43 protein-coding genes and 2 pseudogenes (1 of these 45 running past the window's edge) are annotated in these 57,671 nt (G+C 63.8%); 32 read left to right on the top strand and 13 right to left on the bottom strand.

Going from position 1 to position 57,671, the window contains the following annotated elements; translation table 11 throughout:
* A protein-coding gene (locus E8E91_RS21645) for a VCBS domain-containing protein (RefSeq protein ID WP_280378679.1) crosses the window boundary here: on the bottom strand, positions 1-7,885 show its 5' portion. 3,578 nt of this gene lie to the left of the window's left edge; only the first 7,885 of its 11,463 coding nucleotides appear in the window; its start codon is at positions 7,883-7,885; the stop codon falls past the left edge of the window.
* Between the two features lie 628 nt (positions 7,886-8,513).
* Here E8E91_RS21645 and E8E91_RS21640 point away from each other — a divergent pair.
* Both E8E91_RS21640 and E8E91_RS21635 read left to right on the top strand, forming a co-directional pair.
* Complete coding sequence (locus tag E8E91_RS21640; protein WP_280378733.1) at positions 8,514-10,097, top strand: mechanosensitive ion channel domain-containing protein; 1,584 nt, start codon at positions 8,514-8,516, stop codon at positions 10,095-10,097.
* A 35-nt stretch (positions 10,098-10,132) separates the two neighbouring features.
* Positions 10,133-10,453, top strand: a pseudogene (locus E8E91_RS21635) (aspartate-alanine antiporter); the annotation flags it as partial.
* A 144-nt stretch (positions 10,454-10,597) separates the two neighbouring features.
* Here E8E91_RS21635 and E8E91_RS21630 read toward each other — a convergent pair.
* A complete protein-coding gene (locus E8E91_RS21630; RefSeq protein WP_280378677.1) occupies positions 10,598-11,077 on the bottom strand; it encodes a GNAT family N-acetyltransferase in 480 nt (159 codons plus the stop codon).
* 502 nt (positions 11,078-11,579) lie between these two features.
* On the opposite strand from E8E91_RS21630, the gene E8E91_RS21625 reads away from it, so the two are divergent.
* The 8 genes from E8E91_RS21625 to E8E91_RS21590 all read left to right on the top strand — a co-directional run bounded on the left by E8E91_RS21625 (position 11,580) and on the right by E8E91_RS21590 (position 17,658).
* Positions 11,580-11,813 (top strand): helix-turn-helix domain-containing protein, encoded by a 234-nt coding sequence (locus E8E91_RS21625; protein WP_190834578.1) that lies wholly within the window; start codon positions 11,580-11,582, stop codon positions 11,811-11,813.
* Positions 11,810-13,072, top strand: a complete 1,263-nt coding sequence (locus E8E91_RS21620; protein ID WP_280378675.1) for a HipA domain-containing protein — start codon at positions 11,810-11,812, stop codon at positions 13,070-13,072. The genes E8E91_RS21625 and E8E91_RS21620 overlap by 4 nt, the downstream gene beginning before the upstream one ends.
* Positions 13,073-13,269: 197 nt before the next feature.
* Positions 13,270-13,494, top strand: a complete 225-nt coding sequence (locus E8E91_RS21615; RefSeq protein WP_280378674.1) for a hypothetical protein — start codon at positions 13,270-13,272, stop codon at positions 13,492-13,494.
* A gap of 280 nt (positions 13,495-13,774) precedes the next feature.
* Positions 13,775-13,918 (top strand): hypothetical protein, encoded by a 144-nt coding sequence (locus E8E91_RS21610; RefSeq protein ID WP_280378672.1) that lies wholly within the window; start codon positions 13,775-13,777, stop codon positions 13,916-13,918.
* A 77-nt stretch (positions 13,919-13,995) separates the two neighbouring features.
* Positions 13,996-14,412 carry a hypothetical protein gene (locus E8E91_RS21605; RefSeq protein WP_280378671.1) on the top strand — a complete coding sequence of 139 codons (417 nt, stop codon included), beginning with the start codon at positions 13,996-13,998 and terminating at the stop codon, positions 14,410-14,412.
* 149 nt (positions 14,413-14,561) lie between these two features.
* Positions 14,562-15,068, top strand: a complete 507-nt coding sequence (locus tag E8E91_RS21600) for a DUF3015 domain-containing protein (RefSeq protein ID WP_280378669.1) — start codon at positions 14,562-14,564, stop codon at positions 15,066-15,068.
* A 987-nt stretch (positions 15,069-16,055) separates the two neighbouring features.
* Positions 16,056-16,562, top strand: coding sequence for a BRO family protein (locus E8E91_RS21595; RefSeq protein WP_280378668.1), 507 nt, complete (start codon positions 16,056-16,058; stop codon positions 16,560-16,562).
* Between the two features lie 61 nt (positions 16,563-16,623).
* Positions 16,624-17,658: a fimbrial protein gene (locus tag E8E91_RS21590; RefSeq protein WP_280378666.1), complete on the top strand. Its 1,035-nt coding sequence runs from the start codon at positions 16,624-16,626 to the stop codon at positions 17,656-17,658.
* A 106-nt stretch (positions 17,659-17,764) separates the two neighbouring features.
* On the opposite strand, the gene E8E91_RS21585 is transcribed toward E8E91_RS21590, so the two are convergent.
* Together E8E91_RS21585 and E8E91_RS21580 are read right to left on the bottom strand one after the other, a co-directional pair.
* Positions 17,765-18,148: a hypothetical protein gene (locus E8E91_RS21585; RefSeq protein ID WP_280378665.1), complete on the bottom strand. Its 384-nt coding sequence runs from the start codon at positions 18,146-18,148 to the stop codon at positions 17,765-17,767.
* Positions 18,149-18,608: 460 nt separating this feature from the next.
* Entirely contained in the window at positions 18,609-19,034 is a 426-nt protein-coding gene (locus E8E91_RS21580) for a MerR family transcriptional regulator (protein WP_280378663.1), read from the bottom strand.
* Between the two features lie 121 nt (positions 19,035-19,155).
* Between E8E91_RS21580 and E8E91_RS21575 the strand changes: the two genes are divergently transcribed.
* Together E8E91_RS21575 and dapF are read left to right on the top strand one after the other, a co-directional pair.
* Positions 19,156-20,391 carry an NADH:flavin oxidoreductase/NADH oxidase family protein gene (locus tag E8E91_RS21575; RefSeq protein WP_280378661.1) on the top strand — a complete coding sequence of 412 codons (1,236 nt, stop codon included), beginning with the start codon at positions 19,156-19,158 and terminating at the stop codon, positions 20,389-20,391.
* 139 nt (positions 20,392-20,530) lie between these two features.
* Positions 20,531-21,328, top strand: a complete 798-nt coding sequence (gene dapF / locus E8E91_RS21570; protein ID WP_280378659.1) for a diaminopimelate epimerase — start codon at positions 20,531-20,533, stop codon at positions 21,326-21,328.
* A 107-nt stretch (positions 21,329-21,435) separates the two neighbouring features.
* Here dapF and E8E91_RS21565 read toward each other — a convergent pair whose 3' ends face one another.
* Entirely contained in the window at positions 21,436-21,747 is a 312-nt protein-coding gene (locus E8E91_RS21565; protein ID WP_280371375.1) for a hypothetical protein, read from the bottom strand.
* A 214-nt stretch (positions 21,748-21,961) separates the two neighbouring features.
* A complete protein-coding gene (locus E8E91_RS21560; protein WP_280378657.1) occupies positions 21,962-22,453 on the bottom strand; it encodes a GNAT family N-acetyltransferase in 492 nt (163 codons plus the stop codon).
* 187 nt (positions 22,454-22,640) lie between these two features.
* Between E8E91_RS21560 and E8E91_RS21555 the strand changes: the two genes are divergently transcribed.
* From E8E91_RS21555 to E8E91_RS21530, 6 genes are all read left to right on the top strand, one after another.
* Positions 22,641-23,021 carry a hypothetical protein gene (locus tag E8E91_RS21555; protein ID WP_280378656.1) on the top strand — a complete coding sequence of 127 codons (381 nt, stop codon included), beginning with the start codon at positions 22,641-22,643 and terminating at the stop codon, positions 23,019-23,021.
* An 11-nt stretch (positions 23,022-23,032) separates the two neighbouring features.
* Complete coding sequence (locus E8E91_RS21550; RefSeq protein ID WP_280371381.1) at positions 23,033-23,257, top strand: YMGG-like glycine zipper-containing protein; 225 nt, start codon at positions 23,033-23,035, stop codon at positions 23,255-23,257.
* A gap of 174 nt (positions 23,258-23,431) precedes the next feature.
* Entirely contained in the window at positions 23,432-23,674 is a 243-nt protein-coding gene (locus E8E91_RS21545) for a hypothetical protein (protein ID WP_280378655.1), read from the top strand.
* Positions 23,675-23,844: 170 nt separating this feature from the next.
* Complete coding sequence (locus E8E91_RS21540; RefSeq protein ID WP_280378654.1) at positions 23,845-24,054, top strand: hypothetical protein; 210 nt, start codon at positions 23,845-23,847, stop codon at positions 24,052-24,054.
* Positions 24,055-24,242: 188 nt separating this feature from the next.
* Positions 24,243-25,733, top strand: coding sequence for an arginine-ornithine antiporter (gene arcD, locus E8E91_RS21535; protein WP_280378652.1), 1,491 nt, complete (start codon positions 24,243-24,245; stop codon positions 25,731-25,733).
* Positions 25,734-25,802: 69 nt separating this feature from the next.
* Entirely contained in the window at positions 25,803-26,465 is a 663-nt protein-coding gene (locus E8E91_RS21530) for a VIT1/CCC1 transporter family protein (protein WP_280378650.1), read from the top strand.
* 90 nt (positions 26,466-26,555) lie between these two features.
* Here the strand turns inward: E8E91_RS21530 and E8E91_RS21525 are convergent, their stop codons facing one another.
* Both E8E91_RS21525 and E8E91_RS21520 read right to left on the bottom strand, forming a co-directional pair.
* Positions 26,556-30,593 carry a response regulator gene (locus E8E91_RS21525; RefSeq protein WP_280378648.1) on the bottom strand — a complete coding sequence of 1,346 codons (4,038 nt, stop codon included), beginning with the start codon at positions 30,591-30,593 and terminating at the stop codon, positions 26,556-26,558.
* A gap of 42 nt (positions 30,594-30,635) precedes the next feature.
* The gene (locus E8E91_RS21520; RefSeq protein ID WP_280378647.1) at positions 30,636-31,793 is read right to left on the bottom strand and encodes a two-component system response regulator; all 1,158 of its coding nucleotides are present in this window, start codon (positions 31,791-31,793) and stop codon (positions 30,636-30,638) included.
* Between the two features lie 222 nt (positions 31,794-32,015).
* On the opposite strand from E8E91_RS21520, the gene E8E91_RS21515 reads away from it, so the two are divergent.
* Positions 32,016-32,387: an NUDIX domain-containing protein gene (locus tag E8E91_RS21515; RefSeq protein WP_280378645.1), complete on the top strand. Its 372-nt coding sequence runs from the start codon at positions 32,016-32,018 to the stop codon at positions 32,385-32,387.
* Between the two features lie 124 nt (positions 32,388-32,511).
* On the opposite strand, the gene E8E91_RS21510 is transcribed toward E8E91_RS21515, so the two are convergent.
* From E8E91_RS21510 to E8E91_RS21495, 4 genes are all read right to left on the bottom strand, one after another.
* Positions 32,512-35,673: an efflux RND transporter permease subunit gene (locus tag E8E91_RS21510; RefSeq protein ID WP_280378643.1), complete on the bottom strand. Its 3,162-nt coding sequence runs from the start codon at positions 35,671-35,673 to the stop codon at positions 32,512-32,514.
* Positions 35,670-37,151 (bottom strand): efflux RND transporter periplasmic adaptor subunit, encoded by a 1,482-nt coding sequence (locus E8E91_RS21505; protein ID WP_280378642.1) that lies wholly within the window; start codon positions 37,149-37,151, stop codon positions 35,670-35,672. Before E8E91_RS21505 ends, E8E91_RS21510 begins: the two co-directional genes overlap by 4 nt.
* Entirely contained in the window at positions 37,148-38,404 is a 1,257-nt protein-coding gene (locus tag E8E91_RS21500) for a TolC family protein (protein ID WP_280378640.1), read from the bottom strand. The genes E8E91_RS21505 and E8E91_RS21500 overlap by 4 nt, the downstream gene beginning before the upstream one ends.
* An 89-nt stretch (positions 38,405-38,493) precedes the next feature.
* On the bottom strand, positions 38,494-38,838 hold the full coding sequence (locus E8E91_RS21495) for a hypothetical protein (protein ID WP_280378639.1): 345 nt from the start codon (positions 38,836-38,838) through the stop codon (positions 38,494-38,496).
* Between the two features lie 151 nt (positions 38,839-38,989).
* On the opposite strand from E8E91_RS21495, the gene E8E91_RS21490 reads away from it, so the two are divergent.
* The 9 genes from E8E91_RS21490 (at position 38,990) to E8E91_RS21450 (ending at position 48,008) form a co-directional block, all read left to right on the top strand.
* Positions 38,990-39,346, top strand: a complete 357-nt coding sequence (locus E8E91_RS21490) for a metalloregulator ArsR/SmtB family transcription factor (protein ID WP_280378637.1) — start codon at positions 38,990-38,992, stop codon at positions 39,344-39,346.
* Between the two features lie 58 nt (positions 39,347-39,404).
* Complete coding sequence (locus E8E91_RS21485) at positions 39,405-40,409, top strand: ArsJ-associated glyceraldehyde-3-phosphate dehydrogenase (RefSeq protein ID WP_280378635.1); 1,005 nt, start codon at positions 39,405-39,407, stop codon at positions 40,407-40,409.
* A gap of 18 nt (positions 40,410-40,427) precedes the next feature.
* On the top strand, positions 40,428-41,660 hold the full coding sequence (arsJ, locus tag E8E91_RS21480; RefSeq protein ID WP_280378633.1) for an organoarsenical effux MFS transporter ArsJ: 1,233 nt from the start codon (positions 40,428-40,430) through the stop codon (positions 41,658-41,660).
* Between the two features lie 484 nt (positions 41,661-42,144).
* Entirely contained in the window at positions 42,145-43,254 is a 1,110-nt protein-coding gene (locus E8E91_RS21475; RefSeq protein ID WP_280378631.1) for an AI-2E family transporter, read from the top strand.
* Between the two features lie 15 nt (positions 43,255-43,269).
* Positions 43,270-44,805, top strand: a complete 1,536-nt coding sequence (locus tag E8E91_RS21470) for a TolC family protein (protein ID WP_280378629.1) — start codon at positions 43,270-43,272, stop codon at positions 44,803-44,805.
* The gene (locus E8E91_RS21465; RefSeq protein WP_280378628.1) at positions 44,802-45,932 is read left to right on the top strand and encodes an HlyD family secretion protein; all 1,131 of its coding nucleotides are present in this window, start codon (positions 44,802-44,804) and stop codon (positions 45,930-45,932) included. Before E8E91_RS21470 ends, E8E91_RS21465 begins: the two co-directional genes overlap by 4 nt.
* Positions 45,922-46,953, top strand: coding sequence for a DUF2955 domain-containing protein (locus tag E8E91_RS21460; RefSeq protein ID WP_280378626.1), 1,032 nt, complete (start codon positions 45,922-45,924; stop codon positions 46,951-46,953). The genes E8E91_RS21465 and E8E91_RS21460 overlap by 11 nt, the downstream gene beginning before the upstream one ends.
* Before the next feature lie 12 nt (positions 46,954-46,965).
* On the top strand, positions 46,966-47,406 hold the full coding sequence (locus E8E91_RS21455; RefSeq protein WP_280378624.1) for a potassium channel family protein: 441 nt from the start codon (positions 46,966-46,968) through the stop codon (positions 47,404-47,406).
* A 140-nt stretch (positions 47,407-47,546) separates the two neighbouring features.
* Positions 47,547-48,008, top strand: a complete 462-nt coding sequence (locus E8E91_RS21450; protein WP_280378622.1) for a PA2169 family four-helix-bundle protein — start codon at positions 47,547-47,549, stop codon at positions 48,006-48,008.
* Positions 48,009-48,353: 345 nt separating this feature from the next.
* Here the strand turns inward: E8E91_RS21450 and E8E91_RS21445 are convergent, their stop codons facing one another.
* Positions 48,354-53,474, bottom strand: coding sequence for a DUF4573 domain-containing protein (locus E8E91_RS21445; RefSeq protein ID WP_280378621.1), 5,121 nt, complete (start codon positions 53,472-53,474; stop codon positions 48,354-48,356).
* 153 nt (positions 53,475-53,627) lie between these two features.
* On the opposite strand from E8E91_RS21445, the gene E8E91_RS21440 reads away from it, so the two are divergent.
* The 4 genes and pseudogenes from E8E91_RS21440 to E8E91_RS21425 all read left to right on the top strand — a co-directional run.
* Entirely contained in the window at positions 53,628-55,262 is a 1,635-nt protein-coding gene (locus E8E91_RS21440) for a response regulator (RefSeq protein WP_280378619.1), read from the top strand.
* 353 nt (positions 55,263-55,615) lie between these two features.
* Positions 55,616-56,476 carry an MBL fold metallo-hydrolase gene (locus E8E91_RS21435; protein WP_280378617.1) on the top strand — a complete coding sequence of 287 codons (861 nt, stop codon included), beginning with the start codon at positions 55,616-55,618 and terminating at the stop codon, positions 56,474-56,476.
* A 69-nt stretch (positions 56,477-56,545) separates the two neighbouring features.
* Positions 56,546-57,295, top strand: a complete 750-nt coding sequence (locus E8E91_RS21430) for an electron transfer flavoprotein subunit beta/FixA family protein (RefSeq protein ID WP_280378616.1) — start codon at positions 56,546-56,548, stop codon at positions 57,293-57,295.
* Between the two features lies 1 nt (position 57,296).
* Positions 57,297-57,671, top strand: a pseudogene (locus E8E91_RS21425) (electron transfer flavoprotein subunit alpha/FixB family protein); the annotation flags it as partial.

Below are 57,671 nucleotides of genomic sequence, written 5' to 3'. Positions count from 1 at the left end.
GTTCGACCGCGATGTTGAAGTGGTTCTGGGCGATGGGCGGGTCGTTGATGCCACGGACGGTGATCACCAGTTGTGCCTGATCCGTCAGGCCATTGGTGTCGACGATCTGGTAGGTGAAGGTCTCGGTCAGGGTCTGGCCGGCCTGCAACGCCTGCACCGTGGGGTTGGCGCTGTCCACGTCATAGGTGAAGGAACCATCGGCGCCGATGCGCAGCAGGCCGAAGTTGCCCAGCAGCAGGGTGGCGCCGGTGGTGCTGGTAGAACCGGCAGCCACCCCGATCAGCACGCCGCCTGCGGTTTCCAGGCCCAAGCGCACACCGTTGACCTTGAGCTGGGTGTTGGGTCGGTCGGCGGCGTCGACATCGTTGTCCACGCCATTGCCGCCGGGCTGGGTGACAGGGCCGGGGCGGCTGGGGAAACGGATGACGTTGCCGCTGGGGTTGCTCTCGCCAACGGCGTTGGGGCCGGACCCGGCCTGGGCCACGGCCTGGTCATCACTGGCCACGGGGTTGTCGTGGTTGCCGCGAATGGTGATGCGCAGTTCCGCCAGGTCGTTCAGGCCCGCCGCATCGGTGACCTGATAGGTGAAGATGTCGGACAGCGTGTCGTTGGGCCCCAGACGCTGTACGGCGGTGCTGTTCTCATTGATCACGTAGGTGTAGTTGCCATCGGAACCGATGGTGAGGGTGCCGTAGGTGCCGCCGAGGCTGACGCTGCCACCATTGGGCACGATGAACATCAGGCCGGGTGCGAGTTCGCGCAGGTTGCGAATACCACTGACACGCTTGGTTTCGCCGTAGTCGATCGGGTCCGCCGGGTTTTCGCCGCCGTCCACGTCCCGGTCGTTGGTCAATACGTTGCCGGTGGCATTGGAACCTGCAACCGGGAAACCGACGGGTGGGTTATCGCCGGGGTTGCCGATATCGGTGTTGTTGACGCCGCCTTTCTCAATGGCCGTGCCCGTGTCATCGATGCCTACCGGGGTGTCGTTGGCGCCCTGGATGACCACTGAGAAGACGGCCGAGGATTGCAGCGGCGGCCCGCCGATGCCGATGTCCGAGATCACGTAGGTGAAGTTCTCGGTCAACTGCTGAGAGGCCAGGCGCAGCGCCTGCACCTCGGGATTGGCGTTGTCGACGATGTACTGGTAGGCGCCGTTGGCCTGGATCACCAGCTTGCCGTAGCGCCCGAGCACTTCCACCGAGCCAAGCGCTGGAACCGAGACCACGACGCCGAGCGGAGAGGTGACCGATCTGACGCTGATCTGGTCGCCGTTGGTGGCGATATCGACATCGGTATCGTTGTCCAGCAGATTCCCGCGCGGGTTGATGCCCGCAATGATGTTGGCGGTGCCGCCGGCTTCCAGCGCCGTGGCGTTATCGTTCACCGCGTGCGGCGCGTCGTTCACCGGGTCGAGCCGGATCACCAGGAAGTCGCTGTCGGTGCGTGCGTCGGCCAGTTCGCCAGGAATGCCGTTGCCATTGAAGTCGCCGTAGTTCCCCAGGTCGTTGGTCACCACTTCGAGGAAGTCGACGCCGTTGAAATCCCGGTTGCCGAGGTAGCGAAGGCCGGCGAGGGCGGCATTGATGTCGGCGATCCGTCCCACCAGCAACAGGTTCGCGGTGCCGGCGCCGGTGACTGTCACCCCGGTGGTTGCGCCGGTAAGCGACAGGGTTCCGCGCAGCACTTCGAGGCTGACCTGGATGGCGCGGCCGTTGACGTTGGGATCGCGCTCGGCGTCGACGTCGCTGACCCTGATCCCCGGAATGGCCAGCGGCGTGTCCTCCAGGCCCGGCTGGAAGCCCGGCAGGCTGTTGACCGGCGCATCGTTGATTTCCACGTAGCCGGAGTTGGCCTGCTGCGCGGCGCCTTCGCCGAGGGTCACCCGGACCTGGCCGAGGGTGCCGCCATCGGTGTCGATGCGTACGCGCAGCTCACCGAACTGGGCGATGCTGTTGACCGTAGTGGGCGCATCGATGCGGTACAGCCCCGAGGGCAGCACGCCGAAGCTGAAGCGGCCATTGGCATTGGTGGTCGTGGTGAAAGTCTTGTCGTCGCCATTGCCGAGCACGCCGTCCTTGCCGGCCCAGATCAGGTTGATGGTCTGGTTGGCGATGGCCAGCTCGTAGGCCGGTGTGCCGGGAACCGGGTCGGGGTCGGGCGTCCGGTCATTGGGGGCGGTGGCGGCCGTGCCCGTGTCGTTCCACAGGGTGCCGCTGATGATGCCGAGGCCGGCGCCTTCGCGAAGTACGTAGTTGTTCAGTGTCGTACCGTCCGGGCCGGGGCCGTCCGCGCCGGTACGTTCACCTGCCGCGGTGCCGTCTGTGCCGACCGCCGTGCCACCCCAACTGGTGAAGGTTTCCGGCAGGCTGCTCCAGCGCAGGGTGGCATCGGTGCTGGCGATGGTCGCGCTGTTCGGCACCTGCACGCTGTAGACCACGCTGACGCTGGTGCCGGAGTTGATTTGCGCAATGTCCACGGTCACGCCGCCCGTGGTGCTGAAGCTGACGCCGGCCGGCAGGTTGCCCGGATTGTAGGTGGTGCCGCCGATGGTGATGCTCAGCAGGCTGTAGTTGCTGCCGGTGGGGAAGCCATCGGTCAGGTGTACGTCATAGGCCGGCAGGCTGCCGTTAGAGGTGAACCCGATCGTAACGGTAGCGGTCCCGAGGGTGCCGCCGGGATTGGCGTTGAAGTCGGTGACCGTCTTGTCCAGGTTGGTAAAGCCGGGTTCGACGATGCGCTCGAACAGGGTATCGCTGGTGGTGCGGACAATGCCGTTGACGCGGTCATGCACCGTGACGCCAAGCTGCTTGGTGTTCTGGTTGCCGAGGCTGTTGTCCACCCGGGCGTTGAACTCGAAGACCACGCCTTCGAGGTCGTCGTCGTTGCCGTCGTTTCCGTTGCCGAAGGGACCGTTGGTGAGGTTGCCGAGGTTCAGGGTCACCACCTGCCTGCCGTTGGCGTCGGTGTCGAGCACCACGTAGATCGGGTTGATCACGCCGGTCGGGGCCGCGCCGGACAGGTCGGGCGTAATCAGCTGGGCTTCCGGGCTGTTTTCGTTGCCGATGATCTGCAAGGTGCCGCCGATGATCAGGTCGCCCAGGCTGGTGACCAGGCCGCCATCGGAAATGAAGCCGATGCGCATGGTACTGATGTCATCCACCGTTAGGCCGTCGTCCAGGGTGACGATCAACTGGTAATTGGGGTTGCTGCCTTCGGGCACCAGTACGGCGGCACGGTAGCGGATGATCTCGCCGATGCTCACGGTCTCCACGGCCGCATCGGTCGGGTTGGGCGCGGCGGTATCGGAGAGGCCGCCGACCCGCGAGAAGCGGATGGCCTGGGCCACCGGGATGATCAGGGCGCTGCTGCGCTGGTAATCGTTCAGTACGCCGCTATTGAGCAGGCCGTCCAGGCCGGTGCGTTCGCCGGCAGGGTCGGCTGCGCCGTTGATGTTGCTGCCGTTGAGGCTGCTCCAGCGGACGTTGGCGAGGTTGTCGAACTCGGCCACGGAGGCGCCGGTGGCGTTCACCACGCCGGTCACGCGGATGACGAGGGTACCGCCCTTGGCGATGTCGACATTGCCGGTGTTGATCAACGTGCGACCGGTCGGGTCGAGCCTGAAGCGGGCGCTGATATCGGTACTGACCCCGCCCACGGTATAGATCGCGCTGACCACAGTGAGCTGGTCCATTTCGGTGGGCAGCTGGCTGGAGAAGGCGATGTCGAAGGCGTCGTAGTCGCTGCCGGCGTTGCCGTTGGTAATGGTGACGCTGAAGTCGACTCGGTCGCCCTCGTCGAAGCCCAGGCCAGGGTTGGTGATCAGCTGCTGGGTGAGCTGCAGGGTCGGTTCCTGAATGGTGATCGAGGGCTTGGTGCCAGTCAGGTTCACATCACGATTCAGCGGCGTGGTGCCGTTCGGCGTGTTGCCATCGGGGTCGCTGTAGCTCAACCGGGCATCGTTCTGCCGCACGCCGCCGGCCTGGTTGCCGATGACGTTGCTGGCCACCAGGCGCACGCGGATGACGAAGCTGTTGTTGCCGGTGTTGTTGTCGCCCGCCGCACCGGCAGCGGTGAAGGTAAAGCGTGCATCGGTGCCATCGGTCCCCAGGGTTCCCGTTGGGGCGGTAATGCTGCCGACGGTGACGGTGCCGGCGAAGTTGGCGGTCAGTGCGCCGCCGGCCGTGGTGATCAGCTGGTAGCCCTGGTTGGCGTTGAAGCCGGTGTCCAGACGCAGGCCGGGCGGGATGAGGTCGTCGATGCGCAGGTTCTGGGTGGTGCCTTCGGGCAGCGTGACGATGATGTCGTAGAGCATGCTCTCGCCGACCACCAGGTTCGCACCGGTGGTGTGGGTGGCGCTGGAGTCGCTGTTATCCAGGCTGCCACCGGCGAAATTCTTGCTGATTACCGGCGCGCTGACCTGCTGGCTGGCGATGTCGGAGAGCGGCGCCGGGACGAAGTTCTGCCCACCTTCGGCGCTGGCGTAGTGGGTGAGCTGAGCGGTGGTCTGCAGGGTGGCACTGGCGCCGATGTTCGCCGCCACTTGCGCGTCATAGGTGATCACCACGACGTTGGCGCCGCTGTTGTCGGCGGCGGTGCCGGGGCGGCCGGCCAGCAAGGCGCCGACACCGGGAGCATCGATGAAGGTGATGGTGTTGGTGGCGTTGTTCACCGTGAAGTGGGTGCCGGCCACCAGTTGCGTGCCGTCGCCGCGATAGATCAGCAGGTTGGCGGCGGAGAGGCTGCCGCCGACGAAGGACAGACCCGGGGGCAGGGTAATGCGTGTGCTGACGTCGTAGGCGTTGCCGCCGCCGTGGTTCTCGATGGCCGTGGCCAGACGCAGGCGGTCACTGGCATCGATGCCGGTGACGTTGCCGTTGACCGCGAGAATGTCGGTGATGCTGCCGCTGAAGGGCCTTCCGGCGGTGCCGGGTGCGTTCCAGGTACCGGTGGTGCCGGTCACCGTGCCGTGGCTGGCGGACACTACACCGTGGCTCATGTTGAGCACCGGTTCGGCCACCGAGGCGATCAGCGTTACGTCGTCGGTGGTGAGCAGGACGCTTTTGTCCAGGGTGCGGGTCTGGCTCGACTCACCCAGCACGTTGAAGGCGCGCTGGTCGGCGAAGGGTTGGTCGCTGACGGTCAGGGTGAAGTCGATGGCGATGCGGCTGCCAGTGAGGCCCGGGTTCACATAATCGGCGAAGGTGAATACCAGCGAGTTGCCCGGGCCGATGGTGACCGAAGTGGGGCTGTTCGGGTTGGTGTTGCCGGTTGCCAGGCGCCAGATGGTGTTGGGGTCGATGCCGGTCAGGTCGAACAACGGCAGCGGCAGGTAGGCGGTGAGTTTGAAGTTCTCGTAGTCGCCGGTGACCAGGTCATAGCTGAGGCGGAAAGTGACCGAGTCGCCGGGCCGCAACTCGGTACCAGGCGCCGGGGCGCCACCGCCATTGAGGTCGGCCAGGTCGATATTCACCTGGCTGGTGGGAATGGTGCTGAGGGTGCTGGAGCCGTCGCTCTCGTCGAAGCCGCTGAGGTTGTTCGGGTCGAACAGCACCGTGGCGGTGACCGTGGCGTTGTTGCCGAAGGAGTCGCCCTCGTTGATCTCGCTGTGTGGGGCGCCTGCGGGGGGCGTATAGCTCTGGGCGACGCGCGCCTGGTAGGCGATCACCGCCAGGGTGGCGCCCTGCAGGAGGTTATCGAAGGCCAGGTCGCCGTTGAGCCACTGGCGGATGCCGAAAGCATTGGCCAGGGAGGCGCCGATATTGAAGACGATGGACGTGCTGCCATCGGCGTTGACGATGCTTTGAGACAGCAGGGCGACCGTCTGGGTAACGCCGTTCTGGCTGATGGTCAGGGTGGCGGTGCCGGGGATCAGGTTCTGGCCGTCGCCGAGGCGGTCGACAACCGCAAAGTTGCCGACACCCAGGAAGGTCCTGCCGAAGGCGAAATAGTCGGAGAGGGCGAGGTTCAGGTTGTAGTTCAGGATGTCGCCCGGGCTGAGGCCGGTGGTGCCGACATCGGTGCGCACGCTGACCTGCTTCTCCAGGGTGATGGACTTGGCGACGAAGCTGACGTCGTCTCCGGTTCCGTCGAAGACAATCGGGCCATTGGTGGCGTCGCGTGGGTCCAGGGGCTGCCAGCTACCGGCAGCGGTGGGAGCGCCGAAGGTGATGGTGACGTCGTCACCCGTGGCGGCATTGAGTACCGGGAGGCCATTGGCATCGGCTTCCGGAACGAAGAAATTCACGCTGGTGGTCGTGGCACCGGTCAGCGTCGGATAGCGGACGGTGAATTCGCTGATGTACAGGTCGTTGCTGAGGTCGCCGTCGCTGTTCTGCGCCAGGATGCGCTGGATGAACGTTGGATCGGTGACGGTGCTGCCGTTATGGAAGGTGATCGAGGTGATAGTGCCGCCGGCACCGGGCGTGATGCCGGTCACTATGACGTTGTCCGGAACCGGCTGGGCCAGCACCACGTCGGTCAGGGTCTGGGAGTCGGCCGGGGTGATGATGACGTCCAGTTCGCGGCCATAGTTCGGGCCGGTCGCGGTTTCGCCTTCGGGCGTGGTGATGACCTGGTCGAAGGTGAGCACCGTCGGGTGCACCACATAGCTGTCGGCGTTGGCCGAGGGCTCGAGGATGCTGGGGTCGGTGGCCGGGTTGTTCAGCGAGTCGTTGCCGTACTGGAAGCCGCTACGGGCACGGATGGTGAGGTCCGGCGTCGTCCCGGAGAAGGAAAAATCCGTATCCGCCAGGTCACTCAGCGAAGCCGTCACCTGCACGGTGATGGGCGGCTGGCCCTGGGTGACGCTGGCGAACGGAAGTTCGACCACCACCATCTGGTCGCCGGCGCGCATGCCGAAGTCGGCCGCATTGATGACCAGCGGTTTGCCGTCGGTGCCCACCGCCAGCGGGTGGCTGGCCCGGCCGTTGGCGTCGAAGGTCAGGACATGGGTCGTGAGGTTCTGCCCGAGGTAGGTGGCGGAGACGAAGGTGACGCCGTCGTCTATCTCTGCGCCTGCGCCATCCTTGCCGGTGGCGGGGAAGAACAGGTCGATGAAGGGCGCGTAGCCGGTGTCGGTGCTGATGTTGGTGAAGGTGACGTCGAAGGTGAAGGTGTCGCCCAGCAGCACATCCGCGCCGCCGGTGAGGGTGGTGCTGGGGCCGGCGGCCAGCAGGCGGTCGTAGGCAGCCGTGGCGGTGGCGGCGAGGGCAATGGGCTTGTCGATGTCGCCGCTGGTGACTTCCAGGTCCCAGTCGCCGCCTGCGCGGGTGCTGCCGGTGTTGTCGCTGGAGGCCGCGACATCGGCGCCGGTCCAGCGCGCCAGTTCGTTGACCAGGGTACGCCCGGCGCTGCCTTCACCCACCTTGCAACCGTAGAGCTGGATGTCGGCCCCTTCGCTGAGGGACTGGCTCCACTGGCTGAGGGGCTGGGCGAACTGCTCGATGTTGTCTGCAGTGAGGGTTGTCTTGCCGAGGGTGAACTCGCCGGACGCGCCGTGGGACAAGATCTGGATGGAGTCGACCTGGCCGAGTTTCGCGAGAGCGGCGGAGATGGCCGCCAGACCGTCCTGATTGGCCTCCACTACCAGCACGTCGACATTGCCGGGGAGCTGCGCGGTCAGTTGCTCGCGGCCTTCGATGCGGCTGTCCAGCACCAGCAGGTGCCGGCTGGCGGACTGCTGCTGGCCCGATTCGCTGCGGGCATCGTTGGGGGTGGCGTGGTCAGTGGTGGCCTTGCCGGCGTCACCGCTGTCCTGGTGCTGCTGGTCGACCGCTGCCGCGGCGGCACCGTCGAACAGAATGCGCGGTTCCAGGGCCATGGCGCGGCGCTGGGGTTTGAATACGGGCGGCACGCGCGCGCCGGACTTGGTATCGATATCCATATGTTCACCAAGGGACCTGCCGCGCTCGGCAGGTCATAGCAGTTGAAATTTCGGTGCTACCGACGTCCTGCCCGGAAGTGCCGGACAAGGTCTTTGTTCAATCTGCGGTGAACCCGAGCCACGTTCTTCCCGGCCCCGAAAGAGCCGCAGGGCTGCAGTCAGGGGAGGGCGCTTGTGTGTGTGTCGGGTTCGTCCAGAAGATCCGGTGTTGCTGACAGAACTCCATTCTCTGTCAGAAATTTCTGACCCTGAGCCTATCCACGAGATAGCCGAAAATCCAGCCCACTTGTCGCTCCTTTGACCGGAAAGTACGCCTGTTGCGGGGCTTCTGAGAGATTTCTGTGACGAGCTGGGAATTTCCTGGGTGCGTTTCTGGCGTCAGAAAAATCCTACTGAGCTCAGGTCTGCAAACGTCGGCATCAGGAGTTGTTGAAGACCTGCACGTCATCATCTTCCGTCGGCAGGCATCCGCCCGGTTTCCCGCATCGAACTGGTCTAGGCTGCATCTGGCCGGGAGCCTGCTGCATGCACAGCGCGGGCCCGGTAGACACCGAAGCGATTGGCTGGAGCACGATGCATGGGTAAACGGATCTACTGGTGGGGCGCCACGATTCTCTGGGTTCTTTCGATGGCGCTCGGCGTCGTTGCACAGGCAGCAGAGGAGGAGGCCGCTACGGTAGCCGCGGCCCCCGTCGAACTGAAGATCGCCAATCGCAGCATCTTCGTCTTTCGCGGCACCATCCTCGGCGAGTCGCCCGAGGCCCGCGCCAGCCGTGCCCGCGCGGTGATTGGCGAAATGCTCGACGGCACCGAGGAGCCCAAGGTCGGGCTGGATACCATCCAGGACAGCTACCTGGTGCTGCTGGGCGACCGCCGTGCCTTCATTGTCTCGCCAAAGGACGTCGACGCGACCGCGGGCGATGTGCGCGAATCCGCCGAAGACGCGGCGCAGCGATTGCGGCAAGTGGTGGCGGAGTCCGCCGAGGCTCGCAGCCTGCGCTTCCTGCTCACCGCCGGTGGCTACTCGGCGCTGGCCACCTTGCTCTATCTGGGGCTGCTGCGGCTGCTGACGCGGGTCCACCAGAAAGCCCTGGCCTGGCTGCCCAAGCGCATGCGCAAGCACACCAGCGCGCTGAAGATCGGCCAGACGCAACTGGTGGACTCCAGCAACCTGTTCCCGGTGGTGCGGCGGCTGCTGGCCTTGCTGTATTGGTCCGTGGTGTTGCTGCTCACCTATGAATGGCTGAGCTTCGTGCTGCAGCGTTTCCCCTATACCCGGCCCTGGGGCGAGAGCCTCAACGAGTACCTGATCGAGCTGGTGCGCTACCTGCTCGATGCGGTGGTCAGCGCCATCCCTGGCCTCATCATTGCGCTGCTGATCTTCTTCATCGCGCGGGGTGTCAGCGCCTTCGGCAAGCGGTTGCTGGAGCGGCTTTCCCGGCCTGGCACCATCAAGTGGCTCAACGATGAAACACTGCAGCCCACCACCCGGCTGACGTCCCTGGCCATCTGGCTGTTCGCCCTGGCCATGGCCTACCCGTACCTGCCCGGTGCCGGCACCGAGGCTTTCAAGGGCCTGTCGGTGCTGATCGGCCTGATGATTTCCCTGGGAGCGTCCAGCGTGGTGGGGCAGGCCGCCGCCGGGCTGATCCTCACCTACACCCGCACCCTGCGGCCGGGCGAGTACGTGCGCATCGGCGACAACGAAGGCACAGTCACTGAGCTCGGCATGTTCACCACCAGCATCCGCACCGGCCTGGGTGAGGTGCTGACTATTCCCAATTCCATGATTACGGGCTCTGTGACGCGCAACTATTCCCGCGTGGTGCAGGGCGCGGGCTACGTGGTGGATACCACCGTGACCATCGGCTACGACACACCCTGGCGCCAGGTGGAGGCCATGCTGCTGGAAGCTGCCCAGCGTACGCCCGGCATCCTGCAATTGCCCCGGCCCCAGGTGTTCCAGACCGCGCTGTCGGACTTCTACCCCGAGTACCGCCTGGTGGCCCAGGCCGTGCCCAGCGAACCGAGACCGCGTGCCGAACTGCTGACCATGCTGCACGCCAATATCCAGGACGTGTTCAACGAGTACGGCGTGCAGATCATGTCGCCGCACTACCTGGGCGACCCGGCCCACGAGAAGCTGGTGCCCAGGGAGAACTGGTACGCGGCGCCGGCCAAGTCGCTGGATCAGGGGGAGGGTGATCAGTGATCGACTTCCTGCTGGGTGCCCTGCGCTCGAACCCGGAAATTGCCGTGTTCCTGGCCATCGCCCTCGGGGTGCTGCTGGGCATGCTCTCGACCCATATCGGGATGATCCCCATCGAGCTGGGAATTGGCGGTGGGGTGCTGGTGGTGGCGCTGTACTTCGGCCGTTATGTGCTGCGGCTGCACCCGATGATCCTGTTCGGCGCGCTGGCCGGCGCACAGACCGAAGCAGCCTCGATGAACAAGATCATCGAGCTGTCCGGCAGCAACACCCCGGTGGTTGGCTTCACCGTCTGCTACGCCATTTCCAACGTGCTGCTGGCGGTGTGCGGGCCGATCATCGTGTTCGCGTCCAGCTAGGTGGCCCGTCTCGCCCGGTGACGGAAATCGATCCCTGCTCGGACCTGTTGGGCCTCGTTCCTCGGACCAACCTACGGCAGGACTGCGTCCTGCCTGGCGAATGAATTCGCCCCTACAGAGCTCCTCTCCCTCGCGGAAGGTGATTCAAAGGGGGTTACCAGCGGGGCTCAAGATCGATTTGCGCATGAACACCCGAGCGAAACCGTCCTCCACCGCCCGGTGGGTTTCCAAATAACCGAGCTTTTTGTAGATCTCGATGTTCTCGGTCATCCGCTCATGGGTGTAGAGGCGAACAGCAGCGCATCCGGCCTGCCGCGCGAGTTCCTCACAGAACGCCATCAGCCATTTCCCGATGCCCTGGCCTTTGAAACGAGGCAGTACGGCAACGTTGGCCAGCAGCATTTCGTCCCCTTCCTTGCACATCACCAACACGCCAGCCACTACCGAATCCAAGGAAGCGACATAAACGTCGGCGTCCGCGATGAGTTGTCGATAGTCATCAAGCATCGGGCCGGGCTTTTTTCCGATCCTGGCGATGTACGGGGAGTAGGCCTCGCTGACCAACGCAGTGATGGCGTCGGCGTCCGCCACAGTTGCCCGCCGGATGGGTGTCACGGGTTGCAATGCTGGTCTCCTGATGGAATGAGGGGCCTGTCCAGCCAGTGTAAGGGGCTCAAATGGTTTCATGGCGCCGCGCTGCGCTGGATATTGGCCAGTGCGGCATTTCGGCTTTCTCCCCCGAAACTGGGGGGTATTTCCGGGCTGGAATCAGGTCTCCGCACCCAGCGTCCGATGGGCAGTTGTAGAATCATCCCGAGGGTTGGCTCAGTACGTCGCAACCCTGCTCAGTTCAGGGTTTCCAGCTATAAGCCGGTGTCGATCTTCGACAGTTCGTGCCTGTGATTTCGACACTCTCGTCGCTCTCGTAGGGCTAGCCAACAATCGAAACCATAGTTTCGATAACCGCCTGAAGCACACTGCTAAATATCAGAATAGAAACCATAGTTTCGTTTTACACAGAAAAGAAGTGTTGCTCTCCAGAAGTGAAACCATAGTTTCGATTTGGCTTGACTGCGCCTTACTCCCTCCTACAATCGAAACCATAGCTTCGAAACGGATAACCCAAATGGATCAGCACTCGTACGCCCCTGTTCGCACACCGGAAGATCTTGGAAAGGTCGTTCGCGAGGCACGGAAAAAGCAGCACATTCGCCAGGAGGACATGGCAATGCTGATTGGTAAAAGCCACGTGCACCTGCGCGATATCGAAAAGGGCAAGCCAACAGTCTCCCTCGGGAGTGTGCTGCAACTGCTGGATGAGCTGGGCATTCGGGTCTATCTGGACGTGCCGAAGCCATGAGGCAGTTGGAAGTCACCATAAACAACGAGCATGTCGGCAGCCTGATTGACCAGAACGGTGTATGGGTGCTCGAGTATTCATCTGACTGGCTGAATAACCCCCGATCCTTCGATCTTTCACCCACTCTTCCCCGCTCTGCAGGGCGAGTCGTGGATGGCTCTACGGAACGTCCTGTTCAATGGTTCTTCGACAACTTGCTGCCGGAAGAGCAGGCCCGTCAGTTGCTGGCCAGTGACGCGAAAATCGAGTTTGCAGATGCCTTTGGACTCCTGGGTTACTACGGTGCTGAATCGGCGGGAGCCATCACGCTTCTGCCAGGATTTGAACCAATACCCGATGGCGGGCTCCAGCCGCTCCCTGACGACGTGCTCAGCCAGCGAATCAGGAACCTCCCCCGGGTATCGCTGACCACCGGAGCACCCAAGCGAATGTCGCTGGCAGGCGCCCAACACAAGTTGCCTGTCGTGGTCCTGGACGGCGTGTTGTACGAGCCAATCGGCAGCCGGCCATCAACTCACATCCTCAAGCCGAACCACCCGGAAACAGCCCAGTACGACAACAGCGTGGCCAATGAATGGTTCGTTATGTCTGTCGCCCGAATGGCCAGGCTGAATGCTGCCCCCGTAGATCTTCACCGCGTCCCGGAGCCGGTTTATCTGATTGAGCGTTTTGACAGGCAAGTAGTCGACGGCCAACTGAAACGCCTGCATGTCCTGGACGGTTGCCAGTTGCTGGGGCTGGATCGCCAGTTCAAATACCAACAGGCCTCGATGACGACGCTTCAACACATCGTCAGTCTCTGTCGCCGGAAAGCCGAAGCACGAATCCAGCTATTCAATTGGCTGGTTTTCAACATCCTGGTCGGCAACAACGACGCCCACCTGAAGAACCTCTCTTTTTACGTCACATCGGACGGCGTTGACCTTACGCCTCACTACGACCTGCTCTGCACAGCGATATATACCGCAAGCAAGGAATCGGCCCCCTGGCTGGATGCTGAGCTGGTATGGAAGGTGGAAGGCATGCGAACCCACGCCGAAGTGACCAGGGAGCACGTGCTCTTCATGGGCAGCCACCTCGGACTACCGAACAGGATTGCCGCCAAGCTGATGGATGAGCTTGTGAAAGCGACCCTGGAAGCTGCCGATCATCTCCTGCAGAGCCTGCCAGAGCACTTCCTTGCCGGAGAGAGATACCTGCTGCGCCGAATTGTTCATGGCGTCATGCGAGACATGGCTGCAAAGCTGCGTACGCCCTGACTCACGGGGAACGCCAAGGCATGAAGACCAAGCCCGTTATCCCCCGGGCTCTGGCCTACCTGAGTGAAGCGACTGAGCAAACCGCACTGGTTTTTCGACACTCTGATGCGAATCCAAAAAAGCAAAAACCCCTTAAACTCTAGGAATTTCAGTGGTTTAGGCTATTGAATATGGCGGGAAGGTAGGGATTTGAGCCCTTGGAACTGCTGGAAGATTTGTTCGAGCAAGCGGCACTGGATGTGCTGGCCAACGGCTTCGCGAGAGTCAGCATCCGGCTCCCCAACCCGACCCGCGAGCGCATCCAGCACGCCGGGGAGTTCCTCCTGGAGCGTGCGGCGGAAAGTTTTCCGGCGCTTGATCCTTATGTTTCATCCAATGCGGATGGAACCATCAACCTGGTGCTGGATCGCCGGCGGGCTTAGTCAGTCAGCCAACTCGAAGTCTGGCAACTTGAAGGTCTTTTCGTTCATCTCCTGCGTCGGCCCGTAAAAGCGGATCGCCGGCAGAAGCCGCTTGCCGGACGTTGGAATCCGGTTCGACTCCAGGCCTGTTGACTGACCCGGCCCGACGGTTGGCTATCCATTGGCACGATATGCAAAGTTCCTGACGTGAAATGACAATTTCTCCGGAATCGTCCTCTGCACACTTGGGCCACCTACAACAAGAAATCAATCAATCCGGCCGCCCCGGATGGAGGTCCATATGCGTGACCATCTCGCTTACCTGCTCACGCCCACCCTGCTGGGCATCCTGTTACTGATCGCATTGCTCGGCGAGCAACCGCCAACGCGCCCCAGCTACGCGAATGGTGTTCCGCTCGTCAGCCTCGGCCAGATTTTTCACTGATCCATCGCCCCTCCGACCGGGCAAGGTCTGGATCAGGCCGTAGGCCAGGTGTCTGCGGCAGCCCCGGCACTTCGATCATGCACGCCTTCATGTTGCAGGGTCGGAGTGCGTCCGATGGGAATGGCCGATCTGTTGGCGGGCGCCTCAATCTGGCGGTGATGCCGGCCGCCGCTCACGGCAACCTGGCCTACATGCTCGCCCTGTTTCTGGTGGAACGGGGCAGGGCGGAGGAAGCGCTGAACTGGATGGAAAAGGCTGCGGTCGAACTGCCCGGCAACTCGCGCATCCGCTACTACCAGGGGCTGCTGGCTGCACTGCGCAGCGGGCTGGAGCGGTCCCCGAATGATCCCGACCTGCTCTATTGGCTGATCTACCTGCATGCCGTGGACGGCGAGCGAAGCGCGGCGTTCGGTTACGTCAAACGCATGCGTGAAGCGGCGCCGGACGATCCGCGCCTGCAGGTGATCGAGCCGTATTGGCAGCAGCAACAGTGATGCAGGCGGAGGACTTTTCGCGCTGTGGTTTGAAAGTCGCAGGTTCGTCGCCTACATATTCAGGGAGTTCGCGTGTCGTCCAGTGGTGCAGTCGAACGAGTTGTCATGCGTCTATAACAAGCCTCTGCAAAGACCAAGGAACAAAGGAAATGACCAAAAAACTGATGGGTAAAGCGCTGATCTTCGGACTTCTCGGCACCGTTGGTGTGATGGCGCAAGCCGCCGAGGGCAAGGGCGGTGGCTGCGGCTGGGGCAACATGGTGTTCGACGGCCAGCGTGGCCTGGCCCCGCACCTGCTGGCCACCACCACTAACGGCACCTCGGGCAACGCCACCTTCGGCCTGACCTCCGGTACCAATGGCTGCGACTCCAGCGTGACCATCCGCTACGGCGGCCGCTCGCTGTTCGCCATGAACGGCATGCTCGACAACATCGCCGAAGACATGGCCCAGGGCCAGGGCGAGGCGCTGGATGCCTATGCCACGCTGCTGGGTATCGAACAGGGTGACCGTGCCCACTTCGCCCAGGTCACACAGGCCAATTTCTCCAACATCTTCGCCACCCCGGACGCGACCGGTGATCAGGTGCTCGCCAACACCCTGGATGTGATGAGCCGCGACCAGCAGCTGGCCCGTTACGTCAAACAGCCAAGCTGATACCACGTACAAGCAAAATGCCCTCTTCGGAGGGCATTTTTTTGGGTGGCGGAATAACTGTAGGAGCGAGCTCTGCTCGCGAAGAGCTCCGCTCCGTTGGGCCTCGTTCCTCGGACCAACCTACGGCAGGACGGTGTCCTGCTTGGCGAATGAATTCGCCCCTACAGGATGTGTGCAGGGATCAGCCAATGCACGGACAGCCCCCTCTCCCTTTGGGAGAGGGTTGGGGTGAGGGCGGGTGAGTGTTGCAGTGGAGCAGGGCAATGCTCAGGCGTGGGGTGGATGGCGCTTTTTTCATCCACCAATCCTCGGTAGCCAAGGCTCAACACCGCAACGTTGGGCCTCGATCCTCGGACCAACCTACGGCAGGACTGTGTCCTGTTTGGCGAATGAATTCGCCCCCACAGGAATACCCTGCGTGGGGAGTTGTTGTGGGGGCGATTTCAATCGCGATTGGCCGGCGAAGCCGGCCCGTAGGGTGGATGACGCTTTTTCATCCACCGACCCTCGGTAGCCAATGCTCAACACCGCAATGTTGGGCCTCGTTCCTCGGACCAACCTACGGCAGGACTGCGTCCTGCTTGGCGAATGAATTCGCCCCTACAGGAAAGCCGTCCAGTTTTTCCTAAGACTTTTCCTACAGCTTTCGTCCTGCGAAGAGTCGCGCTGCCGACAGCCAGCGTTCCTACGCGCCTTTAACCTTGAGCGCCTACAAACGCGATGGATAGAGTGCCCGCCGTCACGGTTAGTCGTGACCGGGTTTGACGACCCGATGAGATGCGTGATCGCGCCGCACGTGACTGTAGAGGGCACCTGGCCTTTGCAGTCGCCGGCACCTTTGCAGTTCTGGACTGCATCGCTTTATGGCGGATCGTGTGGGGAGACCCTTGGGTCTGCCGGGTCCTATCTAGCCGGTTCGCTAACCCCACGCGATCCGCCTCCTTTCATTGACGGCGGGATTCTTCAGGAACGAAGTGGAGCCTCACCATGCAAGACGCATATATCCCCGTCGTTTTCCAACGCCATTCCCACCAACTACGCGCCGTGATGATCGATAACCAACCCTGGTTCGTCGCCCAGGACTTCGCCCGCCTCATTGGCGCCCAGCGCCCTGACCGTTTGCCCAATCGCATGGACCCGCACCAGAAGCGCACTGTGCTGTTGCAGTACGCCAGCGGCCTACGTGAAGAAGTGGAGGTGATCAGCGATGCCGGGGCCTACAAGGCGCTGTACCGATTCGGCCACCCGGAGCATCGGGTGATCAGCCAATGGGTGAGTGAAGTGCTGGTACCGACGCTGCATGACTATCACCGCGTCGCGGATGCCTCGCCCCAGCGGGCGTTGATGACCTGGGCCAACCAGCGCATTGGGGTGGTGAAGTGGCAAGGGGAAATCTGGATCGCCCGCAGGGACCTGCCCCTGTTCATGGCCGCAACTGATGACCCGCATCTGCGGGGTGATCCGACCTGGAGTAGGGCGCCTGGTGGAGATTGAGGAGGAAGGCCCCAGTGATTTCCCTATCTCGCATTTCCAACCCTGAAGGAGGTTAAACGCCTTGAGCATCAACACAACCTGGATACACCAAGGGCCGGTCAGAGTGGCGCTATTTCTGGTCTGTTTCTTCCCAGCACTAGCCAAAGCTGCTGTTTCTAAAGACTTCTGCAAATGGGACCGTCCGCCGTCCACGAGCTTCACGTTGGAACTGCCTGACCCGGTATTACTCATCGACGAGCGAGTGCCGGTCGGGGGCACCATGTTGACAAGAGCACTTCGCAGCGACGCCGGTTCATTCATGGGAGTGATAACCTGCACAATCGCACCGAATTCTCAGAAGTACGCGCTTTATCGCGCCAAGTTAGTAGCGGGCTATTCCAACGTATTTGAAAGCGGTATCGAAGGGATCGGCCTGAGAATCTACAGTTACGGATCCACGGGTGGATCGAACAGTAGTGGCTATGTGCCTAGCCATGACAACAACGGCTATGGCGCCTACAGACCTCGCAATAGCTTCCAACTGGAGCTCGTTCGCGTGGGGCAACGAGTGGGATCAGGGACGATACTCCTTGATTTTGGTATATCCCTGTCCAGCTCCGCATATACCGGAGGCACCTGGAGTCGCCTGACCTGGCGAGGCGCTGGGAGCGCCACGGTCATCAACGAAGCCATGTACGCCAGTTGCGAGCCAGCAAAACCTGTAGACACCGTCGATATGGGTGAGGTGCTGGGCAAGGACCTGAGAGCGGGGCGGGCGCCCGTCAAGTCCTTCTCCTTTGATGTCCGCTGCAAGGGATTGAAGCGCCCGAACCATTTGGTCCGGGCGTATTTCGAAGGTAAATCGCCAGGGACCGGGCTACTCAACATCCAGACTGGTGCCGACCAAGCAAGTGGTGTGGCGCTGGCCCTGAAGGACGCCCAGGACAATCCTTTGCAGTTCAGTTCTGGTCGCACATATCCGCTCGGATTGATCGGGGAAGATGCAGAGGGGCACCTCTATCGTTTTGAAGGAAGCGCCCAGTACGTTCGGACTGACGCTCCACTCAAGACTGGCAAGGCGGACGCAGCGCTGACCTACGTGCTGGATTACAACTGAACCCACAGAGTTCGTGGGTGGAGCCTGACGTTGTGGGGGCGATTTCAATCGCTGAGCAGCACGAAGGGCTGCCCTAGGACGTTCGCCCCCACATACGTCAGCTCAATCAGGGCTTGGCTACATGCCAGACCTGATTCACGCTATCACCTGTGGTGTCACCGGGCTTGGTGTCTTTGGCCCAGGTATAGAGCGGCTTGCCCTGATAGGCCCACTGGCGGCGGCCATCCTGGCGTACCACGACGCTGTAGCCGTTCCCTTCTTTCGCATTGGCCGGAGCCATGAAGGGCGGCCAGTTCTTGGCGCACTGGTCATTGCAGACGGACTTGCCATCGGCGTCCTTGTCGAAGGTGTAGAGCGTCATGCCCTGCTCATCGGCCAGGGTCGGGCCAAGGGCGGTGGCAACTGCCTTGGTCGGCGCGTCGGCCAGCACCACATGGGACAGGCCGCAAAGGCTCAGGGCAATGGCAGGAACCAGCATCTTCTTCAGCATGGCGAGTCTCTCTCGTCAGGGTGGCGATCCGGCTATCGCCAATGGGTTTGAGTGCGTGAAGCTGTGGCGGACGGGTCCGTAGCGAGGCTGGGGACCTGTGACTGCGGGGGGAGAGACGGCCCGCGAGCCGGTTTATTCCTTACCCTGAGAAAAAAGAAGGAAATTCATCTGAACTTGGAAAACCACGTCCTGAAGACGTGGTCATGAACCACCGGCTCTGCTTGTGACGATTGCGTTGCCCGGGTATCAGGATGACGTCCTTAGGATGTGGAGGAGCGTGCCCCAACGAACAGCATGGGTGTCGCAGGCTCGCGGAACGCCGCCCGACCCATCCTACGTTGCTACGTCGTCGTGGCCAGTTTCGTCGCAGGGAAGTGCTCCCGGATTACCTCTCGAATGCGGTCACGCCCAAAGCCCCTGGCACGCAGAGACGGGTAGGGTGCGCCGCGCGCACCGGCGATCAGCCATTGGCTGCATTCCCTCTGCGCTCCCGCATCCCGGCGAGCACGCGCTGGGCGTTTTCCTCGCAGCCCATTCCCTCGGGCTTGCCTTCGATATCGGCGATGAGGGCCAGCAATTGCTCGCGGTTTTGCGTCAGGCGCTCCTGCAGGGCGTCGATTTCGACGACCTTGCGGCGAAGGCTTTCCAGCAGGCGATCATGGTGACCGCCAGGCTCGTTCGGAGCGGGCATGAGGTTGCGCATTTCCTCAAGGCTGAAACCGGCCTGCTGCCCGCAGGTAATGACTTCCAGCGTGTGCAAGGCCTCCTCGGAGTAATCGCGATAGCCGTTGCCCAGGCGCTGGGCGCTGATCAGGCCACTGGCTTCGTAGAACCGGATGCGCGACGCGGTCAGGCCACTGCGGCGGGCGAGTTCGCCGATCTTCATTTAATGAAACTCCTCTATTGACCTTAAGGTTGACTTTAACCTTAGGCTCTCCGTAACCCAACCTCGCCGTCGTCCTGCAACCCGCAATCCGACGCACGGCGCCAACCTTCCGGAGAGCCCCATGTCGCCCTTCCAGCCCCTGCAGTTGCCCAATGGTGCCGTCATTCCCAACCGCATCGCCAAGGCGGCGATGGAGGAGAATCTCGCCAACCAGGACCAGACCCCATCTGACCAGTTGCTGCGTCTCTACCAGGCCTGGGCCGAGGGCGGCGCCGGGCTGCTGCTGACCGGCAATGTGATGGTGGATGCCCGCGCCATGACCGGTCCCGGTGGTGTGGTGTTGGAGGAGGGCCAGCGGTTGGAGCGCTTCCGCGATTGGGCACGAATCGGCCGAGCGCAGGGCGCGCAGTTCTGGATGCAGATCAACCACCCCGGCCGGCAGATGCAGGCCAATCTCGGCCAACCCACCGTCGCTCCCTCCGCCGTGGCACTGGATATGGGCGGGTTCTCGAAGATGTTCCCGGTGCCCCGGGCACTGAGTGAGGACGAGATCGGCGAGCTGATCCAGCGTTTCGCCCGCACGGCGGTGTTGGCCGAACAGGCCGGCTTCAGCGGCGTGCAGGTGCACGCCGCACACGGCTATCTGCTGAGCCAGTTTCTGTCGCCCCTGAGCAATCGCCGCAAGGACCGCTGGGGCGGCTCCATCGAGAACCGCGCACGCCTGCTACTGGAAGTGGTGAAGGCCGTACGCGCCCAGGTGTCGCCGAGTTTCTGCGTTGCCGTGAAGCTGAACTCGGCAGACTTCCAGCGCGGTGGCTTCGAGACGAATGACGCGCGCCAGGTCGTGCTCTGGCTTAATGAGCTTTCCGTGGACCTGGTGGAGCTTTCCGGTGGCAGTTACGAGGTGCCGGCCATGCAGGGTGATGCACGTGATGGCCGTACCCTGGCCCGCGAAGCCTACTTCCTGGAGTTTGCCGAGGAGATCGCCGCCGTCGCGCGCATGCCGGTGATGGTCACTGGCGGCATCCGCCGCCTGCCAGTGGTGGAGCAGGTGCTCTCGGGCGGTGTTGCCATGGCAGGCATCGCTACCGCCCTGGCGGTCAATCCGGCGCTGCCGAACCTCTGGAAGGCGGGCAATAAAAAGGCGAGCGCGGAATTGCCGTCGATCCGCTGGAAGCGCAAGGCCCTCGCTGCGCTGGCCTATATGTCCCTGGTGAAGCACCAGATGCGTCGCCTGGCCGATGGCACGCATCCGCAGCCGAACGCCTCGCCGCTGCGGACGTTGCTGCAGGAGCAGTGGAGCACCCTTCATCGTGCGCGGCAGTACCGGCGGATGATGAGCAGCCGGGCGGGTTGAGGCACCGAGGTAAGCGGGCGGATGGACTTCGACGGAGCAGGGCTGTCGGAGTCCTTCGGGTCTCGTGGGAATGACGCTTGTTAGCGGAATCCGGCTTGCCTAATCTCGTTGAACTTTGAGAACGGAAGCCTCAGTCGCTATGGATTTCATCAAGTATCACGCTGCGAGCAACGATTACCTGGTCTACACGGGAGAGCTGCCCTTCGACCTTACTTCGGCGCAAATCTCAAGGACCTGTGACCGGCACAGGGGGTTGGGATCCGACGGTATTCTCGTGCCAGTGCTCGCGCCGGCCGAAATGCCCGCCGTGCTCATCTACAACACCGATGGCTCCCTGGCTGAGAAAAGCGGCAATGGGCTGCGAATCTTCTGTCGCTACCTCTGGGATCGCGGCCATGTATCAGCCGGGGAGTTCCAGGTGCGTACGGCCGGCGGCGTGGTGTCTTGCCAGGTGCTGGACGAAGGCCGGAGTGTCGCCATTCGCATGGGGCGTGCACAGTTTCCCGACAGGGACCTGCCGGAGTTGACCGTCGAGGGGCGTGCCCTTCGGCTGAATCCGGTCTCCATGGGAAATCCTCACTGTGTGATCTTCGTCGAGCAGCCCGATGAGCTTATCGCGCGCTCGCTTGGCCCGATCATCGAGCATCTCGAACACTTTCCGAACCGCACCAATGTGCAGTTCGTCCAGGTGATCGACCGCAACAATCTGGAGGTGCGCATCTGGGAGCGCGGGGTCGGTTATACGCAGTCCTCGGGTACCAGCAGTTGCGCGGCGGCGGCGGTCAGCCGGCGGCTTGGGCTGGTAGATCCCAAGGTCGATGTTCATATGCCAGGCGGGATGATCCAGATCGTCCTGGATGACGACTTCGACGTCCTGATGCAAGGACCAGTTTGCCGCGTGGGCAGTTACAGCCTGGACCCGGAGTGCCTGGCCTGAATCGGAAGTGAGGGGGGCGCTGCGGCTTCGATCGGAACCGTGCCATGCCGGAGTCGATCGCCGAGGCGGTGCGCGTGGCGCACCCTACAGGTGGCGAGTCGGGGAGGTTACCTGGCGGGGCGTTCGGTCTTCCTCTTGCGGCTTCTGATTGGCTCGATCTGCCAGGTTGCGACGATTTCCTCGCCGTACTCGGCCACCCAGGCCCGGTAGGTCAGGTTGCGGCCCACGCGCACCTGTATGGACTGTCGCGTGTGCGGATTGAGATAGGTCCGCAGGGGCTGGGGCGTCGGGCCTGGCACCGCTCGCCGGGTGTTTCGATCCAGCATGGCGAGCAGCTGCGATCGACTGATGCTGTATTCACGCATCAGCGCATGGACGGCGGAAATGAAATGGCGGTCAGTTTCGGAGAGGGCATGCATGGGCATCCTCCTAAAAACGCTGCCACAGCGACACGGGACGCCATGGCAGCTAGGGGAACAACATGCATTGCACTCTAGAGTGTAGCCCCGGTTATCGGTTATCCGCGCCCGACACCTTGCGGTGCAGGGGCGCCACATTCAGCACGCGTGGCGACGATTGGCGCTGCCTGATGTTGGGGATCGTGTGCTTCGCGAAATCTGCCGGCCGTTCGGGTCAGCCGATGGCCTTGGACATTTCAGCGGTGGCCGCCCAGCCCAACTCTTCATATACCGGCCTGCCGGCCTGGGTCGCGTGCAGCACGGCAAAGCTCACCCCGCGCTGTGCAAACTCGGCTTCGGCCAACTTCATGAGCGCCGACGCCAGGCCCCGGCGCCGATAGGCCGGCTCGACGAACACATTCAGTACATAGCCGCGCTGGTCCAGGCTCGGATGGGACGGGTGCGGAGGCCATTCGATGCTCATGAGGCCTATTGCCGCCACAGACTGCCCTCCGTCCTGCAGGGCAAAGCCGTAATAACGGCCATCGGTCAGCCGCTGACGCAGCCAGGGCCGGAAGTGCTCGGTCATCACCCGCAACTCCGACGGAACGCCTCCGGCTTCGAGGAACATGGCTTCGCGATGTACGCAGATCATCTCAAGGTCACTCAGCTCCAGCCGACGCGCCTTCAATCCTGAAAAGTCGATATCCCCGGGAATCTCGTTCATCGCACGGTCCTGCCTGTTCGGAGCGATCGATGCTAGGGCCGGGGAGAAGTCACCGATAGGTGCAGATCGCAAGCAAATTCTCCATACAGCCACGGCGGTCTGCGCGCTTTTGCTGGCCCAAACGGGAGGGTCTACTCTGCACCGATAGATGTGGCGTCGTGGTTCAGCCTGGCGAGGAGGGGAGACGATGAGAACATTGCGATTGGGCATGCTGGCGTTGGCGGCATGCCTGACCCTGGCGGCGGCATCCGGCATCGCCCGTGCCGATCAGGTGCCCATGATCACCGGTGAGCAATGGATGCGGTCAACGGAGGAGCTCAAGAAGGTCTATCTCATCGGCATCGCCAACGCCTTCGAGGTGGAAGCGGCCTACCACGCCTCGAAGCCGCCGACCGATGAGCAGAGCCTGATTCCGCGTTTCGGCAGGGGCCTGAAGGGGCACACGCTCGATACTGTGCGCGAAGGGCTGAACCAGTGGTACGCCGCCCATCCTGACCGTGTGAATCGGCCCGTCCTGGAGACCATCTGGTTCGAGATGGTCGTGCCCGGTCTTGAGAAGAACAAGTAGCGGAGATGAACATGAAGCGGTTGCTTACGTTTGCCGCAGTCCTCACCGCAGTGGGTGTGATCGGCTGCACTTCGATGTCTTCCCAGCAACAGGGAACCTTGAGCGGCGCGGCTATCGGTGCCGCGGCCGGTGCCGGTATTGCCGCCATCGCCGGTGGCAGTGGATGGACCGGCGCAGCGGTTGGCGCCGTCGCCGGCGGGGTTGTCGGCAACATCAGGGGCAGCAAGCAGAAGTAGGCGGGCCAGTCCGCCCCCTGGCAATGGCTTTCGATTGCCAGGGACACGCTTGCGAAGTGACTTCAGGCCAGTAGCCCGCCAGCCGGACAGATAGATGTTCGCGGTCGATAGCCGCCACATCCTACAGAAGCGACGTTTGGCTCCCGGAGCCGGTTGTTCCGGGTGAGGTGAGCAGTGGATCGAGAAACCTTGGCCGTGTTGGCCGATCTGGTCGAGCGAGCCGCCACCGCGCTTGAAGCCAATGGCTGGGCAAGAGAGAGCATCGTGCTGGCAAACCCCACTCGCGAGCGGATCCTGCTTGCCGGAGAGTTTCTGGTGGAGAAGGCCGCTGACCGGTTCCCGGCGCTTGATCCGTATGTGGCGTCGAGTACGGACGGCACCATTACGCTGGTTCTGGATCCTCAGAAGGCCCGGTAATCCCCTTAAGTAATTGCCCAGCGTTTCGGTGCCCTGGCAATCCGCTCGTGCGCATGGCGCACCCTACCTGCGCAGTTTCAGCCCGTCCGCTGATGCAAACGGCGATATTCAACTTGCTGGCTACACTCAAATCGATTCGAGCGTGCTTCTCCGGAAATCGGGAGAGCCAAGTGGAGCTACTGATCGAGCAGGCCACCGTGCAGGACAAACCTGTATGGCTGGTCCATGCCTGCGGCATGACGTTCAGTTTTCATGACGAGGCTTCCGCCGTGGCTTTCGCGACTAAGCTGCAAGAGCGAGTTGACGCGCCTCACCAACTTTCAGCGGAAGCGGTGAAGCATTGGGCTGCTGAGCATTACCACATGCTACGAGGCTCCTAGCGGTCCAAGCGATTCGAAAGGCAGTGCCCGGCTGCGGGGCACGAGTTGGATCGAACCAGCTCCCAGCAGTGATTCAAGCAGTCTGTTCGGTGGCGGGGACCACTCGAAGGGTCATGCTGTGCGGTAACGACCATTTCCAGTTGGCCGGCCATTCAATTGAGCGGTGCCGTCTTGGCAAGGAGCTTTATATGGTCGATTCCACCAGCAACGTGCAGTTGGGTAAGCAGGCCGAACCCGGCAAGCAGACACAGGTCGCCGCCTCCAGCGATAAATTGAAGGTCGGGGCGCTGATCGCCCTGGTCGTCGGCTCGATGGTTGGCGGCGGCATCTTCTCCCTTCCACAGAACATTGCAGCGAGCGCCAGCGCCGGCGCCACCCTGATCGGCTGGCTGATCACCGGGGTTGGCATGCTGATGCTGGCTTTCGTCTTCCAGACCCTCGCCAACCGCAAGCCCAAGCTCGATGGCGGTGTGTATGCCTATGCCAAGGCCGGGTTCGGCGACTACATGGGCTTCTCTTCGGCCTGGGGCTACTGGATCAGCGCCTGGATCGGCAACGTCAGCTACATGGTGCTGCTGTTCAGTACCCTGGGCTTCTTCTTCCCCCTGTTCGGTGAGGGCAACACCCTGCCGGCGATCATCTGCGCCTCGGTTCTGCTGTGGTTCTTGCACTTCCTGGTGCTGCGCGGGATCAAGGAGGCGGCGTTCATCAATACCCTGACCACCATCGCCAAGATGGTGCCCCTGGCGCTGTTCATCGTCATTTGCGCCATCGCCTTCAAGCTGGATGTGTTCACCTCCGATTTCTGGGGTGCCGGCAACAGTGACCTGGGCACGGTGATGAACCAGGTGCGCAACATGATGCTGGTCACCGTCTGGGTGTTCATCGGCATTGAGGGCGCAAGCATCTTCTCCGCCCGCGCCGAAAAGCGCAGCGACGTCGGCAAGGCCACGGTGGTCGGCTTCGTTGGCGTGCTCCTGCTACTGGTGGCGGTCAACGTGCTGTCCCAGGGCATCCTGGCCCAGGCCCAGCTGGCCGGCCTGAAGAATCCGTCGATGGCAGGCGTGCTGGAGAGCGTGGTCGGCCATTGGGGGGCCGTCCTCATCAGCGTCGGGCTGATCGTTTCCCTGGCGGGTGCGCTGCTGTCCTGGACTCTGCTGTGCGCCGAGATTCTGTTCGCCAGTGCCCGCGACCACACCATGCCGGAGTTCCTGCGCAAGGAAAACGCCAACCAGGTGCCGGTCAACGCCTTGTGGCTGTCCAACGGGCTGATCCAGCTGTTCCTGATCATCACCCTGTTCAACAGCTCCACCTACCTCAGCCTGCTGTACCTGGCCACCTCGATGATCCTGGTGCCGTACTTCTGGTCCGCCGCCTACGCGTTGCTGCTGGCCTGGCGTCATGAAACCTACGAGCAAGCTCCCGGCGAGCGTGGCAAGGACCTGCTGATCGCGCTGATTGCCGTGCTCTACGCCGTCTGGCTGGTGTATGCGGCCGGGGTGCAGTACCTGCTGCTGTCGGCGCTGCTCTATGCGCCGGGGGCGATCCTGTTCGCCAAGGCCAAACGCGAACTGGGACAGCCAGTGTTCACGTCGGTCGAGAAGGTGATCTTCCTGGTGGTGCTGATCGGTGCGCTGATCGCCGGATACGGCCTGTACAGCGGCTTCCTCAGCCTCTGACTCGGGGCACACATGGCGGACGGCGTTTTGCGTCCGCCATTTCCGGTTCGAATTTCGAGGGAGATCGCCATGGATAGACCCGGAGATGAATCCCGGCAAAGAGTGCTCGACCCCGTGGACCGCGCAACCGAAGTGATTTTCGGGCTGCTGATGGCCATGACCTTCATCGGCTCACTGAGCGTCGCCACCTCGGGCCGTGAAGAGGCGCGGACCATGCTGATCGCGGCCTTCGGCTGCAACCTCGCGTGGGGTCTGGCCGATGCCATGATGTACCTGCTGCGTACCTGGACCGAACGTACCCGTAGCCGAACGCTGATGGCCCGCCTGCAGGGCGACGCAGGGGCGGACAGGGGGAGGGCACTGATAGCCGACGCGCTACCGCCGCGCATAGCCGAGGCGGCGGACCCCGACGGATTGGAGATGCTGCGTTTGCGCTTGCTGCTCAACGCCGACAAGCCCTTTCGCTCGCGGCTGGACTTCGAAGACATCAAGGGCGCGTTGGGCACCTTCCTGCTGGTGGTGCTGGCGACCTTTCCGCCGGTGATTCCCTTCCTGCTGATCGATACCACCGGCGTGGCGATTCGCACCTCCAACCTGGTGGCCCTGGGGATGCTGTTCCTCAGCGGCTGGCTGCTGGCCCGCTACTCCGGCGGCAACACCTGGGCAACGGGCGCGGCATTGGCGTTGGTGGGAACGGCGTTGCTCTTCGCGATCATCGCACTGGGCGGGTGACCGAGGCAGGGTGCGTCGCGCTCACCGTTCAAGGGAATGCGCGACGCTCAGTTACCCGTGCGCATGGCGCACCCTACCTACGAACCTCGCTTACTCAGTGGCCATTTCCTGCAACATCTCCAGCGCTCGATCAAAGTCGAAAAGCTCGACCTGCTGCGCCACCTTGGCCAGAAGCGCCGCCTCTGCCGGGGCGGTAGCCAAGGCTTGCAGCGCCTTGAGGGTATCCAAGGCTGCTGCATCGCTATCGGCCAGAAGCCGCTTCAGTTCGGTCAGGCGAGCGCCAAACCGTGCCGGTGAGCGTGGCGCGGCGGGCTGCTCATTGGCGGGACTCGATTGCGCGACCTCAGCGAGGGCGGCCAGCAATGGAGCAAGGCAGCGCTCGACCTCCAGGAGCCGGGACTGTATCGCCTCGGACGCCTCCCCAGCGAGGCAGGCCTGTTCCAGCGCGGTGGCTGCCTGAGCCACCGTCCCGGCACCGATATTACCGGCGGTGCCGCGCAGGGTATGGGCCAGTCGGGTTGGCGCCGTCGGATCGTCGCTGGCACTTGCCTGCTGGAACTGTTCACTGAAACGCGCCTGGCTGGCATGGAACTTACGTAGCAGACGCAGGTACAGGTCACGGTTTCCCATGCAGGTCGCGAGACCTGCGGCCAGATCGATGCCTTCCAGGCGCTCGGGCAGCTCCGTGGTTGCCTCGCGAGCTTTGACCATCGGCGCCTCAGCCTTGCGACGGGCACCCGGCCTGATCCACCTGGCCAGGGTGGCGAACATATCGGTCACATTCAGTGGTTTGGAAATATGGTCATTCATGCCGCTGGCCAGGGCCCGCTCGCGATCACCCGCCATGGCATTGGCGGTCATGGCAATCACTGGCATTTCAGCGAAACGGGGTTGCTGGCGAATCCGGCGGGTGGCCGTGTAGCCATCCATCACCGGCATCTGGCAATCCATCAGCACGCCATCGAAATCCGCGTCCTGTTCCAGCAGGTCGAGCGCCTGTTGCCCGTCAACCACCTGGCTCAGCTCGACTCCGGCACCGTGCAGCAGCTCGCTGGCGAGTTCACGGTTGAGTTCGTTGTCTTCCACCAGCAGCAGGCGGGCGCCCCGCAAGCCGGCCATGTCGTTTGCACTTTGCCCGTAGCGCTCGCTGGCGCGGGTTCCGGCCTGGGGCACCTTGCCGAGCACCGTGCCCAATGCCTCCAGCAAGGTGGAAGGGGTCACCGGCTTGGTCAGTACGACCGGCAGAGTCACGCCCTGACGCTGGGCCTGCTCGCGCACCTCTTCACGGCCAAAGGCAGTCACCATGATCACCGATGGCGTGCGGGCCAGATTGGCCTCGTGCATGCGCCGGACCGTCTCCACGCCATCCATGCCGGGCATGCGCCAGTCCATCAGCACCAGGTCATAGGGCAGGTTGCGCTGCTCGGCATCCACCAGCATGCGCAAGGCCAGGCCACCGCTGTCGGCTACGTCCACCTCCACGCCGTAACTCCTGGCCATGCTGGAGAGGATTTCGCGGGCGCTGGCGTTGTCGTCCACCACCAGCACGCGTGTGCCGAGCAATTCGTCGGCGGTGAACATGCGCCGTGGCTGCGCATTGCGCTGTATGTCCAGGCTCAGGCTGAAATGAAAGGTCGAGCCCTGGCCGGGCACGCTTTCCACCCAGATGCGCCCGCCCATGAGCTCCACCAGGCGTTTGGAAATAGAGAGGCCGAGCCCGGTGCCGCCGTATTTGCGGGTGGTGGAGCTGTCGGCCTGGCTGAAGGACTGGAACATGCGCCCGCACTGTTCCTCGCTCATGCCGATCCCGGTGTCGCGCACCCAGAAATGCAGTTCCACCCGCGCATCGTCACCCCCGATGCGCTCAACACCCACGACGATCTCCCCGCGTTCGGTGAATTTCGCCGCGTTGTTACCCAGATTGATCAACACCTGCCCCAGACGTAGCGGATCGCCAAGCAGCGCAGTCGGCAGGTTGGGGGAGGTGTTGTAGAGCAGCTCCAGGCCTTTGTCCTCCGCCTTCAGGCCGACCATGCTGGCGAAGTTCTCCAGGACATCCTCCAGGTGGAAGGGAATGACTTCGAGGTCCATCTTGCCGGCTTCGATCTTGGAGAAGTCGAGGATGTCATTGATGATCCCCAGCAGGTTTTCTGCCGAGCGATGCACCTTCTCGATGTAGTTGCGTTGCCGCGGGTCCAGCTCCGTGCGCAGTGCCAGATGGCTCATGCCGATGATGGCGTTCATCGGTGTGCGGATCTCGTGGCTCATGTTGGCCAGGAAATCGCTCTTGGCACGGGTTGCCTCTTCGGCCATCTCCCGGGCGCGTTGCACCACGGCTTCGGCTTGCTTGCGCTCGCTGATGTCCCGCGCCGAGGCGCACACGCAGGTGCCGCGCCCCTCCAGCGCCGGCAGGTGTGACAGGCCGATCTCCACGGAGAAGAGGCTGCCGTCCTTGCGCACGCCCTGCAGGTCATCCAGGTTGGCGCCCATCTGCCGGGTGCCGCCCTGAGCCATGAAACCGTCCCGCAACTCGACGTGGCGTGCACGGTAAGCGCTGGGCACGAGACGCTCGACGGATTCGCCGATCGGTTCACCGGTGGCGTAGCCGAACAGGCTGTCCAGCTGCGGGTTGGTCATCAGGATGCGACCGTCCGAGCCAATCACGATCATGCCGTCGGGCGCCGCCTCGATAATGCCCCGGTACCAGGCCTCGGTAGCGCGCAGCGCACTCTGCTGCGATTCCAGTTCCTGCGCCTGCTGTTCCAGCTGCAACGCCTGGGCGCCCATTTCGTCGGCCTGCCGGCGCGTTTCCGCGAGCAATTCCTGTACGGCCAGATTGCGCTCCATCAGCGCCATGGCCCCGGCCAGTCTGGGCAGCGCCTCCTGCAACAAGGCCGTCTCGCGCTCGCCCAACGCCTGGAATCCAGCCAGTTCGAGCACGCCATGCAGCCGGTCGCCACGCAGAATCGGTTGCAGCAGCAGATAACTGGCCGGCAGTTCACCCAATTGCGAGCGCAGCCGGCCGAATGCCTGTGGCAACCCCCCGAACTGGCGCGGCGTGCGGTCAAGCGCGCACTGTCCGAGCAAGCCGGTGCCCAGCGCTACAACGTCATTCGGCGGGTAATCCGGGTCGGTGGCGTAACTGCCCATGAGCTCCAGATGATCGCTGCCTTGCCTGAGGCTGTAGAGCACGCCCCGGCAGGTGCCGAGCATGCCGGCCATGTGTCTGAGAAAGGTCTGGGCCAGCTCATCCGGCGTGGTCGCTTGCGGCAGGTCGGCCTGCAAGTGCGCTGACTGCGCCTGTATCCAGCGCTGACGATCGAGTTGCTGGGCCTTGGTCTGCAGAGTGGCAATGGCGCGGGCCAGGTCGCCCGTTTCGTTCGCCATGTCGGTATGGGGTATGTGCTGATCCAGCTGCCCCGCGGTCAGCTGGTCGACGGCAACACGCACCCGGTTGAGCGGCAGCCGAATCGAACGACTGACCAGGCTGGAGAGCAGCAACGCCAAGGTCAGCCCGCCCAGCAGCAGTACGTAGGTCAGGGTCGTGCTGAACCGGGCGAACTCGGCGATCTGCTTGGCGGTGTCATGGATGAAATTTTCCTTGACCTGGGCCATGCGGTTGAGCAGTTGGTCAGCCTGCTGGTCCAGGGCCTGGAATTCGCCGCTGTTGAGCTGCATCAGCGCCTGGCCCTGATACCCCCGGCCGACCAGATCCAGGGCTTCTTCACCGCCACGCTGTATCCGCTCCAGCAGCACCTCCAGCTCGGCCAGTTGCACCAGGCTCTGTTGCAGGCGCAGCGTCGGCCGCGCCTGAGCCAGCGACTCCTGTAATCGCTCGCGGGTCTCGTTCAGCTGCTTCAGCGCGTCGATACGGATTTCTCCGCTGCTGGTACCCACGGCACGCTGCAGCGCCTGGACCAGATGTGGCAGCTGCGCACGTGCTTCCTGCAGGTGAGCGGCGCCTACCAGGTCCTTCTGGTAGAGCTGCTGCATATCGCGCTGCAACAATTCCTGGGTGCGCAGGCTTTGCACACCGAGAATCAGGACCAGCGCCAGCAGCGCGGCAAATCCCATGACCAGCTTGCTACGCAGGGACAGGCGCTCAAGCAGGGCAGACACTATGTTCATGGCAACTCCCCATTGCCGACACCAGAAAGGTCACGCCGAGACTCAGGGTTCCTGCGCGATGTGCTCAAGGGCCGCGAGTTGCCTGGCCATGTCCTGATCGCTGTCGGCATAACGTTCTGCAATCGTGCGGAATTGCCCATGGCAACTCAGGAAGGCATCGCAGATGTCCGGGTCGAAGTGCGCGCCGCGCCCCTGACGGATGATCTCCACCGCCTGCTCATGGGACATGCCGGCCTTGTACACGCGCCGGCTGATCAGCGCATCGTAGACATCCGCAACGGCCATCAGCCGCGCACTGATGGGGATATCATCGGCCGCCAGCCCCTCGGGATAGCCGCTGCCGTCCCACTTTTCCTGGTGGCTGTAGGCAATTTCCTTGGCCAGACGCAGGAAGCCGACGGAGATGCCCAACTGATCCTCGGCATGCTGGATGGCATCCCGACCCAGGGTGGTATGGGTTTTCATGATGTCGAACTCTTCCGGGGTCAGGCGCCCTGGTTTGAGCAGGATGTAGTCGGGAATGCCGATCTTGCCGATGTCGTGCAGCGGCGCTGACTTGAACAGCAGTCGAATGGTTTCGTCATTGAGGAAGTGCCTGAAGCGCGGATGGTCGCGCAGCAGTTCGGCCAGCAGCTCCACGTAGTGCTGGGTACGGCGGATATGGTTGCCCGTTTCGTTGTCCCGGGTTTCGGCGAGCGAGGTCATGGCCTGGATGGTCACGTCCTGAATGGCCATTACTTCGGCGGTGCGGCGTTGCACTTCCTTCTCCAGGTACTCCTTCTGGTCACGCAGGAAGTCGGCAGCGGCCTTGATCTTCAGCTGGGTTTCCACCCGCGCCAGAACCACCGGTGGGCTGATCGGCTTGGTGATGTAGTCCACGGCGCCCAGTTTCAGGCCAAGGATCTCGTCCTCCATGGCCGCCATGGCAGTGAGGAAGATGATGGGAATGTCAGCGGTACGCGGATCGTGCTTGAGCTGTTCCGCCACCTGATGGCCGGAAAGCCCCGGCATCATGATGTCCAGCAGGATCAGGTCCGGCAGTGGATCAGCCTGCAGTAACCGAAGTGCCTTCTCGCCGCTGTTGGCGGCCTTGACCCGATACCGGTCCTTCAACAGGTCGGCCATCAGCATCAGGTTGTCGGGCGTGTCGTCTACGACGAGAACCGTGGCTGCTCTATAGGTGTCTTGCGTGCTGTCCATGATCCGTAGCTCCCCAGCCGGTCTGAGAGCGGCGCAGACTCCTGCCGCCCGGTTGTAGGGGAGATTAGTCGTGGATTGTGGAGATGACGATTCAGGCCCCAACTTCCCGCCCGCGCAGGCTCAAGGGATAGGTTCGGCGAACCGCTTGTCCATCGACCTTTGTCAGATGGCCATCACCACGGTCCAAACAGGGAAGGGTCAGGCTGCTGCAAGGGAACAAACATGGCCAGTGCACTCAAGATCCGGGCTACGGTGATCTGCCTCCGAGACAATAAGGTCCTGCTCGTCCGCAAGACGCAGAAGAAGTGGAACCTTCCGGGCGGGCGGATCGAATCGGACGAGGCTCCAACGCAAGCGGCGCAGCGGGAACTCCTTGAAGAAATCGGACTGGAAGCGGAGCAGCTCGATTTCGTCATCCAGCTTGAGCTGTACGAAACCCTCCACCACATCTTCCACGCCCAGCTTCCCACCTCGCAGGCCCCGCAGCCGCTCAATGAAATTGCGGAATGCCGCTGGTTCCCCGTGGAGTTCCTTGACGAAGAGAACTGCCACAAGGCCGTCCATCGCCTGTTCAAGGAGGCAGAGGTGGCTTGATGGGTAGGTTGCGATGAAAACCACCCGTGCGCACGGCGCACCCTACAAGACCCGGCCACGACCCCGAGCGCTCGTAGGGTGCGCCGCGCGCACCGAAGGATTGACGCCTATGCGAACGTACTGCTCATGAGCGTGCTCCATGGCTGGTTTCTGCGCCTGGCGAGTACAACCTGCGACGACGCATGAGCCAGTAAGCCGCGGGAATGACGAACAGGGACAGCAAGGGCGCGGTGACCATGCCGCCCACCATGGGCACGGCAATCCGGCTCATCACCTCGCTGCCGGTGCCGCCGCTCCAGAGGATTGGCAGCAGGCCGGCAATGATGACGGCGACGGTCATTGCCTTGGGCCGCACACGTTGCACGGCGCCTTCCCGAATGGCACCCAGCAAGTCCCGGTTGGTGGCTCGCCCGGCGGCTTGCTGGTCTGACCAGGCGTTCTTCAGGTAGAGCAGCATGATCACGCCGAACTCGGCGGCCACGCCGGCCAGGGCGATGAAGCCAACACCGGTGGCCACCGACAGGTTGAAGCCCATCAGGTAGAGGAACCACACGCCACCGGTGAGCGCGAAGGGCAGGGTAGCCATGATCAGCGCGGCCTCATCCAAGCGCCCGAAGGTGAGGTAGAGCAGCACGAAGATGATCGTCAACGTCGCCGGCACCACCAGCTTCAGCCTCGCATTGGCCCGCTCCAGGAACTCGAACTGCCCGGAGTAGCTGATGCTCATGCCGGGCGCGAGCTTCACCGAGCCATCGACTGCCTGGCGCAGGTCCTTCACCACGGACGCCAGGTCCCGCCCCCGGACGTCGACGTAGACCCAGCCGGAGAGGCGCGCATTCTCGCTCTTGAGCATGGGCGGGCCGTCGACGACGCGGATGGCGGCCACGGTCCCGAGGGTGATCTGGCCGCCCTGGCGGGTGTAGATCGGCAGTTGCTGGAGCGCGGCCACCGAGTCGCGCCACTCGCGCGGGTAACGCACGTTGATCGGGTAGCGGGCCAGGCCTTCGACGGTTTCCCCCACGTTCTCGCCGCCGATTGCGCTGGCCACGATGGCTTGCACGTCGGCGATGTTCATCCCGTAGCGGGCTGCCGCCTGCCGATCGATGTCCACATCTATATAGCGTCCGCCGGTCAGGCGCTCGGCGAGGGCGGAGGTCACGCCGGGTACGGCCTTGGCCACCTGTTCGATGGCCTGGGTGGCCTGGTCGATCTCCTGCAGGTTGGTGCCCGCCACCTTGACCCCGATGGGGCTCTTGATGCCGGTTGCCAGCATGTCGATCCGGTTGCGGATCGGCGGAATCCAGATGTTGGTCAGTCCGGGCACCCTGACCACGCGATCCAGTTCGTCCACGAGCTTTTCCGGGCTCATCCCGCTGCGCCATTGGTCCTTGGGCTTGAAGCGGATGGTGGTCTCGAACATCTCCAGCGGCGCGGGGTCGGTGGCCGTTTCCGCACGACCAGCCTTGCCGAAGACGCTGGCGACCTCGGGCACCGTCTTGATCAGGCGATCGGTCTGTTGCAGCAACTCCGCGGCCTTCTGCGCGGACAAGCCAGGTAGCGCGGAGGGCATGTAGAGCAGGTCGCCCTCGTCCAGCGGCGGGAGAAACTCGCCACCCAGGCGGGCAATGGGCCAGAGGGTCGTCAGCAACGCCAGAACGGCCACCGCCAGGGTCGCCTTGGGGAAACGCAGGACGACGTCCAGCGCTGGCTGGTACAGCCTGATCAGTGCGCGGTTGAGCGGGTTGCGCTGCTCCGGCGGTATCCGGCCGCGTATCCAGTAGCCCATCAGCACCGGCACCAGAGTGACGGCAAGGCCAGCGGCCGCGGCCATGGCATAGGTCTTGGTAAAGGCCAGCGGGCCGAACAGCCGTCCTTCCTGGGCCTCCAGGGTGAACACCGGAATGAACGACAGCGTGATGATCATCAGGCTGAAGAACAGCGCTGGGCCGACTTCGGTCGCCGCCTCGGTCATCACCCGCCAGTGCGCGTCGCCGCGCAGCGCTTCGCCCGGATGGCGGGCGTGCCAGGCCTCGATGCGCTTGTGGGCGTTCTCGATCATGACCACCGCCGCGTCGACCATGGCACCAATCGCGATGGCAATTCCGCCCAGGGACATGATGTTGGCGTTGATGCCCTGGACGTGCATGACCCCGAAAGCAACCAGCACGCCCACTGGCAACGAGACGATGGCTACCATGGAGGAACGCAGGTGCCAGAGGAACGCCGCGCAGACCAGGGCTACGACCAGGAACTCCTCGATCAGCTTCTGGCTGAGATTGCGCACGGCCCGCTCGATCAGTTGGCTGCGGTCGTAGGTGGTGACGATTTCCACGCCCTGCGGGAGGCTCTTGCGCAGTTCATCCAGCCTGGCCTTGACCGCCGTGATGGTCTCCCGTGCATTCTTGCCGCTACGTAGCACCACCACGCCGCCAACGGCCTCGCCTTCGCCATCCAGTTCGGCAATCCCCCGGCGCATTTCCGGGCCGAGCTGGACGGTCGCCACGTCACCCAGGGTTACGGGTGTGCCCTGGGGCGTGAGTTTCAGGGGGACTGCGCGGAAGTCGGAGAGGGTCTTGAGGTAGCCGGATGCCCTGACCATGAACTCGGCCTCGCCCATTTCCAGCACGGCACCGCCGGTTTCCTGGTTGGCCTTGCCGATGGCCTCCACCACATCGGCCTGGGTCAGGCCCTGGCTGGTGAGACGGATGGGGTCGAGCTGGACCTGGTACTGCCTGACCATGCCGCCCACGGTGGCGACTTCGGCAACGTTGGGCAGGGTTTTCAGCTCGTACTTGAGGAACCAGTCCTGGTAGGCGCGGAGCTGCGCCAGGTCGTGTGTGCCGCTGCGGTCGACCAGGGCGTACTGGAAAATCCAGCCAACCCCGGTCGCGTCCGGCCCCAGCGCCGCACGGGCCGTGGCGGGCAGGCGGCCCTGCACCTGGTTCAGGTACTCCAGCACCCGTGAGCGGGCCCAGTACAGGTCCGTGCCGTCTTCGAAGAGCACGTAGACGAAGCTGTCGCCGAAGAAGGAGAACCCGCGCACCGTCCTGGCGCCCGGCACCGAGAGCATGGTGGTGGCCAGCGGGTAGGTGACCTGGTTTTCGACGATCTGCGGGGCCTGGCCCGGATAGCTGGTGCGGATGATGACCTGTACATCGGACAGGTCGGGCAGGGCGTCGATCGGCGTCTCGCGCAGCGACCAGATGCCCCAGCCCACCGCGAACAGCGTGGCCAGCAGCACCAGGAAGCGGTTGGAGACCGACCAGCGGATCAGTTTCTCGATCATGGCGCGGACTCCAGTTTCTCTACCTGTTCGATCAGCAGGCCGCTATCGGTCTCGCGCACCTTGATACGGATGCGGTCGCCGGCCTTGAGGCCTTGCGCCAGGTCGGGGCGGGCCAGGGGGAAGGTCATGGTCATCCCCGGCATGCCGAGGGTCTTGAACGGACCGTGGGAGATGGTCAGCTCCTGCTCGCCGACCTCGACGATGCTGGCGTCGGCTTCATGCAGTGCCGGAACTGCCTTGGGAGGCTCGGCGTCCTGCAAGGTCCTGGCTTCGATGCCGCGCAGGTTGGCTTCCGAATCAATCAGGAACTGCCCGGAGGCCACGACCTGCTGACCGGCTTCCAGGCCGGCGAGCACCACTGTCTGCCCCTCGCTTTCCTGTCCCAACCGGACTTCAACAGGGCGGAAGCGGCCTTGCGTTTCGGCCAGCATCACCAGCGCGCGCTTGCCGGTGCGAATGACCGCCTCGCTGGGGACCAGCAGAACAGCGTCGCGACCTTGCTGGTTCAACTGCACCTGCGCCGTCATGCCCGGTCTCAGGCGGCCGGCGGCGTTGTCCAGTTCGATGCGTACCCGCAGCGTCCGGCTTTGCGGGTCCGCCTCCGGCAGAATCGCGGCGAGAACGCCGTGGGTGGTCTCCCCCGGCAAGGCGGGCAGACGTGCTTCGACGGCTTGCCCGACCCTCAACGTGGCGGCCTGGGCTTCCGGAACAGCCACCTCCAGCCAGACCCGGTCGATGCCATTGATTCTGGCCAGCGTCTGTCCGGCGGACAGCGCCATGCCTGTGCGCACTTCCAGATCGCGGATCACGCCGCTGATGGGGCTGGTGAGGGTCAGGGCCGGTTCAGCCTTGCCACGACGCTCGATGCGCGCGATCAGGGCGCTGGGCATGCCGACCAGTTGCAGGCGCTGGCGCGCCGCAGCGGCCAGGCTTGGATCACCGGAGCGGCGCAAGGCGAGGAACTCTTCCTGGGCCGCTGCCCATTCGGGGATCAGCACGTCGACGAGGGGATCACCAGCGGCTACCAGGTCGCCGGGAGCGCGAGCGTATGCGCGCTCGACGAACCCGCTGGCGCGCGCCTGGACGAGTGCCACGTTCCTCGCGTCGAAGGCGAGTACGCCGGTCAGCTGGATGTCCTGCTCCAGTTTTCCCGTGGTGACCGTAGCCAGGCGCACGCCGAGGTTTTGCTGGATGCCCGGCTCGATGCGAACGGAGCCAGCTTCATCCGCGTCCTCGGCGTATTTGGGGACCAGTTGCATGTCCATGAAGGGCGACTTGCCGGGCTGTTCGAACTTCTGCTGCGGGTACATCGGGTCGTACCAGTAGAGCGGCTGGCGGTTGCCCTGGGGTGTTTTGTGGTCGGCGCCAGTGGCGGGTGCCGGCGCGTGGCTCTCGGCGGCGAACCAGTAACCCCCGGCAGCGCCCAGGAGCAGCATGGCGCCCATCAGCGCCGGCAGGGTCCAGTTAGAGCGGCTCATGGGCGACCCTCCCCGTAGGTGAAGTAGAGGCGGGCTGCCGCCAGGGCCTGCTGGCCTTGCAGGTCGATTTCCTTGAGCCTGGCCTGGATGAGCTCGCGTCGCGCCGCGATGACGCTGGCCAGCTCGGACTTGCCGGCCCGGTAGTCCGCCAGGGCCAGGCGCACCTTTTCCTCGGCCAGTGGAACCTGGGTGGTGCGGCTGCGGCTGACCGCCCGATCCAGTCGCTGGTAATCCGCTACGTCGGCCTCCAACTGCTGGGCGTGCTCGCGCAGCAGCGCTTCGCGTTCAGCTTCCAGTTGATCGACCTGAGCCCTGCGCGCGGCGATCTTCGGGTCCTGGCGCGAGCCGGAGAACACCGGCAGGTCGAAAGTGAATTGCACGGTCATCATGTCGCCGAATTCACGGCCACGGCGCTGGTAATCGACTTCCCAGCTCCAGTCCGGTTTCTTCTCCGATTCGGCCTCGCGCACCTGGGCTTCGGCTTCACGGGTCATCGGCTCGTAGGTGGCCAGTTCGGGGTGGCGATGCAGGGCATGCAGGTACTGGGCTGCATCGATGTGCCAGCTCGGGAATTCGCCGGAAAGGGGCAGGGCGGCGTCCTGGCCGATCCAGCGCTTGAGCGCCGCGCGTGCCTGGGCGACCTGGAGTTCCAGTTCGTCCTGCTGCTCGGCCAATTGCGCCGCTTCCTGCCTGGGCTCCACGGCGTCCTGCGCCTGGCCGCGTCCGCCCGCCAGGCGGGCCTGTACCGCTTTTTCGAGCAGGCGGTTTTCGCGGAAGAAATCGTCGAAACGGGCCAGTTTGCGCTGGCCGGTGTAGGTGGTGATCCAGGCCAGGGCCGTCTCGCGACGGACCTTCACCCGCTCGGCATCGGCTTCGGCGGCGGCGCGGTCAACTGAGGCGCGAGCGGTTTCGATCCGGGCATCGCGCTTGGCACGGTTGGGCATTTCCTGCATCACGCCCACCATCTGCATGGTCATGAAGTCGCGATCCAGGCTCCAGCGGTCTTCGCCTTCGACGGGGACGTTCTGCAGGCCCAGGGCCAGCTTGGGATCGGGCAGTTCGCCGGCCGGAATCGCCGCGCTTTTCGCGGCATCCAGCTTGGCGGCTTGCGCCGACAATGAGGGGGCGTTGCGTTCGGCCAGCTGCAAGGCATCGTCCAGCGATAGCGATGCAGCCTGGACGGGCAGGGCGAGCAGCATCATTGCCAGGGCGGCAGGCATGGGCCATCCACGGCAAGGATTGGGGGAGGTCATCAATTGATTCCTCTGAAGTTTCAGCGCACAGGCGCGAGCCCCACTGCAGCTACAGGTGATGCAGAGGGGAATTCAGCTCAGGAGAGGAATCAGGCGGTGGGAGGTCGCCAGAGATCGGCAGGGGAGCGGTCAGGTATCGCTTGGGAAGGGGCGATGGCCAGTATCGGTCTGTTGTGGGTGACGGGCGGTTTGAGGACGGAAACCTGGAGCATGCTGCCGGTCTTGCATTCCTGGCCGGACTTGCAGGCCTTCTTGCCATGCTCGGCCATCTTGCCCATGTCGTGGCAGCAATCCTCATCCATGTCGGCCATGTGGCTCATGCCGCTGGCTTGCATGGGGCAGGGCTCGGTCGGCGCTTCGACGCCCGCCATCCCGGTGAGGGGAAGCGACAGACTGATCAGGAAGATGAAGAAAATGCGCAGGCAGCGTTTCATGCGGCGGAGTTTAGTTCGCGGCTGGTGGGCGTCGCAATTGTCCACGCATGAGAATTTCGGCGGCCTGGCTTCGGTGGTGTTGCTTTACATACGGAAATCCATATATTCGTTTTCCCGTATATCCATTGCCGTCTCCCGCTTAGAGGCTCCCATGGCAAATCTCCTGACCCCAACTGCCGTGTTCAAGGCCCTGGCCGATGAGACCCGGGCACGACTGATGCTGCTTATCGCGCGTGAGGGCGAGCTGTGCGTCTGCGAGCTGACCTGTGCGCTCGGCGAAAGTCAGCCGAAGATTTCGCGCCACCTCGCGCAGCTGCGTACCTGCGGGCTGCTGGCGGATCGCCGCCAGGGCCAGTGGGTGCACTACCGCCTGCATCCCGAGCTGCCGGACTGGGTACACAGCGTGCTGAACTGTGCACTGGATGCCAACCAGGGCTGGCTGACCGCGGATGTCACGCGCCTGGATGCGATGGGCGGCCGCCCGGAACGAGCGGCGACCTGCTGCTGAGCGCCCACTGCGACAGGCGATTGATCCTTCTTCCTTTGCAACCACTGAGCACACCTACATGAGCATCAAAGTCGGTATCAACGGCTTCGGCCGTATCGGTCGTCTGGCGCTGCGCGCCGCCTGGGGCTGGCCGGAGTTCGAATTCGTTCGCATCAATGACCCGGCGGGTGACGCGGCGACTCACGCCCACCTGCTGAACTTCGACTCGGTACATGGTCGCTGGCACCACGAGGCCGGTGCCGAAGGCGATTGCGTGGTCATCGGCGGCAAGCGCATCCAGGTCAGCGCCAACAAGGCCATCGCCGACACCGACTGGAGCGATTGCGATCTGGTGATCGAGGCCAGCGGCAAGATGAAGTCGGTCGCGGTGCTCCAGGCCTACCTGGATCAGGGCGTGAAGCGGGTCGTGGTGAGCGCCCCGGTGAAGGAAAAGGGCGCGCTGAACGTGGTGATGGGGGTGAACCAGCACCTGTTCGATCCGGCTGTGCATCGCATCGTAACTGCCGCGTCCTGCACCACCAACTGCCTCGCGCCGGTGGTCAAGGTGATCCACGAGAAGCTGGGTATCCGCCACGGCTCCATCACCACCATCCACGACCTGACCAATACCCAGAGCATCCTCGACCAGCCGCACAAGGACCTTCGCCGCGCCCGCGCGTCGGGCATGAGCCTGATTCCCACCACCACGGGTTCGGCCACGGCCATCGCGGAAATCTTCCCCGAGCTGCGTGGCCGCCTGAATGGCCACGCCGTGCGCGTACCCCTGGCCAATGCCTCGTTGACCGATTGCGTGTTCGAGGTGGAGCGGGCGACCACGGTGGAGGAGGTCAATCAACTGCTCAAGACCGCCGCCGACAACGAGCTGAAGGGCATCCTCGGGTTTGAGGAGCGTCCGCTGGTGTCCATCGATTACCGCACCGACCCGCGCTCGTCGATCATCGACGCGCTGTCGACCATGGTGGTCAACGGCACCCAGGTGAAGCTCTATGCCTGGTACGACAACGAGTGGGGCTACGCCAATCGCACTGTCGAGTTGGCCCGCTTGGTCGGTCTGGCAGGCTGATAAGGACGAGCGGCGATCATGAATGCGTTGTCAGGTCTGTCCCCGGATGTCCGCCAATACCTGCTGGTAACTGGCAACTACTGGGCCTTCACCCTCACCGATGGTGCCCTGCGCATGCTGGTGGTGCTGCACTTCCACACGCTGGGCTACACGCCGCTTCAGATCGCCGCGCTATTCCTGTTCTACGAGATATTCGGCGTCATCACCAACCTTGTGGGCGGTTACCTCGGCGCTCGCCTGGGGCTGAACCGCACCATGAACATCGGTCTCGGGATGCAGGTCGTGGCGTTGCTGATGCTCACCGTACCGGCAGCCTGGCTCACCATTCCCTGGGTGATGGGGGCGCAGGCCCTGTCGGGCATCGCCAAGGACCTCAACAAAATGAGCGCCAAGAGTTCGATCAAGCTCCTGGTGCCAGGCAACCAACAGGGCACCCTCTACAAATGGGTGGCCATCCTCACCGGCTCCAAGAACGCCCTGAAGGGTGTGGGCTTCTTCCTCGGGGGCGCCTTGCTGGCGCTGCTGGGCTTCACGGGAGCGGTGTTCGCCATGGCGGCGGTGCTGGCCCTGATCTGGCTCGGCAGCCTGGTGATGCTGAAGAAGGACCTGGGCAAGGCCAAGGCGAAGCCGAAATTCCGCGACATCCTGTCGAAAAGCCGGGCGGTAAACGTGCTTTCGGCGGCGCGCCTGTTCCTCTTTGGAGCCCGCGATGTCTGGTTCGTGGTGGCGCTGCCGGTCTACCTGAGCACGGCCTTTGGCTGGGACTTCTGGCTGGTCGGCGGATTCCTCGCGGCCTGGATCATCGGCTACGGAATCGTGCAGTCCCTGGCGCCAGCCCTTACCGGCAAGCAGCGCGGTCATGTGCCGGATGGTCGCGCCGCCTTTGCCTGGGCCGCCGCGCTGGCAGTCGTGCCGGCGGCGATTGCCCTCGGACTTGCGGCAAGTGGCTCAACCCAGGCCGTGCTGCTGGGAGGATTGATGCTGTTCGGTGTGCTGTTCGCGGTGAATTCGTCGCTGCACAGTTACCTGATCGTCAGCTATGCCAAGGAAGACGGGGTATCGCTGGACGTGGGCTTCTACTACATGTCCAACGCCCTGGGCCGGTTGCTGGGGACTTTGCTGTCGGGCTGGGTCTACCAGGCCCATGGCATGGAAGCCTGCTTGTGGATTTCCATGCTTTTCGTCCTGATCGCAGCTGCGATCTCCTGCGCCTTGCCGCGGCACTCAACAGGCCGGGTTGGCTGTTCCTGACAGGCAGGGCGGAAGACAGTCGCTGCCAGATCTACCTGGGCTGCTCCGACCTGGAGCGATGCCAGCAAAAGATCAATTTCTTTAGCTCGGTCTGGATCGTAGGGTGCACTGTGCGCACCGCTTCCGGGATCGCCTTCGGAACGCCCCCATCAAACCGCCGGTGCGCACGGCGCACCCTACCGGATCGGTTTCTTCCTGCTGGCCGGGGATGCGAATCGCCGCAGATCCAGCCGCTGTAGAGCCTGCCAGTTCCTTTGCAGCGACTATGCTGGAACTCAGCCGTACTGGCAGTGGAAGGTCGACGCTGCAGCGCGCATGACCCGAAAGGGATGTCGAGGCCGGAATCCCGGCGGAAATGATGATCATTGAACAGAAATGATTTGGATCAGAGCCGGCGCGGCTGGAGGATTTCCGCCCCTTGCCCGCCGGGTCACCGCAAAGTCCGGTTGTTCTCGCCCGAGTGCCACAGCAGAAGGAGAGTTAAATGCTGCCGAATACCGTTTCAGAAAGGATCCTGTCCCGCGGATTGATGGATGTGCTCATTCGAGCGGGGCTGGTGGCGATCCTCGCCATCTCCTGTTACGAGGTGTTCCGTCCTTTTCTGAACCTGATGCTCTGGGCAATGATCCTGGGCGTCACCTTCTATCCGCTGCATCTGAGCATCAAATCCCGACTGGGCCTGCGTGACGGGCACGTGGCCACGTTGATCGTGGTTGTCTCGCTGATTCTGCTGATGGTGCCGATCTACATGCTGGCGTCTTCCATGGCCGAGTCGGTGCAGGCGGCCATCGAACTGATCAAGAGCGGCAACCTGCAGGTGCCGGCGCCCAACGAATCCGTTGCCAGTTGGCCGTTGATCGGCCAGCCGCTGTTTGACTTCTGGCAGCGTGCGTCCAGCGACCTGACCAGCCTGCTCAAGCAACTGCTGCCGCACCTGCGCGGCTTCGGCCTGGGCCTGTTCGGCAAGCTGGCCGGCGTTGGTGCGGGCTTCCTGCTGTTCATCGCCGCGCTGATCGTGGCCGGCATCTTCATGGCCTTTGGCGAGAACGGCCACCGCAGCGCCGTGCAGATCGCCTCGCGGATTTCCGGTCCGGACCGTGGGCCGCAGATCGCCCAGCTGTGCACCGCGACCATCCGTGCCGTGGCCCAGGGCGTGGTGGGTATTGCCTTCATCCAGATGCTGCTGGTGGGGCTCGGTTTCGTGCTGATGGGCATTCCGGGCGCCGGCCTGCTGGCGCTGATGGTCCTGCTGCTGGGCATCATGCAGTTGCCGGTGGTGCTGATCACGATTCCGGCAATCATCTTCGTCTTCGCCACGGAAGGGGCCAGTGTCGGCACCGTCGTGTTCGCCGTTTACAGCTTCATCGCCGGCATGTCCGACAACATCCTCAAGCCGCTGCTGCTGGGCCGTGGCGTGAACGTACCGATGCCGGTGGTGCTGATCGGCGCCCTGGGCGGCATGGTCACCGGTGGCATCATCGGGCTGTTCATCGGCCCGGTGATCCTGGCGGTGGGCTACATGCTGTTCTGGCACTGGGTGGAGGACCAGCCGAAGGCTCAGGAAGACGCGGAAGAAGAGGAGCGAGCGGCCTGACCCGGAACGGGCGCCATGGCTCATCCTTCCTGTCTGCGTCTTCTGCTGCTGGGTGCTCTGGGCCTTGGCGGCTGCGTACGCCTGGGCCCCGACTTCCAGTCGCCGCGCGAGCCCTGGGTGGAGCACTGGAACAGCCCGGCGATGGAGCAGATCAGCCTCAACCGCCCACAGCCGGACTTCGTCCAGTGGTGGCAGGTGTTCGAGGACCCGATCCTCGATGGGCTGATCGCCGAAGCGGACGCCTATAACTCCAACCTGGAAATCGCCGGCCTGCGAGTGATGGAGGCCCGCGCGCAGTTGGGCATCGCCGTGAGCGGCCGCTATCCGCAATTCCAGCAGGTCAGTGCCGACAGTCTCTACCTGGACCGTAACCAGTCCGGTGGCCAGAACCCCCGCGACACCCACTCCTGGCAGTACAGCACAGGGTTCGACATCGCCTGGGAACTGGACTTCTGGGGGCGCTTCAGCCGTGCCATCGAATCGGCCGACGCCGCTTACTTCGCCGCCCGTGCCAACTACGAGGACGTCTTGGTGCTCCTGCGTGCCCAGGTGGCGGATACCTATTTCGTCATGCGCACCTTCGAAGCCCGCCTGGGGATCGCCCGGGAGAACGCTGAGCGGCAGAAGCGCAGTTTCGAGATCACCGAACGCCTGTTCCGCAGCGGCGACAGCTCGGAACTGGACTTCCAGCAGGCCAAGACCCAGTACCTGGGCACCCTGGCGACCATTCCGGACCTCGAAGCCCAGCTCCAGCGGACGCGCAACACCCTCGCCGTGCTGATCGGCCGCCCGCCCGGACCGCTGCCTGAGCTGTCGGGCGGGGAAGGGCAGGTGCCGCTGCTGGATCGCGCCGTCCTGCAGGACGTACCAGCGAACCTGCTGCTGCGCCGCCCGGATGTGCGCGCCGCCGAATTGGCGGTGGCCGCCCAGTCGGCGCTGATCGGCGTTGCCGAAACCGACCTTTACCCCTCGGTGACGCTGCTGGGCAGCATCGCCTGGAGCGCCTCGACCCTTGACGGCGTGCCGGACAGCCTGGACCTGGTCGCCGGCCCCAGCATTGCCTGGAACGTCTTCGATCATGGCCGCATCAAGAACGATATACGGGTGCAGGACGCACGCCTGCAGCAGTTGATCGAGGCCTATCGCGACCGTGTGCGCCAGGCAGCGAGGGAAGCCGACGACGCCGCCACCGGTCTGGCCAAGGCACTGGAAAGCGAGCGCATCCGCCGCGAGAGCGCCCTGGCCGCGCTGCGCTCCCTGGACCTGGCCAACGCCCAGTACCGCGAGGGGTTCGCCGACTTTCAGCGGGTGCTGGACGCCCAACGCGAACTGTTCCAGCAGCAGGAGAGTTACCTGCTCAGCCGCAGCGACGCCGTCAGCAACCTGATCGGCCTGTACAAGGCCCTCGGCGGCGGCTGGTACCGGGACGGCCCGATGATCGACGACGCCACCCGCAAGCAGATGCAGCAACGGACCGACTGGGACGACCTGCTGGACGAGCCGCCTCCGGCCCGGCCGGTCACAGATAGCGAACAAGGTGAACGAGAATGAGCGAGAAATCGCAGGCGCAGGCCGAGGCGCCGAGCCAGTCCGAGCCCACCGGCAAGCCCGATGCGGCGGCCAAGGGAACGCGCTGGGTGGCGCTGGTTATCGTCCTGACACTGGTCTGGTACCTGCTGGCGGACCGCTTCACCCCCTATACCCAGCAGGCCCGCGTGCAGGCCTTTGTGGTGCCGGTGGCGGCGGAAGTCGCAGGAAGGGTCACCAAGGTGAATGTGCGCAACAACCAGGACGTGGAGGCGGGCGCGGTGCTCTTCGAGCTGGACCCGGCGCAGTACCGCATCGCCGCCGACCGCGCTCGCGCTGACCTGGAAACCATGCGTCGGCAGATCGGCGCCAGTACCGCCGCCATCGACTCGGCCCTGGCCTCGCTGCGGGCGGCCCAGGCCAACGAGGTCAAGGCCCGCCAGGACAGCGACCGCCTCGAACGGCTCTACCGGGAAGATCCGGGCACTATCTCCGTGCGCCGCCTGGAAGTGGCGCGCGCCACCCTGGAACAGTCCAGAAGCCAGGTGGCCGCGGCCCGTGCCGAAGTGCAGCGGGCCCGCGAGCAGCAGGGCGGCAGCGAGGAGGAAAACGCGCAATTGCGCAGCGCTGCCACCGCACTGGAAAAGGCCCAGCTCGATGAAGCCAACACGCGGGTGAAGGCGCGTTCCGCCGGTCTGATCACCGACCTGCGCACGGATGTCGGCCAGTACGTCGGGGCAGGCAGTCCGGTGATGACCCTGATTGCCATCCACGACCTCTGGCTGAGCGCCGAGATGACCGAGAACAACCTGGGCCACGTCGAGGTGGGTAGCCCGGTGGCCATCGTGCTCGATGCATTTCCGGGGCGGGTGTTCGAGGGGCGGGTGCGCAGCGTCGGTTACGGCGTCAGCGCGGGCCAGGCACCGGCGCCCGGCACCTTGCCGACGGTGGAGAACAGCCGGGACTGGCTGCGACCGGCGCAGCGCTTCCCGGTGATCGTGGAGTTCGCGCCCGGTGAGCTGGATCAGCTGCGTGGCTTGCGCGTTGGCGGCCAGGCGGAAGTCATGGCCTTCCCCATCGAGGGCAATCCGCTCAATCCCCTGGGCCGCTTGTTCATCCGACTCATGAGTTGGCTGTCCTATGCCTACTGAGCACGACCCGCGCGGCCGGCGCGCATTGCGCCTGGCCTGCGGCGTCGCCCTGGGGCTGGCGATGAGCTTCGGCATGGCCTTGCCGATTCCCTTCCTGACGCCGATCTTCGTGCTCCTGCTGCTGGTGACGAACAACCGCCCGCTGCCCCTGAAAGCCGCCCCGGCGCTGGCTCTGGTAATCATGCTCACCACCGGCACGGGCCTTTTGATGATCCCGCTGCTGCAACACGCGCCACCCGCCGGGGTGCTGCTAGTGGGCCTGTGCCTGTTCCTCTGTTTCCGCCACGGCCTGCGCGGGGGCAATCCGCTGGTGACGCAGTTCCTCGTGGTCGGCCTGACGATGATCTCGGCGGCGGGCACCTTTCTTTTTCCCCTCGCGGTCACCGTGATCGAGGCGCTGGCCAAGGGCATGCTGCTGGCCGTGCTGGTATCCCTGGTCAGCCACGCCTTGTTCCCGGAGCCCGCCGATGCGCCGGCGGCGCGACCCCGCCCGGTGCTGGACGCCAGTGAGTCCGCCTGGATAGCCCTGCGAGCCACGCTGGTGGTGCTGCCGGCCTTTCTTCTCGCGCTGGTCGACCCGAGCAGCTACATGCCGCTGATCATGAAGTCGGTCAGCCTCGGCCAGCAGGTCTGCGGCACCTCGGCGCGCAACGCCGGCCGCGAGCTGCTGGGTTCGACGCTGCTCGGCGGCCTGCTGGCGATCCTGTTCTGGAGCGCCCTGAGCCTGTTTCCCCATCTGTGGATGTTCTTTCTCTGGATGCTGCTGTTCGGCCTGGTACTGGGCCGCCGGCTCTACGCCCTGGCGGCGACCCGGCAGACGCCGGGGTTCTGGATGAACACCCTGGTGACCCTGATCATCCTGCTGGGCCAGTCGGTGCAGGACAGCGAGTCCGGCAAGGACGTGTACACCGCCTTCGCGGTGCGCATGGGGCTGTTCATCGCCGTCACCCTGTATGCCTGCGCGGCGGTCTACGTGATCGACCGCCGGCGTTTTCTCCGGCAGCGCCGCGCAGCCCTTTGAGAGGACGTTCAAATGCTTTTCGATCTGCTGGTGGGAATCCCCGTGATGGTGCTGTGCCTGGTGCTGCAGGCGATATTCGTGGCGTACGGGTTGCGGCCTTACGTTCGTTACATGCGGCGCCGGACGGGGCAGGAGTCCATGTGGCACAACACGCTGCTGCTGTCGCTGGTCATGCTGGTGATGTTGCTGGGCAATTTCGTGCAGATGGGCGTCTGGGGCGCGCTGTTCCTGGCGCTCGGCGAGTTCGAGGACTTCGCCACGGCGGTCTATCACTCAGGGGTGAACTTCGCCACGCTGGGCTACGGCGATATGGTCATGAGCGCGGAGTGGCGGCTGTTGGGACCGCTGGAAGCCGCCAACGGCATTTTGATGTTCGGCGTGTCGACGGCGGTGATGACGGCCACCGTCACGGATGTGCTAAAGCGCGCGTTCGAGCAGCGACATCAGGGTTAGGGCAGGGCGCCCACCCCCCAAAAAAAGTCTGAACGAATTACCCCGGTGGCGCGTCGGAATCTGGGTAGGCCCCACGCGGGCCTTTCAGCCACCTGTTGGCTCAGCGCGGCATCGTCGGCGCCAGGCCGGGAGCAAGCACCATGCATAACCCAGACGATCGTGAAGACATCATTCGCACCCTCAACTCCCTGATCGAGACCTGCAAGGACGGCGAAGCCGACTTCAAGGCCTGTGCCGCGGACGTTCAGCGGCTGGACCTGCAGGAATGGTTCACGACCCGTTCGCAAGAATGCGGCAACGCAGCCACCGAATTGCAGCGTTCAGTGGTGGAACTCGGCGGCAGACCCGGACACAACGCCAGCGTCAGCGGCGAACTGCATCGTCGTTGGGTTGATCTCAAAACCCTGGTCTCCGGCAAGGACGAGCAGCGCGTTCTCGACGAAGCCGAGCGCGACGAATACCTGGCGGAAAAGAATTACGCCGAGGCCCTGCATCAGCCATTGCCAAGCGAGATACGCGCCATGGTCCAGCGCCAGTACGAAGGAGTCCTGCGTAATCACCAGGAGATCCGGGCCATGCGCAGCACCGCGCGAACCGGTTGATTGGGCAACTACGTCCTGAGGCGTCACCGGACCAGCAGAATGTAGCCGATCCGGTACCGCCCAAGGCGCCACGCCGCGCCGGTGGGCAGAAAGCCTGAATCATTGCCAACGTCGGCGTGTCGACTGCAACAGGAACGACAACATGAGGAGATTGCTCATGAGCGATCCTGTGAACGGATGGGTCCCCGCCAAACGTTTTGGTGTGAGGGTAGTGACATCACTGGCGGTGCGCCGCCGCAACAGGCGTAGGCCGAGGCGTGTGGCGCATCAAGAAAAGGAAAGCCCCTGATCAAGCCAGAGATCAGGGGCTTTTCGCTCGCTTGCGAAAGTGAAGGTCGATCAGAGTCAGAACTTCACCTTCACTCCGATCATCCCTTCGAGTCCTTTGCTCTCGTCGTCCAACCCTTTCTGGTAACCCGCGGAGAAGGTCAGGGAAGTGTTTTCGTCGATCTGGTGATCAACGCCCAGGTTGACCTCCAACGAAGACCCGCCCATGTCGGAGACGAAGGGGACCTTGCCTTGCGCCGAGGAGAATTCCGTTTTCGGCTGGCCTTTGAACTCATGCCAGATGCTCGGCCGTATCCAGGCATTGGTGCGCTGGACTTCGCCTTTGTCGTTCTCGCGGAACCAGTCCTTGTCGATACGTACACCGAGGCGTCCGGTCAGGGAATCGACATCGTCGAACTCGACGCCGGCGGCAGCATCCTGGCTGTCTTCGAGCTTGAACTTGCTGACGATCACCTGGGCTTGGGGCTCGACTTTCAGGGTCTTGTCGTCGCTGACCGCGAATGGGTATCCCGCTTCCACGGATGCTGTGACGCCATTCCCCTTGGTTTTCAGTTCGGCCATGTCTTCGGAATGCGCGTCGACGTCGATATGGTTGAACTGCAACACGCCATCCAGGTACCAGCCCTCCGGTCCGAAATGAGTCCAGTAACCGCCCACGCCATACCCGCGCAGGTCGTTGTTACCGGCTGCCTCGCCGTCCGAATGGGTGACTCCAGCGGACATCTTGCCGGCGAAGAGGGAGAGTCCGAGCTGATCGGTGCTGCCGTCCGTATCCTCGAAGCGGAGGAGGTCAAGGCCGACCTGGAAGGCTTGCAGGTGGTAGTCATAGGCGGCGCCGTTGGCCAGCTCATCGTCGCCCCGGCGGTAGATCAGGCGTCCCCAACCGAGCGAGGGACCGTACTCCTCGACATCTTCAGCAGGCAGGGGATCCACAGCGCGGCGTACTTCCTCACCGACGCGCTCATGCAGGGTATCCACCATGGCATGGCCGAAGTGCAGGGCCAGGTTCGGAATTGCGCTGTAGAGCGACGTTTCGGCGCGATAGTTGGGGACCTGCGGAGGAAGCGGACCTTCTGGTTCAGCGGGTTCTTCCGGTTCCTCTGGCTCTTCTGGGTCGACCGGGTCCACGGGGTCAACCGGATCTACAGGGTCGACTGGGTCCACAGGGTCAACCGGATCTACAGGGTCGACTGGGTCCACAGGGTCAACCGGATCCACAGGATCGACCGGGTCTACGGGGTCAACCGGATCCACGGGGTCGACTGGATCCACAGGATCAACCGGATCCACAGGATCGACCGGGTCGACGGGGTCGACTGGATCCACAGGATCAACCGGGTCCACAGGGTCGACCGGATCGACGGGGTCGACTGGGTCCACAGGGTCGACTGGGTCCACAGGGTCAACCGGATCCACGGGATCGACCGGATCCACAGGATCGACCGGGTCTACGGGGTCAACCGGATCCACGGGATCGACCGGGTCTACGGGGTCAACCGGATCCACGGGGTCAACCGGGTCCACAGGGTCAACCGGGTCTACGGGGTCAACCGGATCCACAGGGTCGACTGGGTCCACGGGGTCAACCGGATCTACAGGATCGACGGGGTCTACTGGGTCGACTGGGTCTACGGGATCGACCGGATCGACGGGGTCGACTGGGTCTACGGGATCGACCGGATCGACTGGGTCGACTGGGTCGACTGGGTCCACAGGATCGACCGGGACCGCATCCTTGGTCGAACGCAGGTACCAGGCGTTTGCATTGCTTGCGTCCAGGCTGGAGCGATAGAGGGTGTATTCGTACGGTCCAGCCTTGACGCGGTGGAGCAGGCGGAAGGCGTCGGCGTCCGTGGTGCCCTGGTTGATCGCGTCCACGACCTTGATCCCGTTGCCCTGGGTCAGAGCCCCCGGACCGCCCGCGTTCCTGATCAAAAGGTTGCTGCTGCCACTGGCCTTGCCGCCGTCGATCACCAATTGATCGGAGGGGGAATCGTCGTCGTACAGGTAGGTGTTCAACGCAAGGGTGGCGTTGTCGCCCTGGTAGTCGTTGACGGTCAGCTTCTTGTACAGGCCGCCCACGGGGGCGCTGAAGTCGATCAGGCTGGTGGCTGCGTTCAGGGTGCTCAGGTTCGAGTCACCTGTCAGGTGCCAGATGCTGGCTTCGCGCAGGGTCACGCTGGAGTGACTGCCAGCGGCGGTGGCCGCCGAGCCGGTCACAATCGAACCCGAGAGATCGAGGGTGGCGTGGCCGGCGGCGTCGAACGATTGACCTATCCCTTGCCATTGCCCTGTGCCCATGTCCGGCAGCGAAGTGCCGTCGCTGGCCACCGAGCTGTCGACGTTCAGCCATTGGCCGCTTCCTCCGACGATCGCATGCTCCAGGGTAATGTCGGCAACGCCGGCGACGGCGATGCCGGCGCCGTCCCGGTTGTTCAATACGGCGTTGCTCAGGTCGACTTGGCCTTTCTGCGCCTCGGTACCTTGCGCATACAGCGCTGAGGCGTGATCGCCGGAGGCCGAGATGACCAGGTCGGTACCGCTGACACTGCCACCCTGCTTGGCCACCGCCCCGTGACCGGCGAGGCCGGTGGTGGTGATGCCGACCTGATGGAGCTCGACCGTGCTGCCATTGTTGGCAATGGCACCCAGTGCCCCCGCGCCACTGCTGGTTACCGTGCTATTGATGGCCGACAGCGCCGCACCGGATTCGGCCTGGAGGCCGTGGGACTGCAGCCCCTCGGTGTGCACGCTGGCATTGCTCAGATTCAGCGTGGCGGTTTCATCCTGGTAACGGCGGCTGACCAGGGCGCCAGCGGCGTGGTCGCCCAGGGTGTTCACCGTCACGTTGTTGGCCTCAAGGCTCACCTGGCCGGGTTTGATCGAGCCGATGCCAGCGTACAAACCGACCGAGTAGGTACCCTCGGTGCGTACCGAAACGTCGTCGAGGAGCATGCTGCCGCCGTCGTCGACCGCAGCGCCGTAGGCCTGGGAGCCCTGGGTCACCACGCTGGTGCGGGTGGCACTGAGGAGGGCGCCCGGATTGCGTGAAGCCAGCCCGTGGGGAAAGGTCAGGTTGGACGCGACCGGCGAACCGTTGCCTGTGGTTGTGATCGAGCTGTCGCTGACCGTCACGGTGGCGCCGACGTCGGCGAGTACGCCCATGGCATTGTCGTTGCCGTGGGTGGTGACGGTGACGTTGCTGACATTGATGGTCGATTGGCTGCCGGCTATCGCGGTCGAATAGTTGCCGTCGGTGGTCACCGAGCCCTTGTCGATGCTGATGGCGGCACCATCCTGGGCACGCACGCCCACGCTGCTGCCCTGGGTGGTATGCACGTCGCCGCGGGTCAAGTCCAGGCTGGAGCCCGCGCCTTCCACCAGCACGCCGGGTGCCCAGGGGCCGATGCCGGCAAGCGGTGCTGTCACCAGGATGCGGCTGTCGTCGACTTCGCCGGTTGCGCCCCCCTTCAGGTAGACGCCCATCGAGCGTGCGCCCTCAGTGGTGATGTCGCTGTTGGCGACGCGGACATGGGAGTCGGCACCTTCGCCGGATACGCCATGGCCAAAGGTGCCCTGGGCCAGGAGCGTCGAGTTCTCCACGACAATGCTGCCGCCGTCCATGGCGCGAGCTGCCGCTGCCGGGTTGGCGATGCTGCCTCCGCCAGCGACGGTCAGCGTGCTGGCGTCCAGCGCCACACTGCTGCCGGCGCCTTCGGCGCGGGCTCCCCCTACGTTGGTGCCGAGCGTGCTCAGGTCGAGGTTCGAGCCCATAATCTGGCCGCCTGCCAGTGCATGCAGTGCTGCAGTCGTGGCGGTACTGGTCGCTGCGCTGACGACCTCCACAGCGCTCTTGCTCAGTGTGACCAGGCCGCCGTCCTCAGCGCGCACGGCGCTGGCACTGCTGCCGCCTATCGAGAGGGCGATTTCGTTGCCCTCGATCCGGGTGTTCGCACCGCTGGCCAGCAAGCCATGGCTCAAACTCAAGGCCTTTTCACCATCCACAGGCGCAGACGTGGAAACGCCCGCTCCGCTGGTGACCACTTCGGTGCCACCGCCCAGTGAAACCGAGGCACCATTGCGCGCCCACACGCCCACCGAGCCTTTTCCGGAGGTGCCGATGTGCCCGCCGTCGATGTCGACGCGGCTGCCGTCGGCCAGGACGCCGTGGCCGTTACCGCCCGAGGTGTTGAGGTCAGTGGCGGTCATCTCGACGCTGGCGCCATCTTCGACGCGCAGGCCATAGGCCGATCCGCCGCTGGTGCTGATCGTGGCATCGCTGACGGTGAGCCGGCTGTCGGCCCCCGTCACCTGCACCCCGTGGCTGCCGCCGGTGGTGGTGCTGCGCGCGCCGCTGGTGGTCACGCTTGCGCCATCGGCCAACTGCGCGGTTGCGCCGCCTTCCACCTTCACGCCAACCGCGCCCCATGAGGAGGTGCTGATCGAACCTCCGGAAACATTCGCCGAGGAGCCAGGACCGGTGATGACGACGCCACGATTGTTGTTGCCCTTGGCGCCACCGCCGACCAGCACGTTGCTATCGGTCAGCGCGATGGACGCGCCGCCATCGACGATCACGCCGGTCATGTCACTGGCAGTGATCACGGCGCCCGTCCCGGTCTTCGGCTCCAGCACCACGTCACTGCCGGTGATAGCGACATGGCCGCCGTCCGTGGCGTGGACGCCGACCTGGTTCTTGGCCTGGGTCGCGTTGAGGGCGCTGCTCTCCACACGGCCGGTGGCGAACTGGATGTCTTCGCCGGCGCTGGCCTCGATACCAGTGGTGCCGGCCGCCCCCAGCCTGATCACCTGATCGGCATGGCTGCCTGAGCTCGCGATACCTACTGCGCCTGTCGTGGTCAGGGTGATGGGCGCCGGCGCACCCAGCAGGGTGCGGGTCAAGAACACCTGGGGAGCGTCATGGGCGGCCTCCATCGCCACTTCCAGGTACGAGGGCGGCATTTGCCCGGCTTCGGGCTGGCTGTCGATGTCCAGGCTCGCCGCCGAAGGCCGGTTCAACTCCTCCGGCTCGGTCGTGACCAGCGTATCCATGGCTTCGGCTTCCGCGATGCGGATGCTGAACAGCGTGGCCAGTCCCACGCTGATGACATGCGCCAGCTTGTTGTGGCGCAGATCGTCGAGAACAAGCGGGGCACTGTGGCGGGGTTGCTTTTTCATGATGATCTCCAGGACGCAAGGGGTTTGCCTGGAAATCAGTATTTGCTTAGCTACCTATTGAATCCGTAGGAGCGTGTGCCATGCCTTGTAGGAGTAATCCCAATCAGAAGCGGTGAACTAGGCTAGGACGAGGCATGAACGAAGGAACGTAGGGTGAGCCGGATTCTGATCGTCGACGACCAGCCACTGTTGTGCAGGGCATTGAAAGCGCAGGTCGAACAGTTGGGCCACGAGGTGCTGGCCTTGGCCAGTTGTGGCTCGCAGGCGCTTGCCATGGCTCGGGAACTGCGCCCTGACCTGATCATTCTCGAGCTGGCAATTCCGCAGCATGGCGGCCTGGAGCTGGTGCGCCGGCTTCGCACCCATGACGAGCAATTGAAGATCGTGGTCTTCAGTGGCCAGAATGTCCGGCAGTTTGCGCCGCGCTGTCAGGCACTTGGCGCCTCGGGCTTCGTCAGCAAACAGGACCAGCCCGCAGAACTGAACCTTGCCATCAGCGCCGCATTGCACGGACGCAGCTATTTTCCCCGCGTCCTGGAGACTGGCGGAGAAGCGCAACCGGACGAGCTTGGCCAGCTCTCGGCGCGGGAACTGACGGTCTTGCACCACCTGGCGCAGGGGTATAGCAACCAGCAGATCGCCGATGAGTTGGTCCTCAGTTTCAAGACGGTCAGCACCTACAAGACGCGGCTTCTTGAGAAGCTGCACGCCAGTTCGCTGGTTGAGCTGGTCGAGATTGCCCAGCGCAATGGCCTTTCCCGCCCTGATTCACATGGCGTCGACCTGGCGCCTGCACCCAGCGAATGGGCCAACGAACTGGACCGTCTGCGACCCTTGGTCGACGACTCCCCCTACGCAATGTTCGTGCGCGACCGCGAGGGTCGTTTGCTGCTCTGCAATCAACGTTTTCTCGACTTCTACCAAACGACGCCGGAACGCGTCGAAGGCACCCGATTCGCCGAGGCGGGTTGGTTCACGCCTGAGCTGGGTGCCCGTGTCCAGCAGCGCTACCTGGGATTGATCGAGCAAGAGGCGTCCTTCAGCGGTGATGGCTGGGTGCAGATATTCGGGCAGAAGCGCTTGATGCACGCCTGGCTTTTTCCCTTTCGCAATGCGCAAGGACAGGTTCTCGGCATGCTCGGCGGGTTGGTGGATCTCAGTGAGCGTGAGTTGCTGGTGCAAGCGCTGCGCAACGCCAAGGAACATGCCGAAGCCAGGCACCGGCACGATGTCGAGTTGCTGCGCAGTCTGGCTGCTGATCTTCAATCCGGCCTGGACCTGCTGCCCTCGGCTACGAGTGCTTTACCGCTTGTCCGGCTCGTGGAACGTATGGCGCTTGTTGCCGATATCGCGGCAGGTGGCGTGACGCTCTCGCCTTCTCCCTGCGTACCGTCCGATCTGGTTCGGCAGGGAATCGCAGCATGGAGGGCTATGGGCGAATACCCGGATATCCAGGTCGACCTGAGCTGCCAGAGCTCGATTCCCGCTGTCTGGATGGATGAGGAACACTTCCTGCATCTGGTCGACGCGTTGTTGAGTTGCACCGCCAGGCAGAGCCCCAAGGGCTCCATCCTGATCAGCCTGCAGGGTGAGGAAGCACCCGCCGCGATCGTCAAGCTTGCGCTACAGGTATCCAGCCCGCTTGCGGCCCCGTCTGGACGCAGAAGAGGGCTCCAGGGCATCGAGCGACGCCTTGTCGAGCAACTGACGACTCTCCTGGCAGGCCACTACAGCGCCGAGTCCGGGCAGCTTGTAAACCTTTCCTTGCCACTTGCCACCCCGCGCTAGGGGCTGGCTCCCGTAGGTTGCGGCTGAGCTCCGCGAAGCCCAACGTCCCAGGGCTCACCGCCGCAGCGTTGGGCCTCGCTGCGCTCGGACCAGCCTACGGACGATCTTGTAGGTTGTGGCTGAGCTTCGCGATTCGGAGCTACCTGTAGGAGCGAGCTTGCTCGCGAACCTCCTGAGCCCCGCCTTTCGCGAGCAAGCTCGCTCCTACACAAAACAACCGAATCCACGTCTACCTCCCATCGCTTATCCATTTCCCACCCCATTGGGGGTGGGGAAAGACGCTCGCATCCTGAATAGGCTGTCAGTGCCCATGACTCCGTCGAGCAATGGGCCTGTTCAGAGAGGTGAGTGTTGTGAACCGCAGTCTTTCCACGTTAACCGGCAGAAGCCGCAAGCTCGATGGCGGCGCCGTGTTCGGCAGTACGCCGCGGCGTGCCTGGATCGAGTGGATGAGCCCCGACTATGACAACCAGGTTGAAATGGCGAGTCGCGCGCTGCTGGTGCAGCAGGACGGCCTGAATATCCTGGTCATGGCCGGGACCGATGCGCTCCTGGCGCCGCCGCCGCGTACCTGCCGTTGCCAGCCGCAGGCCCAGGGACTGCTGGACAGCCTCGCCCGTCACGGCCTGGGGGAGGGGCAGATCCATGCCGTGGTCCTGACCCACCTGCACGCGGTGCTGCCCCACGACGTGGAAGAGGCGGTGCGCGAGGGCAATGCTCCCAGGCTGCTGTTCCCCGTGGCGCGCTACCTCACCGGCCGGCGCCACTGGTTGCGCGCCCGGCATCCGCACCCGCGCGACCGCGCGCTGTTCGTGCCGCAGATCATTCGCCAGCTGGAGAGCAGTGGCCGCTTGAAACTGCTGGACGAATCGGGCTGCGACCTGCTGGACGGTTGGCGCTTCCATGTCAGCGACGGCTACACCCCCGGCCAGTTGCTGCCGGAAATCGACATGCCCGGCGGCCCCATCGTGTTCGCCGGCGACCTGGTGCCGGCCGTGCACTGGCTCAGGCTCGACCTGACCACCGCCTTCGACCGCAATCCCGAATGCCTGATCGACGAAAAGGAACGCCTGCTGGACCACCTGGTGGCCAATGGCGGGCGCCTGTTCCTGCCACGCGATACCAGCGTTGCGATGATCAAGGTCATGCGCGACCGGCAATCGCGCTACCAACCCTTCGACCACCACGCCGACCTGCATCGGCTGGATAGTTGATTACCCACTGAAAACTGCCCCTTTTCGAGGGGAATGGGGACATTACGTCCCGTGCAACAGGAGCCCTGGATGAAAGTACTGGTCGCGGTAAAACGCGTGGTCGACTTCAACGTCAAGGTCCGCGTCAAGGCGGACAATTCCGGCGTCGACCTCGCCAACGTGAAAATGGCCCTGAACCCCTTCTGCGAGATTGCCGTGGAAGAGGCGGTGCGCCTGAAGGAACAAGGCATCGCCACGGAAGTCGTGGTGGTGACCGTGGGCACCAGTGGTGCCCAGGAGCAGCTGCGTACGGCCCTGGCCCTAGGCGCCGACCGCGCCATCCTGGTCGAGTCCTTTGAGGAGCTGAACTCCCTGGCCGTCGCCAAGCTGCTGGAGGCCGTGGTCGACAAGGAGCAGCCGCAACTGGTCATCCTCGGCAAGCAAGCCATCGATAGCGACAACAACCAGACCGGCCAGATGCTCGGCGCCCTCACTGGCTACGCCCAGGGCACCTTCGCCTCCAAGGTTGAAGTGGCTGGCGACAAGGTCAACGTCACCCGCGAAATCGACGGCGGTCTGCAGACCGTTGCCCTGGCCCTGCCGGCGATCGTCACCACCGACCTGCGCCTGAACGAGCCGCGCTACGCGTCGCTGCCGAACATCATGAAGGCCAAGAAGAAGCCGCTGGACGTGGTCACCCCGGACGCCCTGGGTGTTTCCACTGCCTCCACCGTCAAGACCCTGAAAGTTGAAGCGCCGGCTGCCCGCCAGGCCGGTATCAAGGTCAAGTCCGTGGCCGAACTGGTCGAGAAACTGAAGAACGAAGCGAAGGTGATCTGAGATGGCTGTTCTTGTAATCGCTGAACATCAAGGCGGCACCCTGGCTTCGGCCACCCTGAATACCGTGACCGCCGCACAACAGATCGGTGGCGAGGTTGTCGTCCTGGTGGCGGGGCAGGGCGTAGGTGCTGTCGCCGAAGCTGCCGCCAAGGTCGCTGGCGTGGCCAAGGTGCTGGTCGCCGACCACGCGGCCTACGCCCACCAACTGCCGGAGAACATCGCGCCGCTGGTGGCATCCATCGCCCGCGACTTCAGCCACGTGCTGGCCCCCGCTACCACCAACGGCAAGAACTACCTGCCGCGCGTAGCCGCCCTGCTGGACGTCGACCAGATCTCCGAGATCATCGCCGTTGAAAGCGCCGACACCTTCAAGCGT

The sequence above is a fragment of the Pseudomonas sp. BN515 genome, from assembly GCF_029873155.1.
Lineage (GTDB): Bacteria > Pseudomonadota > Gammaproteobacteria > Pseudomonadales > Pseudomonadaceae > Metapseudomonas.
The sequence above is the reverse complement of the archived record's forward strand: the minus strand, read 5'-3'. Positions and strand labels throughout refer to the sequence as shown.

Coding starts and splice junctions, on each gene's coding strand:
- E8E91_RS21640 (WP_280378733.1), top strand. CDS start 8,514: ATGGCGCTCGGCGTCGTTGCACAGGCAGCAGAGGAGGAGGCCGCTACG.
- E8E91_RS21625 (WP_190834578.1), top strand. CDS start 11,580: ATGGATCAGCACTCGTACGCCCCTGTTCGCACACCGGAAGATCTTGGA.
- E8E91_RS21620 (WP_280378675.1), top strand. CDS start 11,810: ATGAGGCAGTTGGAAGTCACCATAAACAACGAGCATGTCGGCAGCCTG.
- E8E91_RS21610 (WP_280378672.1), top strand. CDS start 13,775: ATGCGTGACCATCTCGCTTACCTGCTCACGCCCACCCTGCTGGGCATC.
- E8E91_RS21605 (WP_280378671.1), top strand. CDS start 13,996: ATGCACGCCTTCATGTTGCAGGGTCGGAGTGCGTCCGATGGGAATGGC.
- E8E91_RS21600 (WP_280378669.1), top strand. CDS start 14,562: ATGACCAAAAAACTGATGGGTAAAGCGCTGATCTTCGGACTTCTCGGC.
- E8E91_RS21595 (WP_280378668.1), top strand. CDS start 16,056: ATGCAAGACGCATATATCCCCGTCGTTTTCCAACGCCATTCCCACCAA.
- E8E91_RS21585 (WP_280378665.1), bottom strand. CDS start 18,148: ATGCTGAAGAAGATGCTGGTTCCTGCCATTGCCCTGAGCCTTTGCGGC.
- E8E91_RS21580 (WP_280378663.1), bottom strand. CDS start 19,034: ATGAAGATCGGCGAACTCGCCCGCCGCAGTGGCCTGACCGCGTCGCGC.
- E8E91_RS21575 (WP_280378661.1), top strand. CDS start 19,156: ATGTCGCCCTTCCAGCCCCTGCAGTTGCCCAATGGTGCCGTCATTCCC.
- dapF (WP_280378659.1), top strand. CDS start 20,531: ATGGATTTCATCAAGTATCACGCTGCGAGCAACGATTACCTGGTCTAC.
- E8E91_RS21565 (WP_280371375.1), bottom strand. CDS start 21,747: ATGCATGCCCTCTCCGAAACTGACCGCCATTTCATTTCCGCCGTCCAT.
- E8E91_RS21560 (WP_280378657.1), bottom strand. CDS start 22,453: ATGAACGAGATTCCCGGGGATATCGACTTTTCAGGATTGAAGGCGCGT.
- E8E91_RS21555 (WP_280378656.1), top strand. CDS start 22,641: ATGAGAACATTGCGATTGGGCATGCTGGCGTTGGCGGCATGCCTGACC.
- E8E91_RS21550 (WP_280371381.1), top strand. CDS start 23,033: ATGAAGCGGTTGCTTACGTTTGCCGCAGTCCTCACCGCAGTGGGTGTG.
- arcD (WP_280378652.1), top strand. CDS start 24,243: ATGGTCGATTCCACCAGCAACGTGCAGTTGGGTAAGCAGGCCGAACCC.
- E8E91_RS21530 (WP_280378650.1), top strand. CDS start 25,803: ATGGATAGACCCGGAGATGAATCCCGGCAAAGAGTGCTCGACCCCGTG.
- E8E91_RS21525 (WP_280378648.1), bottom strand. CDS start 30,593: ATGAACATAGTGTCTGCCCTGCTTGAGCGCCTGTCCCTGCGTAGCAAG.
- E8E91_RS21520 (WP_280378647.1), bottom strand. CDS start 31,793: ATGGACAGCACGCAAGACACCTATAGAGCAGCCACGGTTCTCGTCGTA.
- E8E91_RS21515 (WP_280378645.1), top strand. CDS start 32,016: ATGGCCAGTGCACTCAAGATCCGGGCTACGGTGATCTGCCTCCGAGAC.
- E8E91_RS21510 (WP_280378643.1), bottom strand. CDS start 35,673: ATGATCGAGAAACTGATCCGCTGGTCGGTCTCCAACCGCTTCCTGGTG.
- E8E91_RS21505 (WP_280378642.1), bottom strand. CDS start 37,151: ATGAGCCGCTCTAACTGGACCCTGCCGGCGCTGATGGGCGCCATGCTG.
- E8E91_RS21500 (WP_280378640.1), bottom strand. CDS start 38,404: ATGACCTCCCCCAATCCTTGCCGTGGATGGCCCATGCCTGCCGCCCTG.
- E8E91_RS21495 (WP_280378639.1), bottom strand. CDS start 38,838: ATGAAACGCTGCCTGCGCATTTTCTTCATCTTCCTGATCAGTCTGTCG.
- E8E91_RS21490 (WP_280378637.1), top strand. CDS start 38,990: ATGGCAAATCTCCTGACCCCAACTGCCGTGTTCAAGGCCCTGGCCGAT.
- E8E91_RS21485 (WP_280378635.1), top strand. CDS start 39,405: ATGAGCATCAAAGTCGGTATCAACGGCTTCGGCCGTATCGGTCGTCTG.
- arsJ (WP_280378633.1), top strand. CDS start 40,428: ATGAATGCGTTGTCAGGTCTGTCCCCGGATGTCCGCCAATACCTGCTG.
- E8E91_RS21475 (WP_280378631.1), top strand. CDS start 42,145: ATGCTGCCGAATACCGTTTCAGAAAGGATCCTGTCCCGCGGATTGATG.
- E8E91_RS21470 (WP_280378629.1), top strand. CDS start 43,270: ATGGCTCATCCTTCCTGTCTGCGTCTTCTGCTGCTGGGTGCTCTGGGC.
- E8E91_RS21465 (WP_280378628.1), top strand. CDS start 44,802: ATGAGCGAGAAATCGCAGGCGCAGGCCGAGGCGCCGAGCCAGTCCGAG.
- E8E91_RS21460 (WP_280378626.1), top strand. CDS start 45,922: ATGCCTACTGAGCACGACCCGCGCGGCCGGCGCGCATTGCGCCTGGCC.
- E8E91_RS21455 (WP_280378624.1), top strand. CDS start 46,966: ATGCTTTTCGATCTGCTGGTGGGAATCCCCGTGATGGTGCTGTGCCTG.
- E8E91_RS21450 (WP_280378622.1), top strand. CDS start 47,547: ATGCATAACCCAGACGATCGTGAAGACATCATTCGCACCCTCAACTCC.
- E8E91_RS21445 (WP_280378621.1), bottom strand. CDS start 53,474: ATGAAAAAGCAACCCCGCCACAGTGCCCCGCTTGTTCTCGACGATCTG.
- E8E91_RS21430 (WP_280378616.1), top strand. CDS start 56,546: ATGAAAGTACTGGTCGCGGTAAAACGCGTGGTCGACTTCAACGTCAAG.